Consider the following 57671-nt stretch of genomic DNA (forward strand, 5'->3'; position numbering starts at 1 on the left):
GTAAGTCAAGGCTGCGGCATTCAGAACTTTTGCAACCCCTTTTTCTTCTTCATTACGGATGTACCCTTCGGATACCATAATCTCTCTAGCACGGTTACTTGCATTGAACTCAACCGGTAAAGTGATGAGTTGGAATGCTACAGTTACGGAGAAGAAGATGATACCGATACCTACAAGGTTCATGGCATTGAAGATGAATCCTGCAATCAACAGGAATGGAGCTAATCCGGATGCAAAGTTCACAATTGGGAAGATCCGGTGACGTAGTGCCAGCATCGGATAACTTTCTTTATGCTGAATGGCGTGGCCAACTTCATGACACGCTACCGAAACAGCTGAGATTGAGTTTTCATAATATACTGGTTCCGATAAACGTACAACCCGATTAATCGGATCATAGTGATCAGAGAGTGTACCACGTACAGGTTCAATTGGAACATCATGCAGGCCGTTAGCATCAAGCATCTGGCGAGCGGCATCGTAACCAGTCATTCCGTTCTGGTTCGGTACCTCCGACCAACGTCTAAACGTACCTTTAACGCGAAATTGCGCCCATAAAGAGAGCAAAAAGGCGATAATGATCAATACGAACATACCGTTATTAAAACTCATATTCATTCCTCCGCTTTCTAAGAATAAGCTACATCATGGTGTTCTCAAGCAAGATTTTTAGTGCCTCCATTGTACCGGCACTTTTGGTGAGGAGTCCTGCCATCATTTTACGTGCTTGTACAGGTTTCATCTCTCCAAGTAGCGGTTTGAGTTCGTTAACCTCTCGCTCAAGTTGTTGTACATGAAGCTCCAACGTTGTCAATTTGCTGGCAACTTGTTCTTCTGTACTAACCAGACGCCACTTCTCAAGAGATTGCTTAATCTCGTCGAGACTATACTTCTCTTGTTTCATCTGTACAATACGTTCAAGCCTCGTTAAAGTTTCATTACTATAGAGACGATAATTTTTTTGTGTACGTTCTTCGGGAGAGATTAGTCCAAGCTTTGTGTAATAATCAATCGTCCGTTCACTAACACCAGCGGTCTTGGCAAGTTCGCCAATCCGAAAAAGTTTCATATCCCCAATGATATTCACCTCGCTTGCAAGTTCAAATGTAGGGAATTGTAGTTTCCACTTGTGAATTTCTAGACTACGCCCAATTTTTCTTACTAATAAGTATGATACATGATCTTTAACCGTACAGTCAAACGTTATGCTTTGGCAATCAGCATACTGCATTTCTATATCTATGTACTCATAGAATGTGATTATGTACTTAAGTGCAAGAAAAAGACGTATGACTTTATTCCCAGAAATAATTTTCAGTTTTGATGAAAATACTCTTGTCAACTTTCCTCTCTTCTGCTTATAATGACATTAAGAGTTTCACGTTATGTGAAGAAACTTAACATAAGAGGGAGTGGGGTATATGAGAAAGAAATGGTTGGTTTCCGTGTTAGTAATGCTTACTTTGTTCGCTTTTCCGGTCAGCGCATTTGCGGCTGCGGAGGGCCCGACTAACATTGAACTTCAAAGTGGTTTGAACTCAGCCTTTACGTTTTTGGCTGTTGTACTCGTGTTCTTGATGCAAGGGGGATTTGCTTTACTCGAAGCGGGTTCAACACGAATGAAGAATGCAGGACACATTGCGGGTAAGACCATCCTGACATTGGGAATTTCAGTAATTGCCTTCTGGGCTTTGGGCTTCGGTCTTGGTTTCGGTAATGGTAACAGCTTCTTTGGAACAACAGGATTCTTCCTGAGTGGTGACAAGATGGCTGCTTCCTTCGAATCACTGGCTTTCTCCGATGTTCCACTGACTATTAAATTCGTATTCCACCTCGCTTTTGCGGCGGTATCTCTGGCCATTGCCTGCGGTGGTATGGCTGAACGTGCAAAGATGAGCGTATATATTGTATTCGGTACTCTTTATACCATTATCATGTATCCGGTTGTTGCTCACTGGGTATGGGGCGGCGGCTGGTTGGCTGAGCTGGGTATGCAAGACTTTGCAGGATCGACGGTTGTTCACTTGACTGGTGCAACTGCAGCATTGGTAGCTACCATCTTGTTGAAACCACGTATTGGTAAATATAACAAAGACGGCAAACCCAACATCATTCCAGGTCACAACCAAGTGTATTCCGTACTCGGGGTTATTATCCTCTGGATCGGTTGGTTCGGGTTCAACCCAGGTAGTACATTGTCTGCCATGGGGGATGGATTCTTCGGTTATGTTGCATTAACTACTAACGTAGCTGCAGCAGCTGGTGGTGTTGCTGCGCTGTTGATCTCATGGGCAGTACTTGGTAAGTCCGATATTCCTAGCATGTTAAACGGTGTGCTTGCGGCACTCGTTGCGATTACAGGAGCATGTGCATTCGTTGAACCTTGGGCAGCTCTGGTTATCGGTGCTTTGGCGGGTATCATCACATTCTTCACAGCACAGTACTTCGATCGTAAAGGAATTGACGATCCAATCTACGCTTTCTCCGTGCATGGTATTGCTGGTATGTGGGGTGCGATCTCCACGGGCTTGTTCGCTACTCCTGAACTTGCCGAGAATGCGGGTGTAGGTCAAGCGGGTCTGTTCTATGGCGGTGGATTCCACCAATTGGGCGTACAGCTTCTCGGTCTGGCAGGTGCTTTTGCCTTCGTACTGGTAATGTCCTTCATTATTCTGGGCGGAATGAAAGCGATCATGGGCATCCGTGTTACTGAAGAAGAAGAAACAATGGGTCTGGATATCAGTGAGCACGGTACTTACGGATACCCTGAACAAATGAAAAATGCAGATTCTAAATCCAATGGTGGTACGTTCAGCTCCTGAAGTGAATGATGCTGAATCATGCTTCAAGGAGGCTGGACATGATGGAACCCATCTCGTATACAAACTATTCCTGGTCTTATCAGGGAATCGATGGTGCGGTGTCTTCTCAAGAGCTGCGCCAGGCACGTGTGATATTACAGAACGAGCTCCAGGAATTGTTGTCCGCTTCCTTGTCGCCGATCGAGTGGTACCAAGCGGTAAATGAACTGCATGACCGGATTGCACGGAAAGCAGTAGAGTTATGCATTCAGGGGATGGTTGAGGAAGGCTTCGGCCAACCTCCCGTCCCCTATGCCTTTATCGTATTTGGCAGTTCCGGCAGGGAAGAAGCAACGTTATGGAGTGATCAGGATAATGGCATGATCATTAGCGATACTCCGCATGAAGGTAAGGAAGAATATTTTACTCTGCTCGGACAGCGTATGACGGATATGTTGGAAGAGCTTGGTTACGCCAAGTGCGAAGGCAAAGTCATGTGCTCTGAGCCCCTCTGGAGAAAAACGCTGGCGTCATGGAAGCAACAATTAGCAGATTGGAGCTCGGATCTGAATTGGGAGCCTGTTCGTAATCTGATTATTGCTTCAGACATGCGTTTTGTTGCAGGTGAGCAAAGTCTGGCGGAGGAATGGATCACGATTTTTTATGAACAGTTCAGACTGGTTCCTGAACTTTCGGATGCAGTTCTTCGCAATACGGTTAAACATAAAGCTACATTAAATGTACTTGGACGTGTGGTCACAGAACGATTTGGTGAACATGCAGGCGGATTTGATGTCAAGTATGGTTTGTACATTCCGCTGGTGAACAGTGCCCGTTATTTGGCTTTGCAACATGGGATCAAGGAGTCATCTACGTTAAAAAGAATGGAGAGATTGACTTCACTTGAAGCTGTTCCATTTACATTACTGGATGCATGCCAGCGGGCCTTCTTTGCCGCTTTGAAATTTCGCAGAAGTACACCGGTTGTCATTCAAGGGGATTTGCAACATAGCAGTGGGTTCCTGGATGAGAAACAGATGAAACAAAAGCAGATTCATTATGAGCTCAGGGATACGCTCGGATTGGTACGACGAGTGCATCGTGCTTTGCAAAGACAGTTGCGTTTTGCAGAAAGGAGACGTCCATGAGAGAGCCGGCAAGGGGCAATACAGGATTCTGGAATTCGCTGCGTCAGGGAGGGGTTCCTTCCGCCATCGCTTCCATTATGGGAGCCCCTACGGCGCAACACATGGCGTTTATCCGTTCGATGATGAGAGAACAGCGCAGACCTGAGGTTCTGCATACACCTCTAAATGAGCTGGACGCAGTTGTATTTGATCTGGAAACGACGGGATTTTCACCCCAGCATGGGGATGAGATTATCTCATTTGGTGCGGTCCGTATACATGGTGGTGTAGTTCTGGAAGGAGAACAGTTCTATACGGTGGTGCAGTCCAAGACTGCGGTTCCGGAACATATTACTGAACTTACAGGTATTACACAGGAGATGACGCTGGACGCACCAACTTTGCTGGAAGGGCTGCATGATTTCATGTCTTTTGTAGGTGGAAATGTTCTGATTGCACACGCAAGTGCGCATGACCGAGCCTTTCTGAATGCTGCTCTGTGGCGGACTTCAAAGGTAAGACTGACACATCGTTTAATTGATACGATGATGTTGGCCCGCTGGCTTGAACCAAGCAGGCCGGGGTATGGTCTGGATGAATTGCTGGAATCCAGAGGGATTCCGATCTATGGGCGTCACCATGCACTGGAAGATTCGAAAATGACTGCGCAGTTATGGTCCTGTTATCTGGAGGACATGACTCGTAAAAATGTGGAGACCTTGGGTGATCTGTATACCCAGCTAAGTCACGCATAACGGAACGGGAAGCAGATTGTATGAAGGTACAACACGGTGTGCCGGATCCTGCGATTCCTTCGAGGATTCAATCTTATAACCGTTAAGCTGCATATGAGATCGCAACCCGCTTGTTAAGTCAGGTGAGCCGATGAGGTACATCTGAAGCAAACCGGCGAAGGCCGGAAGAGCTTGCATGTCCTCTAAGGAAGGAACAGGCCTTGTCTGCGGATGAGAATGGAAGATGCCAATGAGCTTAGGCTCGGAGAATACGCACCGAATCCATTCGGCATCGTCCAGAGTAAAATGGTGCAGCGGGTCAGGTGCTACGTTACGAATGGGCTGAAACCGACTGATTCGTATACCGCCCGCTGCGGTTTCACCCAGCATAACCCCGCAGGCTTCTTGTGGCAGCGAAAGGAACATGTGCTTTGACATCTCTTGTTCTACGGAAGAAGGGATGTAGAAGACGTTTTGCTGCCCGTGAAGTGCTGCCATTTGTATTCACCCCTCTCTCTTTGGCTCCTGCTTAGGCAGGAGTCCTTTTTCATTTTATTTTCTGTGATGCGGATTGTAAAATTTTAAAGGAAAAGGGTACAATAATAAAGAGAACATTGGGGAATCATGTTCTGGTGAACTGTCATAGAGCGTGATAAACACTTAGCATGTGCAGAAATTACGGTTTCAGTTTCAATATGCTAATTATATAAAAGGGTGGCGGGTTATGAAACGAAACATATACATACTCCTTGGTGTTGTGTTGCTGGTTGGTATTGCACTGGCCCAGAATAAGGGTGACGGCATTGCAGCCGTCTTTAAGCAGGAAGAACCCATGCCTACAGAGACGGGACCACGTGCGGGTCTTCTGGCGCCTGCTTTTTCTCTGACAGCAATGGATGGGAAGACGTACAGTGTGGGCGGTGCCAAAGATAAGGCCACGTTCGTCAGTTTCTGGGCATCCTGGTGTGAGCCGTGTAAGCAGGAAGCTCCAGAGCTGAATAGAATGGCTGCGAAATACAAGGATAAGCTTGACCTCTACGGTGTTAATGTAACATCATACGATAAACTCAAGGATGCCAAAGCTTTTGTGGATGAGTACCAACTGGCATTCCCTATTCCTCTGGATGAGAAGGGGACTGTGTATGCTCAATACAATGGGGTGGCTTTTCCCACGAATGTTCTGATTGACTCCAGAGGAGTTATACAGGAGATTGTCCTGGGCATATTGCCCGAGAAAGAGTTGGAGCGTAAGATTAAAAAGTTAATTGCGAATTAATTTCTGCAAAGAAACAAAGAAGCCTTTGCATCCATGAATCATGGGTACAGAGGCTTCCTTTTTATTTTCCGGGAAATAAGCGTTAAAAGGTTGTTCAAAAAAAGCTTTTTTGAACATGCATTTTAGTGGTTGCTTATCCCATGAGCAGGAATAGGGAGTGTGCCCGGCTCATCCTGCAATTTTTCTTGAAGCAATGCATAGCGGAAACTGTGAACGAGCGCTTCCCAACTTGCTTCAATGACGTTCTCGGATACACCAACAGTGTTCCATGTGTTCTCCGTATTTTTGGATTCGATCAATACACGAACTTTGGCGGCTGTGGCATCTTTCTCATCCAGTACACGTACTTTGTAGTCCGAGAGGTGCATATTGGCAAGTGAAGGGAAGTATTGCACCAGTGCTTTCCGAAGCGCGTTATCGAGTGCGTTAACTGGACCATTGCCCTCAGCAGCGGTATAAGCGCTTGTTCCAGCGATATTCACTTTGACAAAAGCTTCAGAAACAACGGATTTGCCTGCTGTTTTCTCCACAAGCATTTTGAATGATTCAAACGTGAACAATTCTTTCATGTCACCGTTCGCTTCACGAATTAACAATTCGAGCGAGGCATCTGCACCTTCGAACTGGTAACCCTGATGCTCCAGGTCTTTGATCTTCTCAATAATCTGACGTGAATTGGCACTGCTTGGATCGAACTCAAGCCCCAGTTCCTGTGCTTTGGATACAATGTTACTTTGTCCGGCAAGTTCCGAGACCAGCACACGTTGCTTGTTACCAACCAGTTCAGGCACGATGTGTTCATAGGTACGTGAATCCCGCAGGATGGCAGAGACGTGAATCCCACCTTTGTGAGCAAAAGCAGCATTGCCGACATAAGGCTGATTAATCGGCATATTCACATTGGCAATCTCGCTAACATAACGAGCCACGTTTGTAAGTTGTCTCATGGAATCTTCAGTAACACATTCATAACCAAGTTTCAGTTGCAGGTTCGGGATAATGGATGCGAGATTGGCGTTACCGCAACGCTCTCCATAACCATTCATCGTTCCTTGCACCTGACGGGCTCCGGCTTGTACAGCGCTGAGTGTGTTGGCCACAGCCAGTTCACAATCATTATGTGTATGGATGCCGAGATGTGCATGAGGCAGGCTTCTATGCAATGTGGATACGATCTCGTGCACCTCGTTTGGCATCGTTCCGCCGTTGGTATCACACATAACGAGCCAGTCCGCTCCAGCTTCATGAGCCTTGGTCAAGACCGCTTGAGCATACTCCGGGTTATGTTTGAATCCATCAAAGAAGTGTTCTGCATCAAAGATTACTTCCATACCATTTTGTTTCAGATAGGCGATGGAATCATAGATCATGGACAAGTTTTCTTCCAATGTAGTCTGCAAAGCGGTATGCACATGGAAGTCCCATGATTTACCGACCAAGGTTGCAGCCTGAGCACCAGATTCGATCATGCGCTTCAGGTTGGCATCTTCACTAGCAACGCTGCCTTTACGGCGGGTACTGCCAAAAGCAACAACCTTTGCGTTCAGGTTTAATTCCTTGACTCTTTTGAAAAACTCAATGTCCTTGGTATTGCTGCCGGGAATTCCGCCTTCAATATAATGGACACCCAGGTCATCAAGCTTCTTGGCAATTTTGAGTTTGTCGTCTGCCGATAAGCTGACACCCTCCCCTTGTGTGCCGTCACGTAAAGTCGTATCGAAGATGGAAATGGCCTTTGACATGAAGATCCTCCTTTGAGATAAAGCGCTCTTTTAAAAGTTTGGATTGTAAGTTGGGAAAAGCTGTTAAGTACGTTAGTGGACGAATCCTTCGATTCGGCAACGCTACACTGTGTTAAACTGGGTGCGCTGATTTGTCCTAAAGTCGTCAATTTGTATAATTAATTATTATAGCACCATTATAGCCAAATGCTACATAGAAATCGCAGTTTCATGTAACAATTAACGTATTTTAGAGAAAAAAGAAGGATGTTAATCATAATCCGGATGTATGTTATAATCTATTATTGAGTTTTAATTGGAATATATGGAAGAAAAGGAGGGGGGATTTTGACTTTTTTATGGGGAAATACGATTATTGCTCTGATCACTTTGATACTTTTTGTGAGTGTAGGCTGGTTAATTATTCGGTCTCTGATCAGATCTCGCAGAAAATAAATGCTCGTAACTGAATTAACATAACGGGTTTGATATACTATAGAAGAAAGAAATTCGTTTCATTAATTGGTGTGCAAGAAAGGGCGGGGGTTCATGATGTCTTCAGACGGCAATCCTCCAGCAAATGTGGATCAATATTACCCTGCAGCCGGACGGGTGATTCTGCATGTCGATATGAATGCTTTCTACTGCTCTGTACATGAAGCCGAGGAACCAGATTTATATAGAGGAAAAGCAACGGCCGTTGCGGGCAGCAGTGAACTGCGAAAGGGTGTAATTGTAACCTGCTCATATGCCGCTCGTAATCGAGGCATCTCAACAGGTATGGTTGTCCACCAAGCCATGAAAAAGTGCCCTGATCTCATTGTGATTCGTCCTGATTTTCATTTATATCGTCAATATTCAAGAGCGTTCATGCAGATTGCGTATAGTTATACGCCTCAACTTGAGGCGACATCCATTGATGAATGTTATCTTGATATTACAGGTTCAAGGCAATTCGGGAATCCAATGGAGATTGCGGAGAGCATTCAGCGGAGAATCAAGGATGAATTGGGGCTGCCATGTTCCATTGGCATTGCACCCAACAAATTATTGGCGAAGATGGCTTCGGATCTGAAAAAACCGAATGGTATCTCCATTTTACGCATGAGGGACGTACCCCGGATTCTTTGGCACAGACCATGCAACGAGATGTTTGGCATTGGCAAAAAAACGGCTGAAAAGTTGAAAAAACTGGGCATTGAAACGATTGGTCAATTGGCCAAATCGGATGAGAACATGTTGACCGAACTATTTGGAGTTAATGGAACATGGCTCAAAAATTCCGCCAATGGCATTAACCACTCCGCAGTTCACGCGGAACGTGAGGCCAATAAATCCATTGGGCATACAACCACTTTACCGGCGGATGTATCGGATATGAATGAGATTCATCGAGTGTTCCTCAATATAAGTGACCAGGTAGCCAGAAGGTTGCGCAAGCACGAAATGTTCAGCCAGGGTATTCAGATTACAATCCGGACACCGGATATGAAGACAATCACCCGATCACGTCTAATGGAAGTTCCTACGGAGGATGCAACGGTCATATACCGTGAGGCCTGTAAACTATTTGAGAAGCATTGGGGTAGTGGCAAGCCTGTACGCATGCTGGGTGTTACACTTCAAAACCTTATTCCAAGAGAGGAATCAGCTGTACAGATGGACTTGTTCGAATATGAGCAGAAGCCCAAAAAGGACAATCTGATTCGGATTATGGATCAGTTACGTGATAAATTTGGTGAGAATGCTGTTGTGACCGCCGGCATGCTTGGAGACGATCCTTCCGTGTTGCTTCGCAATCATAAAGTACGTGGTACTTCCCTGCAAAAAGATAACTTGCAAAGTCTTGATTAAATAAGGGATAATAGAGACTTGTGGTTGCAAAATGATTTGTAATTATCCTTACTTTGTATTAATATGTTTCTAGATAAAGACACTGTACGTTTCGAATTTTAGGAGGAGAGAATGTAAATGAGTAAATATACTTGGGTTGAAAAAGACACATGCATCGCATGTGGCGCTTGTGGAGCAACGGCTCCAGACATCTACGATTATGATGATGAAGGTTTGGCAGAAGTTATCTTTGACGGCGATGCTAACCATGGTGTCAAAGCTATTCCAGACGACTTGTTTGATGATATGCAGGATGCATGCGATGGCTGCCCTACAGATTCAATCAAAGTAGCGGACGAGCCTTTCAATAAAGAAGGCTAAGTATTTCTCCTATGAACACAAAGCACCTTCTTTTGTCTTAACGACAAGGGAAGGTGCTTTTTTTTGCATTCATTTAACTGTGATTATCTGACTATGGATCAAGGACGAACATTGTCGAACCCCCTTTTTTCCACCGGGTACTCAAGTCCTATGGATTCAACGCTTGGTTATGCCGATATATAATGATATACGGAAAAAGGCGAAATAGTGGAGGATCGGATGCAAAATACTCATCTAAGAACATATGTCAAGAAACATCCAGACAATAAAATGGCTTGGTACTTGCTCGGAAAGGAGTACTTGGGCGAAGGACAGGAGGCCAAAGCCAATTATTGCTTTCAGCAAGCGGGCGAGGTTTATGAGGCATTTGAACGCAGTAAAGCTCCTGCTGACATCTGGGTAGACTATCAGGATAAACTGGTCGAGATGTCCGAGCAAAAAGAGAAAAAACAACGTAGACGCAAAATGTGGCTTACGTTGTTCATGCTGCTTGTGCTGGCAGGTCTGCCACCTGCGGACGCTCCGGGTTTCAGTCGTGAAGCGGCCGACGCACTGTCAGCAGCACTGGAATCCACAGATGATATCGCAGCGCCTGTAGAAGCGGATCAACAGGCTGGGACTGCATCCATTGCGCCAAGCAATGTGTTCACTGCTGCGGCATTTGGTGGAGGTAATCATGGCGAGGCTGCTCTCGCAGCTGCCTGGTCTGGGTCTGGTCCAAAAGTAGAGACTTCTGCTGTACTGGGTATGCAAACCTCGGATGACTGGTCTTTATGGAAGCGAAATATGCCTGTGAAATACATAGTACAAACCAATACAAGCGGGAAATTGACTGCACAGAGTTATGATGCCAAGCAATGTAACTGTGAACCTCCTGAAATTACACCGAAAATCAAAAAGATGGCCTTGGCGTGGACCGCCAAGCAGGAAGCAGCTGCATCCTTATCAAGTGCAATCGTTGCCTATCGCAAAAAAAATGACGTTTGGCCCAAGAGTGTAACGCAAATGGCTCAGCCATTTCCGAACAATATTCTGGGAGAGACTGCGTCAGGGATGACCGAGATGTTTCCGAAGCTGTTAGCTCAGCATCAAGGAAAGGCACAGGAAGGAAAGAACGATTCGAGTGGTAAAGAGAGCGGTTCAACATCTTTGAATTCGTCTCAAGGCAACAATGCCGCTTTTGCAGATACGCTGGGAGGTCAGCCTTTTTTGCAGGAACCGCTGGAGATTGTTATTGATAAGGATAAACATAAACTTGCATTAATCAGTGGGGATACCATTGTTCGTATGTATGATGTGGGACTTGGCGGTGATCGAACACCGGAGGGTTCATTTGTCATCACAGATAAAGTGGTTAATCCGAATGGGCGCTCGAACGGTGAGTTTGGAAGCAGAGGTATGCAGCTCTCGAATACGAATTATGCCATCCATGGGACCAACGAGCCAGACAGTATCGGACTGGATGAGTCCCTTGGATGTGTGAGAATGCATACAGGAGATGTAGAAGAGTTATTCGCTCTTGCTCCGCAAGGCACTCCGGTACGCATTGGAGAAGATGTACTGCCAGATCTGACGCTTGTTCCAGAAGCAAAGCAGCGTTATCAGCATACACTTGTTCCAAAGCAGAATAATCCGAACAAAACGTATCACTGGCTGAATTGATCTGTTTGATATGTAGAATCAGATGGATTCAGCCTGAATCATCTACATGTTGGCAATAATGATAAGAGCACCAATGATGATGATCAAGCCGCCTACACTGGCTGCAGTCCATGCAATGGCTTTGCGATTCACTTCTTCTTTCTTTTGCTGTAATGCAGGTGGTTTACGTTTGGGAGCCATGAGTTATTCCTCCTTATTTGGAATAGAACTGGTGTAGAGTAACCATGCTCTCATTGTAAAGAATTCAACTCGTCATTACCAGTGGGCGGGTGGATTTCTTGTGAGCATTTTGTATTATTCGATTTGTGCTGTCTATGCGCAAACTACTTTCCTTTTTAATAAGAAACAGATAGACTTGTGTGTAGAGTGTTTTTTACATATGAAAAGACGGAAAGCGGCTTTTTGGCGTACCGGACCAGAACGGAGTGAGTGATTTGTTATACAGAAGTCTTGCTAAACCTTTGTTGTTCAAAATGGACCCTGAACAGGCCCATCATCTGATTATTGGCGGCCTTAGTGGCATGGGTAGCATCCGTCCGGTTCCTTCCGGACTGCGAGTGATGTACGGCGTTCGTGAAACGTCTGATCTGGCTGTTGACATGTTTGGGTGTCATTTCCCTACACCTGTTGGTCTGGCTGCGGGTCTGGACAAAAACGGACAGGCCGTAATGGGCTTTTCTTCCATCGGATTTGGATTCATGGAAGTGGGAACCGTGACACCACTTGCACAACCAGGTAACGATCAACCACGGCTGTTCCGTTTGCCTCCAGATGAGGCTTTGGTGAACCGAATGGGCTTCAACAATCTTGGTGCGGAAGCGATGGCGGGTGAATTGGCACGTCTACAGGATCGGCGTATTCCAGTGGCTGTTAACATCGGCAAGAATAAGGCAACGTCTAATGAGGAAGCTCACCTGGACTATTCGAAGTGCATTCAGGCACTATACGATTATGCTGATCTGTTCGTGGTTAATATCAGTTCACCAAATACACCGGATTTGCGTAATCTGCAACATGGGAATGAATTGAAGGAACTGCTCGCTGCGGTTATGAACGAGATGAATGTGCAGCATGTACGAGCGGGTGGAGCGACCAAATCCGTTCTGGTGAAGATCGCACCGGATGTGAATGATCAGGAACTTGAATATATGGTTCGCACAATTGCAGACAGCGGTGTTGCTGGCATTATTGCAACGAACACAACCATTAGTCGTACAGGACTTTCTCACCAACATGCAAAGGAAACTGGCGGTCTGAGTGGTAAACCTCTGCGTGAGCGTTCTACGGAGATTATTCGTCAGATCTATCGTCAGACCGAAGGCAAACTTCCGATCATCGGCTCAGGTGGTATTTTCACAAGTGAGGATGCATACGAGAAAATTAAAGCCGGAGCAAGTCTGGTCGAAATATATACTGCATTGATCTACGAAGGACCTGAGGTGAATCGGCGTATTCATGCCGGACTGCGTGAGTTACTTCGAAAGGACGGTTATCGTCATATCTCTGAAGCGGTTGGTGCGGAGCATCGTTAAGAAGGAATGTGGATCCCCGGATGGAAAATATAGAAGCATGGAAGAGCGTAAAATGGTTCGGGACTCTTCCCCCCACCAAACATCATGTATAATGGAATAGAACAGGGGACGCTATAGAGACAGGAGGCATAAGCATGGACGGTAGAGACTGGGGTACATTTTTACTTCCTTATGAACAAGCGGTAGAGGAATTAAAAGTCAAGTTTAAGACAATGCGGGCGGAGCTGAAAAAACGGGAAGAATATGCCCCGATTGAATTCGTTACCGGTCGTGTCAAAAAAATATCCAGTATTCTGGAGAAATCCAGACGACTGAATGTGTCGCTTGATGACGTGGAAACAGGCATTGAGGATATTGCAGGTATCCGCATTATGTGCCAGTTCGTGGATGATATCCGTCGGGTTGCCGAGTATATTCGAGGTCGTAAGGATCTCACGGTACTCATTGAGAAAGATTACATTACGAATTTCAAAGAGAGCGGCTATCGCAGCTTCCATATGATTATTGAGTATCCCGTTCAGACGGCTCTTGGACAAAAGAAAGTTTTGGCCGAGATACAGATCCGGACGCTTGCCATGAACTTCTGGGCTACCATTGAACATTCGCTGAGTTACAAGTTTCGGGAAGGGTTACCTGATGAGATGAGAACCAGGCTGAAAAAAACGGCTGAGGCTGCGTTTATACTGGACAACGAGATGTCTGCAATTCGTCTACAGATTTTGGAGGCGCAGAAGGCATTTGAGGATGATTCCAATATCGTGTCAAGAACATTAAATATCATTCATCAATTATACTTCTACCATCTTGTCAGTGAAGCAATTGAAGCACAGAAGCGATTTAACGATTACTGGGAACGGCATGATATGGAAGGGCTCAAAGACTTGCTGGATGACGTGAAGAAACTTCTGAACAACGCCAGAAAGGGCGAAAACCCGGATGAGCATCTATGAGCCACTGTACGTTGACTACTTAAGCTACTTCAATCGTGATCAGGATTATTTCGAGTGCCATGAGGTGCTGGAAGAATTGTGGCTTGAACGTAACCGGGATTCTCTCTATAAAGGGTTGTTGCAAGTTGCGGTTGGTTTATACCACTTCAGGAATGGCAATCTCCGCGGAGCAACGATGATGTTACAGAGCTCACTTGATCTTCTGGAACCTTATCCTGCTACGATTCTGGGCATTGACCTAGGGGTTTTGGTACGGGATGTACAGGAAATCGTGAAGCAACTGTCCCAATCAGATGTTCAGTCTGTGACTTACAGGGATTTGTCCATACGAATTGTTGATGAGGTCTTGGAACAGGAGATATCTAGAAGATCGCTTGAGCTAAAACCTAATATTCCGCAGCGCCGGAGTCCTACCAGAGGGCGAATATACGAAGAGAAGATAAAGGCGATGGATCAGAGTAAAAGTTGAACCGTAATCAGCGTTAATATTCAAATGAGCATCCCATGGATATGAAGTTACATGGTTATGAAACACCCCGACGATTCCTGTAAAGGGAACGATCGGGGTGTTTTTGAATGTTGCGTCATATTCAGATGATTGCAGGTGGCACAGCCTGTCCTTCTATAGAACAGTGTCGGTGATACAAGTGCCTGATTGTAGATATTTGTAGTAGAAACGGATCTGGCAGTTAGCTTGCCGAAGGAGCGGCACTGCCTTTATATTTTTGGAAAAATTGTTTGTAATCATCCAGTGTGTAGCCTTGGTCACTGCCATTCTCTTTCAGTCCGCCAACCATACGGTCTTTCTCGACACCAGCCTCATAATAGACGAGTGTAGGTGTGAACTCGATATTGTAATCAGTCCATCCTGCTTCGAATTCACGCAGATTGAACTGTGGAAGCTCAATACCTTCACTGTCAACCAGTGGCATCAACTGAGGTGTTGTGGCACGGCAGTGCGAGCAGTCGGAAGCAAAGAAATAAACAAAAAAGCTGTCTTTGTTATCGATTTTGGCTTTGAGATCAGTGGGAACAATAATTTGTTGATAGTTGGGATCACTAAGTAGCTCCCTTGTAGCTGGATTAAGCTTGGAAGCAGCGATGCCATAAGCATTTTCCACTGAATCCATCTGTTTCTTGGATTGCTGGTCTACGACAACCAGTGCTGCAATCATAATGATTAAAATACCCAGGAATATAAGGATCGCAGCACTTTTCTTTTTCTTCTTGGATTTCATTGGACATCCCCCATCGATCATATCGAAATATAGTTTGGGCAAAAATAAAGGTTGGGATAATATGCATAAACACCCGAATTTTTGCTCAGGAATCAATCTACTTGCCATTATACTACATTACACGCTGTAGTGGAATAGATACGATATGATAGGAAAGCAAAGCTTGGATATGATAAAATAAAACGATATTGCAATCTTACCAAGACAGGATGAGTGGGAATATGGGTGTAAAGTTACCTTTGATATTTGCTGAGCGAATGAAAAGTTTGCTGGGCGATGAGTTTGAACAATTTATGAAATCTTATGAACAGTCTCCTCATGCGGGACTGAGAGTGAATACGCTAAAAATATCGATGGAACAATTCGATGAGATTGCTCCGTTTGATCTAAGACCTATTCCGTGGTGTGAGACAGGATTCTATGTACCTCATGGTGTTAAACCGGGGCTGCACCCTTATTATCATGCAGGTCTGTATTATATACAGGAACCAAGTGCAATGGCTCCCGTTGAATTATTGCAAGTGGAACCTGGAGATCGCGTGCTTGATCTGTGTGCAGCTCCGGGAGGCAAGACGACACAGATTGCAGCAAAGCTGCAAGGCAAGGGCGTGCTTGTCACGAACGATATCCATGCGGAACGCACCAAAGCGCTGGCCAAAAACGTGGAATTGTACGGGGTGCGTAACGCCGTTGTTTTGAATGAGTCGCCAGAGCGGATCGCAAATGCATTTCCTCATTATTTTGACAAAGTATTAATTGATGCGCCTTGCTCAGGTGAAGGCATGTTCCGCAAGGATGAAGACATGGTGAAATCGTGGGAACATCATTCGGTGGAAAAATGTGTGCTCATGCAGCGGGATATCTTGGAGACTGCGGCACGGTTACTGGCCCGGGGAGGAACCATCGTATATTCGACATGTACCTTTGCGCCGGAGGAAAATGAAGCGATGATTGCGGAGTTCCTGAATGTAAACCGTGATTTCGTAGTAATGGACATTCCTAAAGAGACAGGGTTTGCTCCAGGACGTCCGGAATGGGTACGTCAGATGATGCCGGAGAAGGCAGAAGAGACGGAAGCTGTACTGGATCAAACGCGTGGAACCGTAAGATTGTGGCCTCACCTTTTGGAAGGAGAGGGACATTATGTCGCTGTGTTGCAGCATCGTGCAGGGCAAGAATTAGAAACAGATCAACCTGGAGTAGTTAAAGAAGGAGCAATGGAGTATGGACAGGTCGTGGATGTGTCCAGGATTGAAGCAGAGGGGAACAAGGATCACTCTATTGCTGCTTCTTCAATTGCTATGACCAAGGCTGATCGTAAAAAGGAACGTTTGTTGCGAATCGAATCCCGAGAGTCCCATGACAGACAGGCTGGGGGCGGCAAGAATTCGGGTAAACAGGGCAAAAAAGGTAAAGATCACGGTGGACGTAAATCGGAACGGGGTCAGGGACGCGGAGCTGATTCGGCAAGTATTGATCCGGTTGCGATCTACAGTCAGTTTATGAAAGAACAATTGGAGATTGAGTTAACAGGAGAGACGGTATGTTATGGAGATCGTGTGTATCAATCATCGGTTGGTGCAGCTCGGTTGGAGGGACTGAAAGTCACTCGTCCAGGCTGGTTTATGGGCACGATCAAGAATGGACGATTTGTTCCGTCCCACCCGCTTGCGTGTGCTCTGAATGCATCTGAAGCACGGCGAAGCGTAAATCTGTCATCCGCTGATGGCGAAGCCGTGAGGTATCTCAAGGGTGAAACGTTAAATATGGAAGAAGAACGAGTGGTGCTCAAGGCGGATACGGTTGCCAAAGGGTACGTTCTTGTATGTGTAGATGGTTATGCTGCTGGCTGGGGGAAATGGCTGGATGGCGTACTGAAGAATGAATATCCGGCAGGGTGGAGGTGGACATCGGTATGAGTGGAAAAGGCAAACAAACGCTGCGTCTGGACAAAATATTAAGCCATATGGGTGTGGGAACACGAAGTGAACTCAAAAAGATGGTGAAACAAGGCAGAATCCATGTGGACGGCAAAGCGGTGAAAAACAGTGGTGTACAGGTGAAACCTGAGGTCAACGTCATTGAAGCCGATGGCGAGCGGATTGTGTATCGGGAGATGATCTATCTCATGCTGCATAAACCTCCGGGTGTCGTGTCTGCTACCGAGGATAACAGAGATAAGACGGTACTGGATCTGCTGCGGAAAGAGGATCGGGTCTTCAATCCTTTTCCTGTGGGACGACTGGATAAGGATACGGAGGGACTGCTCATTCTCACGAATGACGGTCCACTTGCCCATGATCTGTTATCTCCACGCAAGCATGTGCCCAAAACCTATGAAGCCCGTGTACTGGGAAACGTGGATAAGGAGGATGTGCAACGTTTCAAGGCGGGCATTCAATTGGATGACGGGTACGAGACGCTGCCGGCCGAACTGACTATACTTGGTCAGGAAGAGACGGAAGAAGGCACGATCTCGTCGATCTCGCTTATTATTCACGAAGGAAAGTTTCATCAGGTGAAGCGTATGTTTCAGGCGGTAGGCAAGCGAGTGATCTATCTGAAACGCGTAGCCATGGGTGAACTGGAACTAGCCTCCGATCTTGCTATCGGAAGCTATCGTGAATTAACCGCAGACGAGTTGAACCTTCTGCGGAAGTAAAAGCTCCCGTCCTTCGCGAAGCGGAGCAGGGAGTCGTGGAGGGAAGCGGAGCCCCGATACTAAAGCCGAAGGCGAAAAAGCTCCCGTCCTTCACGAAGTGAAGCAGGGAGTTGTGGAGGGAAGCAAAGCCCCGATACTAACGCCGAAGGCGAGAAAGCTCCCGACCTTCACGAAGTGAAGCAGGGAGCCGGGCAGAAAGCGAAGCCCTGCCCGTATTGGTCCCGGTTAAGCTTGGGCGGGACCGCCGCTGACCAGCGGTGTGCCCGGCAACAAGTGTTCCTACGACAACCGTGACATAGCAAGACCCGGCCTAACACCGGTGAGCAGGACGGGAGTCCAGAGGGCAGAGCCCTCTGGGGCCCTCCCTCGGAAGGGAGGGTTTGGGTGGGTGCGACTACTAACAGATGAGGATGAAGCCAGAATGACTTATAAATTAATTGCACTAGATGTAGATGGAACACTGCTGAATGATCATCATGAACTTACCGAATGGACTCAGGAGACCTTGATCAAAGCTTCCCGTCAGGGAGCGGAGATTGTCCTGTGTTCGGGTAGAGGTCCGGCCAACACGATTCCTTTTATGGAGCAGATGGGACTGGATGGATATGTGATTACGCATAATGGCGCCGTTACCGCGCAAGTCGATACCCGTGAGGTGGTTCATCATTTTGCATTAGATGGACAAGGACTGGAGCCAATCATATCCTACTGCCGAACCAATGGAGTACATTTTGACATCAATACAGCATTTGGTCTGTATGTGGATCAACCGGAAGGTTTGGGTTTGCAGGTGCGCGAGATGTATTACAACTTTATGGCAGAGCCACTGAAGTTACCCAAGTGGGTTGACATGACAGAACCGCTGGCGAAATTCACTGCATTTGGTCCGATTGAACAGATGGATGCAGTACTTCAGGAATGGTCAACTTGGAATCTGCCTTATTATATGACACGGAGTGGTGACTTTTTTATTGATCTGATGCATCCCGAAGCGTCCAAAGGCGCTGCGCTGAAAAGGCTTGCCGAATCGAAGGGAATCATGCCTTCGGAGATTATGGCGATTGGTAACTACTTCAATGATATTACGATGCTGACCTTTGCGGGCAAAGGCATTGCCATGGATAACTCACCGGACGAGGTGAAAGCTGCTGCGGACGAGGTTACACTCTCCAATAACGAGCAGGGTGTGGCACACGCAATCCAAAAATATGTGTTATCCATCTAACCTACATCTTATTTTTGAAATGCACGCTTCCCTCATAATCTACCGTCTTTAGGGGCATCCTAAGAGAATAACGTTAGGAATGAAGGAGGACATGTGATGAATTATGATGTGGAATTGGTTGCAGACCTGCGGACATCAGGTGGAGAAGTACAGGACGTGATGGACAATGGACAATATGCAGGCTCACTTTTCCTTGTGTACAGAGAAGGAGATCGTTTATCAGGTAGTCTTCAGATCGAGCAGGAGTCTCTGCCAGATGGTACAGAGGAACGTATCGTGGAAAAAGTGCATGCCTATGTCCGATCTCTTGCAGATGCGTTGGAAGCTGCTTATTATGAAGTACTGGTTAGTTGTGGTTCATTACACTCGGTTCTGCATAAGCCTGAGTCAGAGACCGTGTGGCCGTCTGAAGATATGAATCATGACGAAGGCAGTTATGACGATATAGACAGCAGTGGAAGTAAGGTAATCCCTGTTTCACAAGCCGAATCGTTTACATATGAAGATCGGGATCAGGTTCTGGAGATGGAAATGGTAAGCGCAGGACGCAGCATATCGACGTATATTTTCAATGATGTCGAAGGGCAGGAACTTGCAGAAGCTTCCTTAAAACAATATGGCGCTGATGTACAAGGTGAAATACACTGGTATGACGAGCCGGAAGAGAATCAATTGGAAGCTGCGGCAGAGTTGCTGGTCAGAGAGCTGGATGAAGATATCATCGATACGATTACGATCCGCATGTGGCATCAGGGCAACGAACTCGAGACGTTAGAGTGGGTACATCGCGATTTCTCCGAGGATTTTGAGGATACCGATGAATCGGATCTGGATGAGCTGGAAGCTGCTGAAGAAACATGTTATGTCATGCTGAAGCGTAAGGATCGGGAGTTCCGGGTATATGAGCTTTTTCTTCAGGAACGAGGTGGATTGCCTGTGGGAACAGCAACAATAGATACTTCTCATTCCGATCTGACGGGATACATTGATTACGAGGTTCCTGGTACCAGCATTCAGCGAAAGAGCCTGGTCGAAGTGTTGATGCAGGAGTTGGACAAGGAAATGGAGTTTGATACCTTGCACCTGACGATGTTGTATCGAAATCAGATTATCGATGAAGCCAGAATAGATGGGTAAAGGGCAACCGCCTTTTACCTTTTTTAATTCTCATTTTGACGAAAAATTCATTTCCCGGTATAGTACCATTAGTTTAACAGAGATCAGGAAGCGGAAGGAGAACAATGATGCACTCATTCAGGATCAGTAGCGAATATATTAACGATGGTTTTCAAGCGGTTCAGGCGAAGCCGGAAGATACGGAGGATGTGATGTCGCTGCTGGTGGAGACAGCCGAGTGGTTACAGAGCCAAGGTTCTTCCCAATGGAACGCTTTGCTTAAAGGTGAAGATTCACATGATACGGCAGGGGCAATCCGGCGTGGGGATGTGTTTGTATTTAAAAAAGGAGCGGACGTAGCGGGGATGGTCATCCTTTTGGTTCAGCCAAGCCCTTGGGATATTCATCTTTGGGGTTCAAAAGCTCATGCCGAGGATGGTGCAATTTATCTGCATCGGCTAGCGATTCGAAGAAAATATGCTCAGAGCGGTCTCGGACGGTCCATTTTGCAATGGTCCAGCAGCGGCATACATTTTGAAGGCAAACATACTGTTCGGTTAGATTGCGGAGCGAGCAATGCTACGTTGAACGCCTTTTACACGCGGAACGGGTATACTTTTTTGGGAGAGACCGATGGTTACAGTACATATGAGAAGCCCGTGGAGCTACGGAGCTGAGATTCTGGTTATCCAATGAATATGTTGACGACAAGCGCGAGTGGTTGACTGCTGGATTAAAGCTTTTACTTCTGAGGGGAACGTTTCATGAATATGTTGTATATACGAGTTATCGTAATATAGATGTTCCGGCTTCCCTATGTCATAATGGATAGTAAAGCAGTACGTAAGTTAGAAAGGGGGAAACTAACGGTGAGATTGCTGCAGGCGCTTTTCTTTCCTCCGGAGCAGCCCGGAGGTGTATCCTCTATGATTCCGTATATGCAAGAGAGATTTACAACCCCGAGGTGGGAAATGGATCTGTTCTCGTTGCCAAAGCGAATTCGCAACAAGGGCAGAGAGGAAGTTCAGTTCGAAACGTTTGACTGGACGGAATATCAGGATAGTCCTGTTGTCCAAAAATATATTCAAACTTATCGTGATTATCTATGGTGGACCAAACTGCGTATTCAGAAGCCCTATGATCTGATCCATGCCCACCACCCAATTGCAGGACTTGCGATGAAAACGGTTTTCCCGGATACACCCCTCATTCAGACGATACACTCCAGTTATGAACGAGAATTAATCCTTAATGGACGCATTGAAACGGATGGACCGGAGCATCGATTCCTGCTTGCGATATATGGTGAGCTCGAACACCAGGCAGAGCGCCTCTTAACGGTGTCGGATTCGTTCCGTCGTTATCTGGCTCCCTACGTGAAGGAACCTGATGTCATCGGTGTGATTCCCAATGGATTTGATGAGAAGCGGTTTAAGCCGATTCCTCATGATAATGCGATACCACAACTGGTCACGGTATGTCGGCTTGTTCCGGCAAAAGGGTTGGATATTCTTTTCAAAGCTTGTGCGGAACTGAAGGGCCGAGGTCATGATTATGTGTTACATATTATTGGAGATGGACCGATTCGTCCTGATCTGGAAGAATTGGCGCAACGATTAGGGATCTATAATGAGACCATTTTCTATGGTTATACACTGCACCCTGAGGAATTCATGCCATTCTTTGATATTTTTGTACTTCCTTCACGGGCAGAAGCATTTGGTTCTGTCTTCGCTGAAGCGGCGCTGAGTTGTCTTGCCCTTGTGGGTACGGATGTAGGTGGAATACCTGAACAGATCGAGAACGGTAGCAATGGGTTGCTTGTACCGGCAGAAGATCCTTCTGCATTAGCTGAAGCGCTTGAAAAAGTGATGCTGGACCCGGCTTATCGTTATGAACTTGCCCGTTCGGCGTGTGAAAAAGCCAAAACACATTACTCGCTTGGCAGATCGGTCAATGAGTTAAAAAAGATGTATCTACAGTTTCCTAGCAAAGCTTAAAACGTAGAGCAAAAAGTGCGAGCCGCTGTGATAAACAGCGGCTTTTTGTCATGTTTAAGGAAAGAGTACCTGCGATGACTTGTGGTTATGAGGCAAACAGATGCTCATATTCATGAAGTACATGGACCGTGAGATTTATATATTGTTGCGTCTACGAAAGGCGCCCCAGCGGTTCAGTACCAATTTGGCAGCCCAGATTAATGCCATACTTCCAAAGATGGGGTAAAGGATGGACAGCAGGGAACTGAATCCAAACTGACTGAGTGAGTAACACAACATCATAATGGTTAATGTAATGAAACGGGGATGGACACGTATATGTTGGCTGAGTTGCAAGGTCATTCCATAGATATCGGCTACAAAGGTACTGAATATTTCCATGAAAATAAGGGATACATATACAGATTGCACTGCCCATCCAAGTTGAAAGGCAATGCTACCCATCGGGATTTCGAATTGAATGATGCCGGGCATTTGGGCTGACATGGCAAAATGAGCTGCCATCAGCATGAAACCTACGCCAATTCCACCCAATACTCCACCCCACTTCAGCACATTCCGACTACGAATCTGGTTACCTACAGGCACAAGAACAGCTTGAGCCAACACCAGATTGAATGAAGTATACAACAGTGGAGACAGCCACACTTGAATAGGGTTTGAATCTGTCGTCAGTGTGATGAATCGGGAAGCACCTGGATGATGGATGGTACTGGTGATCATGAGCAGAGATAACAGGAGCATCATGGGCACGACAATGCTATTCATTTGTAGGATGGCCTGAATGCCTCGACCGAGAAGCAGATATGACCCTACAAGTGTGACGATCAGACCTGTCTGATAATGCAAACCCAGATGTTCAACAAAAACGGAACCTGCTCCGGCAAGCATGACACTGTTCACGCCAATGAGAATGAGAAGGGTCACCCAGGTGATCCATTTGCCCGCCTTGTGGCCGAATAAATGTTTGTTCAGATCCTCATAAGAGCGGGAACCGGTATCGTGAGCGATCAGCATCATTTTGGTACCTAACCAGACAAAGAGTATGGTGGATAAGCCTATGGTGACGGTGGCCCATTTGCCATACTGGGTAAAAAACTGCAAAATTTCCTGCCCTGTAGCGAAGCCAGCTCCAACAACCGTTCCGATGTATGTAAATGCGATCTGCAGCACCCGAAATGCCTGTTTCATGTGTTTCCCCTCTCAGGCCCCTGTATAGTTTGGACATGCGGGTACCATGGTACAAGGTATGCTTGACCCACGAAAGTCATGACAATCGATAATGAGCTTTGGCTTGAATTGTGTCTCAAGGACAGCGCCCAGGCAATTTCGCTTGAACTTATAGATAGATATATGATACTTTTACCTCATAGGATAGGCTTGGGAGGTCAAATCATGGAATTATTGAAACAACGAATTTTACAAGAAGGTGTGGTTATCTCGGATCAGGTATTAAAGCTGGATGGTCTGTTGAACCACCAGATTGATCCTGCATTAACGATGGAGATGGGACGTGAGTTCGCTGCCCGTTTTCGTGAAAGTGGAGTAACTCGGGTAATCACGGTAGAATCCTCAGGGATTCCGGTTGCGTTTGCCGCAGCCTATGAACTTGGGGTGCCCCTTGTATTCGCCCGTCGCAAAAAAACACTTCTGGCTGATCCTGATGCATACTGTGAACGTGTACCGTCCTTTACCAAAGGAATTGTAACTGATATTATGGTATCCCGCGAGTTCATTCATGAGAATGACCGCATTTTGTTCATTGATGATATTATTGCCAATGGAGATGCCGCTCGTGGCGTCATCAAAATTATCGAGCGTTCCGGTGCGGAACTTGTCGGATTCGGCGTTGTGGTCGAGAAAAGTTTCCAAGCAGGGGCACGCACGATTCGTGAACAGGGTATTCCGGTGGAAGCCTTGGTACGCATTCGTTCCCTGAACGATGGTACGGTACAATTTGACGATAACGAAATGTGACATTTTAAAGGAATAGGGCCTATTTTTTGAACTATGCCTTTGCATGACCGCGGATTTCATTTATAATGGGGTTATGTTAGGGAGAGGAGGCAACACCATGGGGAACCAACTGGCAACAGAACAATTTTTTAATGATAAGCTGGCGGAATCGAAAGTTCATTTTGAACGTGCCCTGGATTGTAAACATACGGAATTCGATGACCTTTATCCCTATATGATTGAACATCCTCAATTTTTCTGGTACAAACGCTATGTTGCCTGGTCAGAATTACTGACGATTGTAGGCTTGTGCGAAGAGTTGTCCTTCTCTTGGAAAGAACAATTTACACCGCATCAAGTGGAGTACCTTGAAGAACGTGTGATGTCCGCCAAAGTGCTTGATTTTTGGTTTGAGAAGAACGACAGCAAAGAGCACGCGCAGCGGTAACTTTCAGTCGGGACATAATTTCGAATGACATGACAGTCCAATACAGTCACGTGAGACCTAAATGACTTTTCATTTAGGTCTCTTTTTGTAAATAAATTTGAAATATAGGAGCCATGAAGATGATTAGTGATACAGAATTGGACGCTCTGCGTCTGTCAGGTGAGAAAGTTAGAGTAGTACGGGACGAGCTGGAATCGAACGACGTGAAGGGGATTGTGGTTGCCTGGGATGGCGAGCAGGTACTTATCCGTCGTCAGAATCGACGTGTCGTTAAGCTGGACCGAGGTTACAGCTATCAGCTGTTCAGCGAGCCGCGCCAGAGTCCACTTAGTGAGTAACAGCTTATAATTATGGCAGAGCCATGAGCGTTAAATGTTTGGAATTACCATGATTTCTTGGCATAATTGACTCATTCGGGAGAGAAGATAGGTACAGTGAGGAAGATCTGTAACTATAGCCGAGAGGGTGTGCTACAAGCGATGACATTGATGAATGATAAAGTTCATGCCTACAAGGATCAGATTGGAGCATTAAGCGATGTACTGCCAGGTGTGGTGAAGTCATATCATGAGTTTACCGGAGAATGTTTCCAACCTGGCGTGATTGATGCGAAGACAAAACAGCTAATTGCGCTTGGGATTGGATTGTTTGCCAACAATGAGGTATGTACCTTCTACCATGTAGAAGAAGCCCGTGCTAAGGGTGCAACAGATCAGGAGATTATGGAGACCGTTGCGGTGGCCGGAGCTGTTGGAGGAGGACATGCACTGTCTCAGGGTGCGATGCGAGTGCAGAAGGCGCTGCATTAGTAAGTAATGCAACATACATTTTTAAGTACAAAAAAGGCATCCGGTTAATAACCGATGCCTTTTTGTATGTGAATTACATTTTACCCAACATTTTATCATACATAAACTGTCCAGTTACCCGACGTGCTGTTACATAGCGGTCATTAAAGTATGGATTCGATAACTTTGTGATGCTTACACCTTTACTGCTGGAGGCATGAGCGAATTGTCCGCCGCCGATATATACACCTGTATGTGAAATGCCTTTGCCTGTTGTATTAAAGAACACCAGATCACCTGTCCGAACATTGCTCTTGGATACAGGCGTACCTGCTTTGGCTTGCTGCTGAGAAGTACGTGGCAATTCAATGCTGTATTTGTTGAAAAGATATCTCATAAAACCAGAACAGTCGAAGCCGGCTACAGTTGTGCCACCCCATTTGTAAGGTATACCTGTCATGTTGTTCACTACGGAGTTGATACTGCTTGCCTCTGTGCTTGTTGCCCCGGATGTAAATAATACAGCTGCTCCAAAAATGGAGATAATCAGTTTTTTCAAAATCAATGTTCTCCCTTCGATGCCTACGGAGTTAGCTAAGGGTTCGGTAGAAGGTTCCCTATATTTCCTATGTATAAGAATAATTCACCCAAATTGGTTCCCCCGTTTTCAAACATGAAACTCGGCAATGAATAATTAAGTTTTTGTAACTATTTGAAACTATATTGCATAAATGCGTAATTGTCAAACCTATTTAAAACCCTTCGTAATACCTCAATGTTAGCGGAATTAAGGTTTTTATATGAAAGAAGGGATCAAGTTTGGGTATCATTCATGACAAAAACGTCATTATTGATTCGTTTAAGACGAATTTGGATAAATAAATAGGTTTGTCATGAGTTAAAAGAACTATCCCGTTATGTAGAATTAGAGAGATTATATTCATTAAGTTGCATATATTGACAAAAATCGATTTTTTGCATATTATCTGATTATCCAATCCACATATTGGATTAAAATTGATTTTATTATGTGATAAATACAAATAAAGGAGGTTTGGGGACGCGTATCATAGGTAAGTAAAAGTGGAAGATTTATAAAAACGAACATAGGAGAGTGTTACATTTGAAAGCGAAGAAAATAATTACTTTTGTCCTGGCATGCACGATGGTGTTCTCGGCAGTTGGAATGGCAGTTCTCCCTGTAGGGACGGTATCTGCTGCGGATGCATCGGGTACTACAGCGAGTATTTCTGATATTTTGAAGAACCAGCTGCCGGATGGAGGTTGGAGAAAAGATTATAAACAGACAAGTGGAGAGTGGGCGAAGTCCACGATCGACAACAAGGCTACATACTCAGAAATTAGAAGATTGGCGAAGGAATTTAAAAAGACGAATGATCCGCGTTACTCCACAGCTGCAATCAAAGGAATTAACTTTTTGATCAACATGCAGTATTCAAACGGCGGATGGCCACAAGTTTACCAAAGCTCCGGATATCACAAGCACATCACTTACAATGATGATGCCATGATTAATGTAATGATCATGTTGGATGAAGTAGCGACACGTAAAGGTGATTTCTCGTTTATCGACAGCACACTTGCTAACCGCAGTAAAAACTCAGTTGCCAAAGGTGTAGATGCAATTCTGAATACACAGGTTGTTTCAGGCGGTAAGCTGACAGCATGGGGACAACAACATGATTCCAGTTCTCTTAAACCGGCAAGCGCAAGAATCTATGAAGTACCATCACTGACGGCTGGAGAGAGTGTAACGATTGTTAAATTCCTGAAAACCAGACCTGCTACCGCTAAAATTACGGCATCCATTAAGGGAGCTGAAGCATGGTTTAACAAAGTGAAGATTACGGGTTACAAGTATGAAAGAGCAAACGGAGACAGCAAAATTATCGCTGATTCCAAAGCTGCACCGATCTGGGCTCGTTTCTACGAAGTGGGAACGGATAAACCGATCTTTATTGGTCGTGACGGGGTCGTTAAATACAAACTAAGTGATATTGATAAAGAAAGAAGAGGCGGTTATGCTTGGTACGGTAACTGGCCTTCCAAGCTGTAATTTGTATTATGTTTCCGTTATAATGAACCAAACTATTAGCAGTTAAAGGTAAAGCCCGAATCGAAATGGACGTCTGTTTCGATTCGGGCTTTATTGTAATTATTTTCATTGTTGACATGATAGATTCCACATGATATATTACTTCTTGTCGCCGATATTGATCACGGAGATACAATATGCGGTCGTGGCGGAATTGGCAGACGCGCACGGTTCAGGTCCGTGTGGGCTAACCCCCCGTGGAGGTTCGAGTCCTCTCGACCGCATCTAATAAAAATACTCCTTAAGTTAACGCTTAAGGAGTATTTTTTTGCATTTTTTGATATAACACTAACTTTAGACTCGAGTATCCAAGAGGTTAGTGCTTAGCTGCACGTTCAGCAAATGTCTTCCATCAGCCATACGGAACGTTTATTGTGCTGCGGTAACATTAACGCTATCAATATTCGGTCCTTCCGATCCAGTGGTAACCACTTTCAATGTATTGGTCCCCGTGTTCATGGGGACCTGTATTGTTTTTTCAACCCAAGTGGACCAGCTTCCCGTAGCTGGAAAGGGCTCGTTGCTGATGACTTTGGTTCCGTTCACAAAAATGTCGAGGTTCCGAGTGCCGCTTTCCAGCGCATAACGAAACTTTACGTTTTTGGTACTTGTTGTAGTGTTATTAATGCCGTTCCATTGAATGGTCGAACCAGTCATCGCATTGAAGTTAACATACCCGGAGCCAGTGTAACCGGGGTAGATTGTTTCAATGGCAGCTTCCGTAAGTGAGGTTCCGGTCTCTGCTTCATACGTAGTGCCACTGCCTGTATTCCCGCCGCTATTACCGCCAGTAACGTTGGCAACAAACGTTGTTACGCTCTGAGGTGGGAGCTGTGCCGTGAAGGCTCCATTGGATACAGTAAGCGGGGTTCCGCTTGCCAAGTTTCGACCGCTGTCTGTAATCCATGAGGACACAGTGGAGGCATTACCATTCTGCAGAACGAATTTTTGGCTTGTGGCTGAAGTTCCACGGTTAATTGCCACAACGACGACTTTGTTATCACCTTTATAGGCTGAGACAAATGTGTTCGTATCCGGATTTTTCGTTGCATCGACTCGCAGGTAGCCTGGACGAACGAATTTAGAGAAATGAGCCATATTATACCCGCGTTTGCTTATGGTACCGTCCTCTTTCATCGGACCATACTGTCTGCGGATGTACCACCACACATAGGCCTGGAAATCACCTTCTACCATGGCATTGTGCATGTGATAGGAAACGTCTAATGCTTCAGGCCAGCGGTCTGCTGAGTTGTTATCACTGTTTGGAACATACACCTCAGTCATCCACAGTTCTTTACCGGCTCCTTTTTGCTTAAAGAGAGGGTAGGCAAAATTCGAAATCTGTGTTCCATACGTATGCGCTCCCAGAATGTCCATGTTGGCAAGCGCCTGCGGATCATTCAGGATTGGGTCGGATATGTTCTTTAAGTACTGGAAGGATTCAGGCGCCATGACTTTGGTACCTTGAATGGACCCGGCATTTTCTTTCATGAATCGAAGGATCTCTTGTGGAGTCCACCAGGTCCAGTCATGAGCATAATCCGGTTCATTTTGCACAGAAATGGAATATAAATCTACGCCGTTATTTTTCATGTAGGTTACAAAGTCGTTCAGATGTTGCGCATAGGCGGCATATTTGTCGTATTTCAGGCGTTTGGCATTTGTGTCTCCATTGTGGTTGAACGTTTCAACCATGCTGCTTGGAGGATTCCATGGGGATGCGAATACGATAGCACCCTTTTCGATAGCCCGTTTGGCTGTGGCAACTTCACGGTACCAGTTATTAGAATCTGGATCGACGTAAATCCTGAGAATTGAGAAGCCTAACTGATTCTGATCATTACCAAAAGCAGTTTCACGTTGAGCGGGAGTCAGATCACCAATCCAGGCAGGAAGGTTAATGCCTCCAAAGCCCTTGATTAGCTGTTTTTCCGAGGACAAATTAATGTTGGCATCGCTGGCTGCTGACACATTTGTCGGGGTTAACATCAAAGGCAGAGCTGTTAAACAGGCCAAAAGAACATTAATCGTCTTTTTTAGTTTGAATTTCACTACTTTCATCCTCCTCGATAATAGTAAATGGTTACATAGAGAAACCGCGACCAGGGATAACAAACAAGAATAGCGGATTGTCTGGCATTTATTTTATGTAAACCCTTTCAAAACCTCCTTCCATAAATCATAGGAAAGAAATGCAGCACATAACCTCTTTCATTTGTTGATTCTACTAAATAATTCCTAAACTGAAAACCTGACAAATTACAGTATTTTTTCTAATTAATCTCTATTCTCTAACTGTTCAATGACAGTTTTTGTCTGAATGCAAAGGAGAAAACGGGAATGATGGGGATCTTCGCTTGAGACAGAGGTCTCCAATGGCGGGGATATTGTTATTAAGGAAGGCTTTGGCTTACATAATCCTCCCTTCATTATCAAACAATGAGATCACAGAAGTTACGGGGAGGAATCATGATGAAGGAACAGAGAAAGAATTATGGATTCATTGTAGGTATCATGGCATTTTTGATTGTGTTTTACGCAGGCATATCGGCAGGAGGGCCTACAGCGGCAGCTTCAGAGTCCCCATCGAATGACAAACGGTTAGCGATTATCATCGATGATGTTGGTAATGACATGAGGGGTACGGCAGAAATCCTGGCGATGCCAGTTAAATTAACGGTAGCGGTCATGCCTTTTTTGCCAACAACGAAGAAAGATGCGATAGCTGCACATGAAAAGGGGATGGATGTGATTGTGCATATGCCCATGGAACCCAAGAAAGGACGACCTGAATGGCTGGGCCCGGGTGCAATCACATCCAGTCTAACAGATGAAGAAGTCCGCTCACGCGTGGAGAAAGCGATTGATGATGTGCCCCACGCCATTGGCATGAACAATCATATGGGTTCCAAAATTACTTCGGACAAACGCATCATGTCCATTGTACTCGATGTATGCAAGGAGCGGGGCCTCTTCTTTGTAGACAGCCGTACGAACTTTCGCTCCGTGGTGGGGGAACTGGCCGTATCCAAAAATATGCCACCTGTAGGTAATGACATTTTCTTGGATGATCAAAACTCTAAGCAACACATTCGCAAACAACTGGATCTGGCTGCTCAGCGTGCGATCGATAAGAATATCTGTGTTGTCATTGGTCATGTCGGTCATTCGGGGATGAACACATCCGCAGTCATTCGTGAATCCGTCTCCCGTCTGCAAAATCAGGTTCAATTTGTGGGAATCGGTGATCTGGTTCGAGATGTGTGGCAATGGCATTCTGCTCCTACACTACCGACAGATAATAAATAATGCCATCGGCAATGGACTGGGCGATTCGTTTTTGCTCAGCGGGATCACTCATTCTGGCTCGATCTGTCGCATTGCTCAAAAATCCGGTTTCGACGATAACGGCAGGTTGTTTCACGTAATTCAATAAATAAAAGGGCTTGCCCCATACGATCCTGTGCTCCGTTCCGTACAACTTGTTCATGGCATCCTGAATGGATTGGGCCAGCAAATAACTCCTGCCTTCCTTCTGGTGTAGTACCACCGGGCCGTGTACATTCGATCGGGGACTCCAGTTCGCATGAATGCTGACCACGATATCTGTACTTACTTCTTCGCTAAGGCTTTTACGTTGGGCAAGATCTCTGGTATGACGGGAGCGGTTGTTCAGCCAGCGGTTCTCATCACTAAGTGCATAATCACCAAGTCGATTGATGATAACGGCATAACCTTTGCTGCGAAGCAGCAGATAGACCTTTTGGCTAATGGCCAGGTTGATATCTTTTTCCAACACACCTTGGGCTGACGTACCACCGTCAATACCGCCATGGCCTACATCGAGCAGGATAACCGGTGCTGCAAAGGCATGATGACTTGAGCGATATGCATCTCCATCGGTCACTGGTAGCATGGATGGACTGTTCTGGGACGGGGCTGCTTTTCCATAAGCCACATGGGGCAGCATGAGAAGGCAATGGAAGCTGATTAGCAAGGCTACCGAAGCGGTCAGCAGCTTATACATGGGAATACACACTCCTTCATGGAATAGGTATCGAATTTCAGATTAGTGACTCGATGGATACCTTTGGCATTAGACTGTGCATTCTGAGGGTTTTCATACTTCTTTAAATAAAAAAATGTTTAACCAGTCCACATCCTGCACACAATAGAACTATCGTAAGCTCCGCAAATGTGCAGGAGCGAAGGAGGCAGAATTATGGCCAAAAGTGATGAATTGGTAAAATACATTACGCAGCGTGTTGTTCATTATATCGATACACCGAAGGATGAGCGGAAAGGTCGCACCAAAAGGAAAGAGCCGTGGGCGATGAAGTGGTTTGGTATGATCCCTTTCGCTGTATCCCTGTGGGTGGGGAAAAAGGAAAAAGAATTCGATACAAAGTCTCATAAACGAAGTTCTTCGGGCAAAGGGTGACCATAGCTTACCTATTTCACTAATGTAAAACCAAAAGACGCAATCCCTTAATATAATGGGAAGGCGTCTTATTTGTTGTTTAACAGTTTATCTGACTGGACTGTATCTTAAGAGTTAGCTGATGATCAAGGATTTACGATGTAAAAATGGCCATCTTGCTGCAATGTGCTCAAAGGGACAAATCGTTGAATGGATGATTTTCCACCTAGCGCTACATATAGAATAGACTCTGCTACCTGATCAGTATGCCACAGCTGATACCCGCTAACAGGTAGAGGACCGCCATATACAACGTTACGATCACCCGCTGAGAAAACAATCTCTTGATTCTCCCCGTGTTGTATCACATCTTTTGCCCGGTCGGCATCAACAGGCTTGGAGGTAATCCACAACAGATTGTCAGTCGGATTAAAGACGGGTCGGAGATGAAGTGGGTCGACTGATAAAGATGGTGTTGTGGATAAATCAGTTATGCTGACAGAGGTCTGTTTGGAATCAGCCTCCAGCAGGTTCAGGAACTCTGACGGTAGTAAATCTCCGTTCGTAGCATCAATATAAAGTGCAGGATGGTTAGGTTGTTCCACTTTCCAATAAGCCAGCAGGGGAAGAGTATAACCAAGATGAAGCTCTCCTCCGCCAGCAAGTAATGCCTCAAGGTTCACATGTTGTCGATCCAAGGCTTGTCCAAGAAGTTCATTGTTGTATGGTGACTGTTCTCCATGACCATATTCACTAAGCATCATCTGACCCTGCTCTGTGACTGTAATAATCATATATCCGATCGGTTTGCCTTCAAACTCAGCTTGAACGAGCCAGCTATGTGTACCCGGACCCAGAGGGTAGAAGTCCAGGTCGGCGTTCTTCCAATGCGCTTCGGTATCAACTGAGCCAAGTGCAACAGCTTGTTGCTCTGCAAACCGTTGTACAGCAGCGGGAGCTAATTTGTCATTCTCAACGGCAAGATGTTCGGGACTATACTCTGTTGATGATGCGGGGGACAGTGAAGACGTTTCTTGTTCCTCTGCATTGGCTATCGACCAAAAAGAGAATAGGGCAAGACAACTGAGCAAGCCCAAGGTTATACAGGTTGTTTTCCGAGCGTTGTTCCAACACGTATGAAAGAATCGTTTCAAATTTACACCTACTTTTCATTTATCCGTTACCTGAGCGGCTCCTAGTTTCATTCTAGGGGACAGGCTATGCAAAGGTTGCCGCAACCTGTCGGGCAGCTGATCATGAATAAACACTACTTTTGCCAGCATTTGCAGGAAAAGTAGTGTCTTCGTCTATCTTAAGTGAAACATACCGCTGCTAATGGCAGTCACTTTCACTTTGGGTTCATATTGCCAGATCATCTCGGTCCGGCGTGTCTCATACTGCAATTTCATAGCTTCACGATCTATTACCGCCTGTTTTGTTTTCTCTTCTTCGGCATCTGTCTCGGAGTCGATCGGTACTGCGGCTTCTGCCGCCAGTTCTACATCTGCTCCAATGGGTTTAGCGTTAGTGATATCCAGAACTTTTTTCAGTGGTACAGGTGGCGTGCGGTTAGAATGGACATTCTCCGTGTCTGAGGTTGTCTTACCTGGTGATTCTACCTCAGGCGTATCTTCTCGGAGTACTGCTTCATAGTAGGTGTCCAACACGTCCAGCTCCAGATCAAGCCGCTCTTGGGCTTTCTCGGCCCAGCTATAATCGAGTTCCAGCAAGCGGTTTGTCAAATGAGATTCCAGAGCAGCTCCGGCGTCAAATATCGAAACTTTAGCTGTCTGCACATGCATGTTCTCCGCAAGTCTTGGACTGAGATCACGTCGGTTCAGCTTGGTGCCGAATTTCTCTATAATTTCACCCGAGCGTAGGGAGATGCCGAGAAAATGCAATTCCTCCCGTTTCAAATCACAGGCGAATTCCACCTTGAAACACACACCAAGCCAAGGCTCATATACGGCTGGCGCTGTAGCCCGCAATTGCCGTTTGGCAGCCTGTTCGAACAGATTCACGAAGGCACCGCCTTCACGGGCAGCGCCGAAAATCTGCTGGAGTCTGCGACTGCCGTACACCACTTCTTCACGTAATATTCGTCCTGGCCCCAGCTGTGGCAGTGATGGCGTAATACCGAAGTAACGGCCTAGAATAGTTTCTTTTGGTGGCTCGCCTTGAGGACTGCCGTTGGTTATGCCATTCGTTTCAGCAGGGTTAGGCACAACAGGAGGTGATGCTTGCGCAGCTTTGGCTTCTGCTGCTTCAATGGCCTGCTGATACCTGTCAGGATCAAATATAAATGTAAAGGACATCGTCTCAGCGGGTGCTCCGGTTCGTTCCACGAACCCCCAATAATAGGGGCGATTGGTCAACGCTTTGTCCGCCTCAGGCGAGAGTTTGACTGTAACATGGGCAGGGGAACTCTCCATAATCTGACAATCGAGTGCTTCCAGATAGGTGAGAACATATGCCTGCACTTCATGGGGAGACATGGTCATGAGTTAGCTACCTCCTTTGCGAAGATCTAACAACCCGGATACGTCAGGGCCTTCATCGGCAACCTCACGTTGAATGGAGTTCAGCGATTGTCCAAGTGAGTCCATTTTACTGCGAATATCTTCATCAGTTTGTGATTCCAATATGATTTTGTACAAACTTTTCTCAATAGACTCCTTTTTCTCCAGCCGTTCGAGAATGACATCCAGCCCGCCGATCACCATTTCAAACATATTGATCTTCTCATGCAGCAGACTCAGAATATGTTCCTCAATGGTTCCGGTCGTAGATAAATTGAAGATGTTCACGTCATTTTGCTGCCCAAGCCGGTGTACCCGGCCGATCCGCTGCTCTACCCGCATAGGGTTCCAAGGCAGATCAAAGTTGATCATATGATGGCAAAATTGCAAATTGATGCCTTCACCACCCGCTTCGGTTGCAATCATGGCCTGCACACGCCCGCGGAAGAGATCCATCATCCAGTCTTTTTTGCCACGATTCATACCACCCCGATAGGGTACAGCCGTAAGCCCATTGTTGCGGAAATAGTTTAGCAGATACTCCTGCGTGGCCCGGTATTCGGTGAAGATGATTACTTTTTCATTCATGTTCCGAATCAGTTCCATTGTTTTCTCGGCTTTGGTATTTTCCTTGATCGCTTTAATATGGGCAACGAGTTCCCAAATCTTGTCCCGAAGGGGAGAGTCCAGCGGAAGTTTCTTCGACAGATTAACCAGCGTCACAAATACAGCATCCCGACTGCTGCACACTTCACGCTGCAATGTAACAAGGGAGAGCATGCTGCTCAGATTGCCGCCAGCTTCCTGGTACTGGTCTTTGACAAAGGAAGTCACACCATCATAAAGCGCTTGTTCTTCGGGCGATAATTGCAGATTCACGTTGGAGACGTTCCGTTTGGTAAATTGAACGGGGCCTTCGCCGCGGCGGTTACGAATCATGACTTTGGATAACTCGTTCTTAAGCTGTTCCTGATTTTTCGGAACCCGCTTGTCTACAACAAAGTTGGCCGCAAAGTCACCCTGACGACCCAGTTGACCGGGCTTCAGCAGGTTGATCAGATTGAACAATTCACTCATATCGTTCTGCACAGGTGTAGCTGTGAGCAGCAGGCAATACTTTTTGCGCAATTTCAGCATGAATTGATAGTTGGTTGTTTTTTTGTTTTTGAGCTTATGAGCCTCGTCAATAATGATCATGTCGTAATCGGTATTCAGCAGCATATCTTTGTGCGGGTCACGTTTGGCTGTATCCATGGAAGCAACAACCACTTCATTCTGCCAGGAATAGGCCTTTTTCTGGGCAATAGCAGGGATGCCAAATTTCGAATTCAACTCCCGTACCCATTGCAGCACAAGAGACGCTGGCACGAGAATGAGTACCTTGGATACGAGACCTCGAACCATATATTCTTTCAGAATGAGACCGGCTTCAATGGTTTTGCCAAGACCCACCTCATCGGCGAGAATGGCCCGGCCTGACATTTCAAATAATACTCTGCGTGCAGTGTCCATCTGATGAGGAAGTGGAGTAAGGCCTTGTAGATGCTTCAAACACTGGATCTCGTCAAAATTGGGAATCAGATTGGTTTCTTCGGCTTGAATGCCCAGTTGGAAGAGTCGATAATCCCCCCAAGGACCTCCTTTATCCAGTCGTGATTCCAATTGATTAATCCAGCTTCGATCAAATTCCAGCGGAACGGGCAGCTCGGCTACAGGTTGATTCGTGTGGTGCGGGTTTTTCCGGTTCATGGTGTTTCCTCCCCTGCCATACGTGATGACGTTTTATTCGTAGGTAATAGTATGGACGAATGAGAGTCAGTTCATAACTATATAAGTTGAACTACAGTTTATTTGCACGAACACTACGATGACAGAACAACCTTCCAATCGCTGTTATCCCCAGATTTTTTGTGTGCCAAAAAATTCACAGATATCGTATTCATGCGTATGAGGGTGTGTGAAGAAGTTTGTCCGAGCAGGGGAGTCTATAAAATAAAGTCTGTGATAAAAGTCTTATGGAAAATCAATATATGGTGTAATATACTGGTTTTATATCACTATATGTGGTGTTTTATCATAATTTACTCTTATAGTGAAAATGGAGATCTATTTCGGGAGGTTGAACGTAGCGATGAAATCGAACCAACGATCGTACCCATTAGAAGGACTCAGCGAAAAAATATTTCTGGACCGATACGCCTGGAAGGACGCCGATTCGAATCATGCCAAGGTCGGAGATGTGGTATTGGTATTAACGAAGGATGATCCGAAGTTCCCAACCAAGGAAGTGGGCGAAATCATAGAACGTCAGGGTCAGCTTGTACAGGTAAGGACTCGAAGCGGAGAGATCATCGAGACAAACGTGGAGAAATTGACACTCAACATAGAAAAAACACCGGAAGAGATGTGGGACCGTCTTGCCAAAGCGATGGCTTCTGTCGAATCCACAGCGGATCAGCGGGCAACGTGGGAGTCCAAGTTCCGCTCCGTGTTGGAAGATTGGAAGTTAGTACCCGGAGGCCGCATTGCTGCCGGTGCGGGGGCAAGCGATGAGTTGACACTTTTCAATTGTTATGTCATTCCGTCTCCGCAAGACAGTCGGGGTGGCATCATGAAGACTTTGACCGAGATGACGGAGATTATGGCACGTGGGGGAGGCGTTGGCATTAATTTGTCCTCTTTGCGTCCTCGCCGAGCGGTGGTGAAAGGTGTCAACGGATCATCCAGCGGTTCCGTATCGTGGGGCGGATTGTTCAGTTATACGACTGGACTGATTGAACAGGGTGGGAGCCGCCGTGGTGCGCTCATGCTCATGATGAATGACTGGCATCCGGATGTGCTTGATTTTATTACCGTGAAACAAACGATGGGGCAGGTGACCAATGCCAATCTGTCTGTATGTGTGAGCAACACATTTATGGAGGCTGTCAAGCAGGATGGAGATTGGGACTTGGTTTTCCCCGATACGAACGATCCGGACTACGACACCGAGTGGAACGGGGATATGCAGCAATGGAAAGCAGCAGGTCATTCGGTGGTGCACTATCGTACACTGAAGGCGCGCGAAATCTGGCATACCATTATTGAATCAGCCTGGAAATCGGCAGAGCCTGGTGTGGTATTCATGGAGTACTATAACCAGATGTCCAACAGCTGGTACTTTAACCCGATCATCTGTACTAATCCATGCGCGGAACAGGGTCTGCCTGCCTGGGGTGTATGTAATCTGTCTGCCATTAATCTGTCCAAATTCTACGATGAAACAAATCATGATGTGGCATGGGATGAACTGGCGGAAACCACTCGCATCTCGGCTAGATTTTTGGACAATGTCATCGATGCAACACCATATCATTTTGAGGAAAATAGACTGAATCAACAACGTGAACGCCGGGTTGGGCTTGGCACGATGGGACTGGCAGAGCTGATGATTAAGCTGCGTATTCGATACGGCAGTCCTGAATCTCTTGTTTTTCTGGATAAACTGTATGGATTCATGGCGAAGGAGGCCTATCTGGCATCGGCAGAGATTGCAGCAGAGAAGGGAGCTTTCCCAGCTTTTGAAGCTGAACCGTATTTAAAGAGTGGATTCATGAAAAATATGGTGGCGACGTACCCTGAAGTGGGAGAGGCCATTCGTAAACAGGGCATTCGAAATGTCACACTGATCACACAAGCGCCAACGGGAAGTACAGGTACGATGGTGGGCACATCAACAGGTATTGAGCCGTATTTCGCCTTCAAGTATTTCCGTCAAAGCCGTCTAGGTTATGATGAACAGTTCGTACCGATTGCACAAGATTGGCTGGATGAACATCCGGGTGAAGCCTTACCAGATTATTATGTAACGGCGATGGATCTGTCGGCTGAAAATCACATCCGGGTGCAGGCTGCCATTCAGCAATGGGTGGATAGTTCGATCTCGAAAACGGCAAACTGTCCGGCTGATTTTACAGTGGAGGACACGGCTGAGCTGTACGAACTGGCCTTCGACCTAGGCTGCAAGGGAGTAACGATATATCGCGACGGCAGCAGGGATGTGCAGGTGTTGTCCACGTCGAAGAAGGAAGCGACCCAGGCTGAAGATCAGAACACGGCGGAAGCTGAAGAGAAGACAGTCGTATCTGTAATAGAAAACCCGAATAATGCTGAAGTACAGGCAAGTGATAGAACTTCCAATAGCCAGGATGGTGTTAGCACGCATTCTTCCGAGCAACCCCCTTCCTCTTCTACAGTGCTGGATAAACAATACAGAAACCGTCCTCAAGTACTGCGCGGTGCGACATACAAAATCAATACGCCATTTGGGATGGCTTACATTACGATCAATGATCTGGAGGGAACGCCGGGTGAGATCTTCCTGAACGTGGGCAAAGCGGGCTCGGACGTGTTTGCGATGGCTGAAGCACTCGGTCGAGTATGCTCTCTGTTCCTTCGATACGGAGATCATGGGCACAAGGTTGAACTGTTGATCAAACATCTCAAGGGAATCGGTGGTTCGGGCGCGATTGGCTTCGGAGCCAACCGGGTTGAATCGATTGCTGATGCAGTCGCCAAAGCATTGGAAAGTCATGTACAGAGCAATGTGCAGGAGAACGAAACTGGAGCAGTACAAGAACAGAACAAAGTGGAGAGCACGTATCCCAAAGTGGAGGATCAGAAAAGCTTTATCGAATCGAGAGATTTATGCCCTTCATGCGGCTCGGCATCCCTGATGAATGTGGAAGGATGCAAAACATGCAGCAACTGTGGGTACAGTAAGTGCAATTAAATAGCATTTGGAAAAAGTAAAAAAGAAAAGGCATTCCTGACTCCATTACGAAGTCAGGAATGCCTTTTTGTCATTTAGCTAACTAACACCAATCCTGGCATCGATCTGCAAGTGATTGCAATTCATTAAATAAAACGCCAGCATGGTAGCCGTCACACACGGCGTGGTGTAACTGAACAGATAAGGGAAGATAGACGTTATCGTTTTGTTGAACATATTTTCCCATCGTGAAAATAGGCAACAAGTAGGTTCCCTCATTGTAAATATTCAGATTAAATCCCGTAAAGTTCACCCAGGGAATGCTGGAAACGGGAAATGTATTTGGCGGTTCATTGGGTTTGGCAACAAATTGTTTGTGATCTTTGTAATTCTTCATATCTTCCAGATAACGATTGTGGAACGTCTCGAAATCTTCATGGAATGCTGTCCAGATCGTTGAGAAACTTTTGTTGTCCTCATGAAAAATCGTATAACTCGGAGACATTTCGTCCCAGTAGCCCAATTTCCCCTCGGCATCAAAACAGGTTCGAAATTCCCTGTGTGCATTGACGACCGTAGAGATCATATGAATAAGAGCGGGATAGAACTTCAATCCTTTAAGCTTGAGTTTGGTGATCAATAGCGTGATATCCAGATTAGCAGTTATGCTGTAGGTACATCTGACCTGATTCAAGTAGTGGTCAAAGTATGGCTTTCGATCCCACTGATCTAACACGATTGAATTAAACATAAGTTATAACCTCCTAAATTTGAATAATGTCTTTATTTAGGAGGTATATTTGACTGATTTGACCATATCCTATCACATTCCCAGTATCGTATTTTTAGAAATTGACCATCTCAGTATAACATGATAGTTGATGTGTGTTGCTTATAGCGAAATCCTCTGCAAAGCGCTTTTTCAACCAGCATCTTTACTTTATAATTAAAGTTGTGTTTATAACGAAGAAGAGAGGGGATTAGATGCGTCAGCCGATAGAAGAACCCATATTTTATTCTTATCCTGGAATGGTAGCGGTGGTGACTTCACGTCATGAGGGAGTTCAGAATGTGATGGCGTCTGGATGGCATACATACATCGGATCATCACCAGGCGTATATGGCATCTCCCTTCGTAAGGAAACATTCTCCTATGAACTCATTGAGAAGAGTGGCGTATTCGGTGTTCATTTTCTGCCGGGTCATCGTTCGGAGTGGATTCAAGCTGCAGGAACGTTCAGCGGAAGAGATACGAATAAATTCACAAGATTCGGCATTCCGTATGAGGAAGGAATCAAGGTAAGTGTACCGATTTTGACAGACGCTTATTTTGCCTATGAATGCAAGGTTATGGATATTACGACATATGGTGACCATGAATGGATTGCAGGGGAAGTGTTGCAGCGATATCAGGATCAGAAGTACTTTCTAGAGAATGGAATGGTTGATCTGGAGAAGTTGCAAATCCCAATGTACACAGGGCGTTCAGCATACCGGATCATGGATGCGCGGACAGAAGAAAAGATTCACCCGTTCCACCTCTAGGGTCCTAGGCAAGAAGAAGCAATTATGAGCAAAACTTTCAATCCGGTCTGACATAGGTTTATAATGGATATTGGCTGCTGAGCAAGTCGGCAGCCTTTTGTTATGAATTCAATTGTTTCAATCGATGTGTGCGTGGGTATGCTGGTTTGCGCAAGCGGGACAGGTAATTTTAGCCACTCGATGAAAAGTACTATATTTAACGACAAAATTAGAGTATGATTTTACAGCTATATGAGCTGGCAGGAAAGGTTACATCGGTTTAATCGTTTGTAACTATTCCTGTAAAGTATGAGGCTTATTTCGGGCGTATAATGCTAAACGTGAACTCACGAATGAATATAAAGAATATTTTAATAATTAAACTTAATGGACAGGCAACTCGTCTTCTTTAAGATTATAGAATTTACACAGAATGTAGCATCATCGGATCGTGCTTCAAACAGAGGCTTTTCTAATGTTGTAAATGAAAGATGGAAGGTGCAATACGTATGTTAATGACAACCAGAACGATCAGGAGTTCCTTTATGCCCCCAACACCGATGTTGTTGACTCACAGTAACAAGGAGGGGCATGCATGTCACAATCGTTAAATCGTAAGAGACATATGAACGGACTTGACGGCTTGCGAGCCATCGCTGTACTTGCGGTAATCGCGTATCATCTGAATTTGGATTTTATTCCGGGCGGACTGCTCGGTGTAGGTATATTCTTTGTTCTCTCGGGATATTTAATTACAGATATTCTCGTGTCACAGTGGCAGGAACATGGACGCATTTCACTCGGTGATTTCTGGGTAAGACGGGTAAGGCGTTTGCTTCCAGGCATGCTGACCATGACAGCTGTGGTGATGATCTGGTTAGCTTGTACAGACCCATCCCGACTTGCTGCGCTTCGTGGTGATATCGTTTCGGGTGTATTATACATAAGCAATTGGTGGTATATCTTTCACAACGTTTCCTATTTCGAAAGTTTTGGCCCTCCATCACCGTTTGGACATTTCTGGTCGCTGGCTGTGGAAGAGCAATTTTATCTTATATGGCCTCTTCTACTGATCGCAGCAATCGTAGTGTTCAAAAGAAAGGGATGGCTGGTCGTTTTCATTGTCGTCGCAGCTGAATTATCTGCTGGCGCAATGGCCATCATGTATAATCCGGATTTGGACCCGAGCCGTGTATATTATGGAACAGACACGCGGGCATTTGCACTGCTTGCTGGTGCTGCTCTTGCCGTGGTGTGGCCTAGTCGCAAGCTATCGAGCTCTCTGTCTGGCATGAACCGGCTTGTGCTCGATGTGTCGGGACTTGCTGCGCTTGCTTTGTTAATCTACATGATGCTGAACAGCAGTGAATATGATCCGTTTCTGTATCAAGGGGGCATGGTGCTTCAGGCTATTGCAACAACGTTGCTGGTAGCGGTGTTGGCTCACCCATCGTCTCTCCTGGCACGTATCATTGGCGCGAAGCCATTACGCTGGATCGGAGAGCGATCCTACGGATTATATCTGTGGCATTATCCTGTTATTATGCTAACCAATCCCGCGGTGGATACGGGAGGAGCACATCCTGTACGAATCATTTTACAGGTTGCTGCAACGGTTGTACTGGCCTCATTGTCCCTTAAATATATTGAAAATCCGATTCGGTACAATGGATTCCGTGATTCTTGGTCCCGATTATGGGGAAGAGGGCGGTCATCGATCGGTATACGTAACGTATGGTGGAAGCGTGCAGGTCTGTTGATGACGATTCTGCTGTTGTCCTATACGGTATCTCAGATGATGGTCTCACATGCAGCGAACTCCGACTCCCATTCGGTATCGATGTCCAACACATTGAATGGAGAGAATTCCGTAGCGGAGGAACAGGGACAGGATGTGTTGCCAGCTATTACAGCAACGTCAGGCTCTGGCCAAAAGAACGATGCTCATACCCATAAACTGGAAGCAGGAACGAAAGATGATCCGGGGAAAAATGAGAAGCCAACAGGAGAGCCTGCACCAGATTCAAAACCTGACGAACAAGACAATTCAGTGAATCCTGGCAAGGACGGTCAGTCTGAAGATAAGCCGGCTGATGAATCCGTGACGAACGAGAATGATATACCGGATGACGCCGGGGCGAATCAATTCGATGATACAGATCATGCGGATGACACACCTGATTCATCTCAGGACAATGAAGAAACGGCTCCTCCTGCCCAGGATGGCAAGGTTCATTATACCGTCATTGGAGATTCGGTGATTTTGGATGCAAAACCGTACTTGGAGCAAAGTATATCGGGAGTGTATGTGGACGGACATGTCGGTCGTCAGATGTGGCAGGCAGGCGATGTATTGGAAGGTCTGAAGCAAAATAACCAAATGGGCAGCAAAGTGGTGCTGGAGCTCGGGACGAATGGTTCCTTTAACTCCAAAAACTTGAATGCTGTGCTTGATTATCTGAAGGATGAGGATCGGGTATATCTGGTTACTGTGCGCGTACCTCGTCCGTGGGAACGAACGGTGAACAGGGCGTTGAATGAGGCAGCATCCAAATACACCAATGTCTCGTTGATTGACTGGAACAGTGCAAGTGAGGGACATGACGAATATTTTGAAAAAGATGGCGTACATCTCACTACGCAAGGGTCCGAAGCTTTTGCAGAACTGGTGAAGAACAGTATCCAATAATACGCAATCCATATTTAATACGATTTAGCACTTATTCAATATATATAGCCTGGGGTGAAGCTACCGACGGCTGCAACAAGAAAGAGCTCTCATTGTGAGGGCTCTTTTTATATGTTATGAACAATAAGCCAGCAAAGTAAATTCCAAACAGGGGAACCGATATTTTTCACCCCTGCATCCGTGGATCGTCACCTTACGGTATGATAGCGTTACCATTTACAATAAGTGTATTCAAATCGCCGAGGGGGATTATAGAGATGTTGAAAAAATGGCTTTCGGGTTTCCTGGCAATAACATTGTTCTCCATTATTCTGGCTGGCTGTGCTGGCGGAGACACTTCAGAAGGAGGCAGCGGCAATGACAAAGTAACCGTCACACTCTGGCACAACTGGACCGGACAGGATGCAAAGGCGGTTGCGATGCGCAAAATAATTGAAGATTTTCGCGCGGCGCATCCAGATATTGAAGTTGTGGATGAAGGTCTGCCAACAGATGGTCTCAAAACCCGGCTTCGTACGGTGGCAGCTGCTAACGAGATGCCAGATCTGTTCGTGATGTGGCCGGATGCCATGACCAAGGAATTTGTGAAAGGTGACCTGTTACAGCCCATTAATGCAGAGCTGGACGCAAAGCCGGAGTGGAAAGACAACTTTATCCCGAATGCACTGGATGGATACACTGTGGACGGGAATATCTACTCCGTGCCCATGAATCTGGCGCCGAGTTCCTTCATCTATTACAATGAAGCTCTTTTCAAGCAGTACAACGTAAAAGTGCCTGAGACATGGGCGGAACTGGAACAAGCGATTGCTACTTTTAATCAAAATAAAGTCATTCCCATGGCACTTGGCAACAAAGCCAACTGGGTAGCTCAATCAACGATATTCAGTACACTGGCTGATCGGATTACCGACACGGACTGGTTCCTGAAAGCGACAGCACAAGAGGGTGCAAGCTTTACCGATCCGCAATTTATTGAAGCCTTGAACAAGATGCAGGAGCTTGGCAACACCAAGGCATTCCAGGATGGATTCAATAGTATCGATGAGACACAGATGATGCAGCTTTATTTCCAAGGTAAGGCAGCGATGGTCATGAACGGCGGATGGGCCTTGGCAAATCTGGTGAACAATGCACCTGAAGAGGTGTTGAACAACACCCATATTACGATTCTTCCTCCAGTGGACGGAGGTCAGGGTGAACCAAGAACAACATCCGGTGTAGTAGGAACCGGGTTGGGTGTAAGTAAAAAGCTGAGCGGTGCACAAAAAGAGGCAGCAATGGAGCTGTTCTACGCGCTGGCAGGACCTGATGGTCAGAAGGCCACATTGGATAGCAGCACATTGGTGAGTTACAAGATTGATCTGGACAAAACCAAGGCACATCCATTGTTCGTTGAATTATATGATCTGATGCAGGAAGTGAAAATCACGCCAGTATACGATTCCAAGCTGGGATCGGCAACGGTTGAGGTTATTAATAATGCATTGCAAGAGTTGCTTATGGGCGGTAAGGCCGAAGACATTGCAGCTAAAATTCAGGCGGCTCAAGCCAATGCAGTTAGTCAGTAACCATTCGTTAAAACCCCTTCCCGGCAGGGGAGGGGTTTTAAGTATGGATAAGATAGTCAGTTGCAAGTTGAGAAAGGCATTCAAGGAGGGGAAGTGAACAGATGAACGCACTGCGAAGTCGGCGTTTTATTATGCTGGGGCTGGCCCCGGCAGTCATCATTTATGCATTGTTTGTATTTGTACCGGTCGTATGGTCGGCATACTACGGTTTCTTCAACTGGTCCGGCATCGGCGCATCGAAATACATTGGTATGGATAATTACGTGGAGATCTGGCATGATCCTGTGTTTTGGCGGGCACTGAAAAATAACGTTATTTTTGTATTGGCATCGGTGTTTGGACAGATTCCGTTAGCGCTGATGCTGGCGGTCATCTTACACAAAAGCAATCCATTACAGCGGTTTCTGCGCTCAGCCGTATTTCTGCCGATGGTGTTATCCACTGTAGTTATCGGTATGATCTGGCAGTATATCTATCATCCGCAGATCGGGATATTGAACTTTCTGCTGGACGCCCTGGGGCTGGAAAGTTGGAAGCTGCAATGGCTGTCCGATGACAAGATTGCCATTTTCTCATTGGTACCACCGCTGCTCTGGAGCTTTGTTGGGTTGTATCTGATTATCTTTATCTCGGCACTGCAAAATATTCCCGGCGAGATTCATGATGCTGCCAAAATAGACGGTGCTTCAGGAATCCGGAAGCTGGTATCGGTCTCATTGCCCATGATCTGGGGTACGGTTCAGGTTGCGATCATTCTATGTATTTCGGGTAGTCTGAAATCATTCGATCTGGTCTACATCATGACCAAGGGTGGTCCGGCACATGCGACGGAACTGCTTGCAACGTATATGTACAATTCAACCTTTACAACATACCGATATGGTTTTGGTAGTGCGATCTCAACAACCATCGTACTGATCTCGTTACTGCTGATCGGAACAAGCCAGTGGTTAACCAGTCGCAAACGAAAAGAGAATCAATAGAGAGGAGGGGCTATCATGCGCGTGACACCTGTATCCATGCCATCACCACGAAGCAGCTCGGGCCATCCGATTCGTCGCCTACGTAGCGGAATTGTTTGGACGCTGCTAACGGTCTATGGTATTTTAACATTGTATCCGTTCTACTGGCTCGTAATTAGTGCATTCAAAACAAATGAAGATTTCTATAGCCGTCCCTTTGGACTGCCGGAAAACTGGAATGTTGCCAATTTCAGCAATGCATGGGAAAGCTCCAGGCTGGGGACCGCTTTTGGCAATTCACTAATCGTATCGGTGGGGTCTCTTATTCTGACGCTGTTTATTGCAGCGCTGGCTTCATTCATCCTGGCTCGTTTCCAGTTTCGCTGGAAAGGGTTAATCATGACCTTCTTTGTTGTTGGCATGCTCATTCCGATCCATAGTACACTTGTCCCCTTATTTATTCTAATGAAACAGATGTCCTTGTTAAATACGTACTGGGCCTTAATATTACCTTATACGGCTTTTGCACTGCCTACGGCAATTTTTGTGCTTACGGCTTATCTGACAAGTGTTCCACGTGACATTGAAGAGGCGGCTTTTATTGATGGAACAGGCCTGTGGGGACTATTTACCCGAATTATGCTGCCGATGTCCGTCCCTGCGTTGTCCACGGTTACGATCCTGAGTTTCCTGCATGCGTGGAATGACTTTTCATTTGCGCTTGTGTTCATCAACAAAACCGGATTGAAAACGTTACCGCTGGCCATTGCGAACTTTGCGGATGGATATCAGACGGATTACGGATTAACGCTTGCTGCCATGACCCTGTCGGTCATTCCAACCATTATTCTGTATCTTATATTCCAGGAACAGGTTATGAAAGGCATGACCGCAGGAGCTGTTAAAGGATAAGCGAAAGCGCATCCAGAGGAGGAGAAACGTTTGGCACGCTGGCTCACATCTTCGTTACAAAGGAAGCTATCCGTCGTTGTGACGGCTTCAATGATTGTGCCTTTGCTGGCCTTGGGCCTGTTCGCCTTTCTGATCTCTTCCCGCATCACAGAGCAAAAAACAAAGCTGTCCGGCATGGATACGCTGAAACAGGTAGAAGCAAATCTTCGTTATATGCTGCAGGATGCCGAGAATCTCTCCATTTTCCTGATTGGAGAACGGGACATCCAGCAGTACCTTAGCCACAATGAAGATCATGAGCTGGACCGGGTGGATATCCTGGGCAGGATGACCAATCTGGCGGCTTCCAAGAAATATATCGCCAACATCGCGATATATCCGGGAGGTTTTGATGCTACATTGTCAACCGCTACCTGGTATGAATCCAATGAATCCAACCTTTCGTATCCCTCTGTTCCCAGTGGTGAAGCAGTCAAACAATGGACGGGAGTATACCCGGTTCAGAATTACGCGGGTATTCAAAATGTGATCACATTGGTTCGGCCAATTCGCAGTATCCATGATTATCGACCCATCGGCTGGTTAGCCATTAGTCTGGATGAGAAGGCCATATCCAAGGGATGGGCCGCTCTGGGATTAGGCAGAGGGCAAGGCAGACTGGAACTCATCGGCAGTTCTGGAGAGATTCTGTCTTCGATGGACAAATCCCGGCTTGGGCTTAAGCTGGAAGGTGTCGAACCAGGGATTACAACGTTGATTCAGGATGGCGGTAGCGGAACCACCACGTATGGCAGTGGTGACGATAAACGGACGTTGCTCTATTATCCGGAAGAACTGACGGGGTGGACGTTGGTTGGAACGGTTCCTTATGACCAGTACAAGTCGGAGAATCGGTACATTCTTATTCTAACTGGCTGCGCCGTTGCCATGTCTGCTGTGATCAGTGCTGGATTGGTCTGGTTTACGGTGCGGCGTGTGACGAGGCCGCTTCGTGTACTCACCCGGCATCTGTCTCGAATTGATCCGGAACGCCCGCTTCCTTTGTTTCGATCAGAAAGTGATGACGAGATTGGCAGGCTCGGGGAGAGTTACAATCTGCTCGGTGCACATATTCAGTTATTGAAGGAAGAGGTTATTCGAGGTGAAGCTCGCAAAAAAGAAGCGGATCTTCGGGTGCTTCAGGCGCAGATTAACCCGCACTTTCTGTATAACACACTCTCTTCAATTCATTGGATTGCCTTGATGTCTGAAGAGAAGCGGATCGCGGATATGGTTGAGGGCTTGAGTGATTTTCTACGTATCAGCTTGAATAATGGTCAGGATTACTGCCCTGTGGAACAGGAGATTGCTCATATTCGCCATTATGTGCGTGTGCAGTCGATTCGTTTCCCTGATCAATTTGTGTTGCATTATATCGTAGATCCAGCGCTTGAGAAGCGAATGATGCTGAAGCTATTGCTGCAACCGCTGGTTGAGAACGCCATGATTCATGGCATTCAGCCGAAATCAGGCGTGGGCACCATCACCATAATGATTCGCAAGGACCCGGATAATGAACGGATGAATGTGCTCGTGCTGGATGATGGTGTCGGCATGGAGTCGGACAGACTGGAGCAATTAAGGATAAGCATTAGGGAATGGAAGGGAAAACAGCCGGAAAAACAGCTAAACCAAGGCGGTTATGGGCTCTGCAATGTGAATGAGAGGCTGCTGCTCCATTATGGAGCGGATGCACAGCTTGAAGTAGACAGCAGGGTTGGGGGAGGTACCCGGATTTCGTTTTCCATTCCAATCTTGGAGGGTTCGCCATGAGACTATTAATTGTTGATGATGAAGTGATTATCCGTACAGGGCTTGCCAGCGTTATCGCTTGGCATGACCTCGGAATTGAACTTCTTCAACCTGCTGCCTCGGCAGAGGAGGCGTTAACACGCATGGCTGAGGAACGTCCACATATCCTGATGACGGATATTCGGATGACAGGCAGATCGGGACTAGAACTGGCAGAAGAGGGCCTGCAATTGCTACCTGAGCTGGAGGTCATTATTTTGTCTGGATACGATGACTTTTCTTATGCGCAACAGGCGATTCGCCAAGGAGTCACAGATTATCTGCTCAAAACAAGCAAGCCGGAAGAGATCATCAAGACCGTATTACAGGCCAAACAGCGAATCACGGAACATTGGGCAGAGAAGTCCAGAGAGGGACAGCTTATACGGGAGAATCGGGAGCGGTTATTTGCCGGGTGGATCATTGATGGTGACACCGCTTCGGGCTATTTTCCTTCATTCTTGCGATCTGATGCTGGAAAAGAGGCAGGGGTTGGTGGCCTTGATGATGAACAGATTCTCAGACAAGTCATTATTCTTCGAGCGGAGGGTTGGGATCGATCCTCGGATGCGCTATTACGATTTGCGGTGCAGAATACTCTGGAGGATATGTTACCTGGTGCCATTGCTCATGTAGAGAAACAGCAAATTATTTGTGTAGTTTCATGGCCGCCTGTGGAACATGAAACTACGTTCAGGCTGGAGAGTGCATTACGTCGGGTGGAGCAATTATTGAAGTGCACCCTGCGCGCAGCCGTAGGTCTGCCTGTGCGTGGATATGCAGATCTGCACGAAAGCTACAGAACTGCTTCAGCTGCATTCCGATATCGGGGTTTGATGAATTACAAAGTATGGCATTATGAGCACGTTCAGGATCGCCAAGGCGGTAAAACTGTACTTACGCACGAAGAGGAGACCAGACTTGGTACAATATTGCTGGATAATGATTCAGTCACGTTAACGACATGGACGCGGGAACTTGTGGCTAATCTTGTTACGGAACCGGAGGTCACACCAGAATCGTTCAGTGCTTGTTTGCACTCAGCCGTCATTGCAGGTCATCGCTGGCTAACTCGCACAATGCGAGCCACAGGGCATGAAGAACCCACAAGGCTCGAGCCCTGGTTGCCGGAACCGGATGCTGAAGCTGGTGACCTCGGGGATATGCTGTTCCATCATCTGTATGGTCTGATGCATGTCTATCATAGCCGAATGGGTCAGGGACAGGCTGCCCATGTGCAGAGGGCTATCGGTTATATTGAATCTTCATTGGCGCAGGATATTAATCTGCAGCAGGTAGCTGGACATGTTCATTTGCATCCGGGTCACCTCAGTGAACTGTTTAAAAAAGAAATGGGTGTGACCTTCGGAGATTTTGTCACCGATATGCGTATACGAAGAGCGATGGATATGCTCGCGGTGTCTCCAGCTAAGGTTAGTGAAGTCGCTGCCATCAGCGGTTACGAGGACGTAAAATATTTTAGCAGGCTGTTCAAAAAACATACGGGCAAAACCCCGAGTGAATATCGCGAGGAGGCAATGTCGTTTAAGCCTTCGGGAAGTTAGAAATGAGCAGATTGGGAAACATGTCTTGCATTTCTGCAAACGTTTTCGCGATATGGTATTACTCAGGGATATTGGAGAGTGAGGGCATACTGATGAAGACCCATAGTTCAAGTCAGGATTTATCGGGACAATGGAAGATACAGCATTTTGAAGTTGGAGAGAAGCGGGCAATGGATGTGGCAGCTGCTGCACTGGATGACCGTTTCTGGATTGGGGCTGAAGTGCCTGGCGATGTACACGCTGCACTGGTTGAACGAAGTATCATTGATCCGCCCTATTACGGACATAATGATGCCAAAAGTCGCTGGATTGAGCAAAAGGAATGGTGGTACCGCACAACCTTCAATCTGGTGAAAGATGCAGAGACCGAGGAGCACTTTGAATTGGTGTTCGAAGGATTGGATACGTTTGCAACGGTATATGTCAATGGCCATGAAGTTGGGAAAACGGCCAATATGCTTATGTCACATACGTTTAATGTAACGTCTCTGGTACGCAGCGGCTGGAATGCGATTGCTGTCAAGTTTGATCCGCTTCACCTGCATCACCGGGACAAAGAAACCTTCGACTGGTCCTCGTATACGAAGGAACGACCGTGGTTGCGCAAAGCAGCGATGAACTTTGGCTGGGACTGGGGTCCGCGTATGGTTACGGTGGGGATCTGGGGTGCTGTACGGCTGGAAAAACGAACAATCGCCAAGCTGGAAAATGTGTATGCCCGAATGGAATTAGTCAGTACAGAGCTTGCTGTATTACATGTCACGGCGGATGTGAAGTCGGTCTTGTCTTACCGTAGCAGACAGAAACGTGAGCAGGCTGTGGTTGCGACCTGTAATATTCGTCTGCTGGATCGCAGCGGAAACGAGGTGGCAGGTGCCACTGAACTACCTGTAGAAGGTGGAAAGGCAGATACCACATTAAACGTTACGTCACCTCAGTTATGGTGGACTCATGATCTGGGTGAGCCGTATCTGTATACGCTGGAGGTTACATTATACGCCGATGGCGTTGAGGTGGATCGTTATAACGAGCCTTATGGGTTACGAACGATTGAGCTGGCTCTTCACAATGAACAGGGTAAGGATGCATTTACTTTTATTCTGAACGGAGTCAAAGTATATGCCAAGGGTGCCAACTGGATTCCGGCTGATCATCTGATTGGTGCCATCCCAAACTCCCGGTATCGTGAGCTTGTGGAGCTGTCGGTGGAAGGTCATATGAACATGCTGCGTGTATGGGCTGGTGGTATATATGAGAAGGATGTCTTCTACGATGAGTGTGATCGGCAAGGGGTGCTGGTGTGGCAGGATTTTGCATTCGCGAACGCATTGTTCCCGGATTTCAATCGTGATTTCATGGATAATGTACGGCAAGAGGTAGAAAACAATGTCCTGCGCCTGCGTAACCGTGCCTCGCTTGCCCTCTGGTGTGGGAATAATGAAATAGATTGGCTCTATGATATGAAGTCTGCAAGTGGAGATATTACCAGCCCGTTCTACGGTGAACTTATCTATCATGAGCTGATCCCTGAAGTGCTGGAGCGCTTGGATTTGTCTCGTCCGTACTGGCCTTCTTCGCCGTTCGGGGACAGCAACGGTCAGGATGCGAATGACCCGGATGTGGGGGATCGTCACAACTGGCAGGTATGGCATGGTTCGGTCTATCCAAGGAAGCATGGAGAGCCGCCGCTGCTGGACTACAGTATTGAAGGTGTAACGTTCAAAAATTACAAAAACGATCATGCGTTGTTCAGCAGTGAATTTGGTATGCATGCCTCGGCCAACCGTTACACGCTGGAGAAAAATATGCCTGCAGGGCAGTTTTACTGGGGCAGTCCGGAGATGGCCTATCGCAACAAGGATACCAATCACCAGAAAGGCATTTTGCTAATGGAGGGTTATACAGGGATTCCGCAAAATATAGAGGAATACATGAACTATTCCATGCTTACTCAAGCAGAAGGATTGCGCTATGGAATTGAACATTTCCGACGTATTAATCACCGTAACAGTGGTGCGCTTGTGTGGCAATTGAATGACAGTTGGCCAGGGACAAGTTGGTCCATGATTGATTATGAACTGCTGCCGAAGGCATCCTTTTATTACGGGAAAATATTCTTTCATCCTGTCCTGTTGTCACTGGAGCATGAGCCGAGGGAGCCGCTTGCGTTGTGGGTTGTGAACGATACACGTGACGTCTTGAAAGGGGAGCTTCGACTCAATATCTATGCATTAAATGGAGAGAAGATCTACTCCAGCTCACATGCTGTTGAAGTAACATCCCAATCCTCACGGTGTATTGCTGAATTAACTGAAGTAGAAGTGTTACAGGGTAGACGCGCGGAGGAAGTAATGGTTGAGTTGGTATCCGAAGGATTTGCGGCACCGAGCAATCGATACTTCTTGCGTGATCCTAAGGATGTGATGTTGCCAGAGTCGCAATTGAGCGTACATGTGAACGAAGAGGAACAGTCTGTAACGGTTACGGGCAGTGGAGCAATTGCACGATTGGTGAAGCTGGAGCTTCCCCTTGGGCGTGTCCGATTCAGTGACAATTATTTCGATCTGCTCCCTGGTGAGAGTCGAACAGTAAGACTTCGTCATCCAGAGCAGTCGTCTCTGCCTCTGACGGAACTTCGAGTTAGTGCCATGAACGGCAGAGAAGGATAAAAGAATAAGAATAGACTTCGAATCTTATTCGAGGTTCAAGGTGGTAATCCTGATCAGGGATGCCACCTTTTTTACTTTTGCAGCAAGTGAGTTCATTTCGTCGTGTCAGGCGATCTTGTCCTTATTCCACAAGCGAAACTTCCCATCGGGTTCACATCTTGGATCGTTAAGGGTAGAATGATAGAAAGAAATCGTTTTCAAAAGGAGGTGGATTCATGTCATTTGTCTTTTATCCCGAGATGGTCATATTCATTCTGATGTTGATCCTGTTGATTATTGGTATTGTATATATCGTTCGTAAAAGCAAACAAGTATTGCGCCGCTTAAGCAATCTGGAGAAAGCAGTATATGAAAAAGATAACATCTCATCCTATCCGAAGGACGTCGATACTGTACAAGAAGCACCCAGAGAAGACACGTTTGCTCCACGCAAACGAAAATGAAGAAGGATACGGAATTACATAAAAAAGATAAACCAACAAGCCAAACAGCCGATTCTTCTCTATGAGGGAGTGATCGGCTGTTTGGGCATATAGGCATTTAATCCGTATTAACTGGGTTTAGAGAAAGGATTCATAACGCTGTTGGAAAGAGGATTCCATCTCCACTTGCCGAGCAAGTTGCTGCTGTACCTTTGCACCGCGAATCGTCTGAAGTTCCTGGAGTTGTGCAGTGGAACGGAATTGATCTGCAGCCATTTGGACAAGTAATTCGGAGAGCACATCCGCATCTTCGAGTGCAGCATTAAGTCCAAATGCACCGGTTGGTGTCATGGTATGAGCGGCATCACCGATGAGTACAACATTGTCCTGTGCCCACGACTTGCAATAGCTGCTTTCAACAGATAACAGAACAAAATCACTCCAGCTCTGGATGTTGGCTGCTACTGAATCAGACAGGCAAGGAAAAGCAGATACAAGTTTATCTACAAAAGGAGCAATCGGCTGCTCTCGCAGCTTGGAGTAAGCCCCCTCGGGAATGTTCCATCCAATCTGAACATAACCGCCGAACTGTGAGAACAGGGCGAGCTGTTGACCATCCATGTTGGCCATTCGAACAGCGGGTTCCCAGCCTACGGGTGCCGGAATGCGCGCCCAGAGCAGATCATACCCGTGCTTGCGAATCTCCGGGGTCATACCGGAATGTTTGCGTACAGCAGAGTATCTGCCATCAGCACCCACAATAACAGATGCTTCAATGGAGGCAGGAACGCCGTTCTTCCGAATGTTAATACCCACGACCTGGCCGTTCTTGTCTCGTAACAAACCGGTCATAATCGTATTGAACAGTACTTGTTCATATGAACTGTGCTGCTGAGCGTGTGACACGATGGCTTCCAGGAGATGATCTTGGGGTACATGAATACCAACATGAGATTCTCCATTGCCCGGTGATACCGTATGAATAATCTGCCCATTTTCCCAATACTGAATCTGCTCCAAGAGCAGCGCTCCGCGTTGCTGAATGAGGGAATAGAGGTCGTGTTTATTTAAAATGGCTTCGCCGTCCACATTGAGCAACTCCCCGCGAAACGACTTGTGCAGATGGGGCTGCCGCTCAATGAGCATCGTGGAAATTCCTTTTTGATTCAGTAAATAAGAAAGCAAAGCACCGCCAGGTCCAGCGCCGACGATGCAAACATCTGTTTTGAGTTGAGATTGTGTATTCTGATTCATGTGCATAAGTCCCTTGCATTATAATGGTGACGCTTTATTTACTTTATAACAACAGATTTATTAAAATCATTAAGTAACTAAAAGTAACTTTAAAGATATAGGTTATTATAAACAAACCCGTTGCCATAATGCAATAGGTGAAACCCAAAATACAACAAGAGTCATGCAGTCAACGATAGGGTGCCGGATACAAGCGCATTTTTCACAAACATCATAGTGTAAATATGTTACAATATAAGGTAGGTTATGATGAAAGGCGGAGGAACGTTTATGAGCCCGGATACGGAGCGAAACTCTCAATTGGCAAATGTAGATCAATTGTTGGAGGCCTTCTTCAGATATAAAAACAAAGTATTGGATCAGCAGCAGAAGAACGAAACCAACTGTAAACTGAATCCGACAAAAAGTCATATATTGGGCATGATTTTACGTGAAAAACGCTGCATGGCGGTTGATGTGGCCAGACAACTCAGTTTGTCTTCCGGCGCAACCACCATTGTACTGAATCAACTGGAGACGGAAGGGTTGATCCAGCGGGTGCGCAGTGAAGAAGATCGGAGAATTGTGTGGCTGTCCTTAACGGATGAAGGCGTGCAGCTTGCCAAGACACTTAATGCGAATCGCGGCCGAATGACGTGGGAATTGTTGCAAGCACTTTCCGAAGAGGAGCAACAGCAGATGTTTGGCATGCTGAAGAAAATTGAACTGAAACTGCTGGAGAACATGAAGTCGTTTGAGCAGATCCACCGATAGTCCATATATGACTTGATTCCTTGAATACGTCAGTCCTCATGAGTTCGTCCCTAATTGCGGGGGGATGAACCTTGAAGACTGGCGTTTTTGAGTTGGTTACAAATGAAAGCGAACCACATGATCCGTAAAGCCTTCCTGGATCAAAACTTCTTTTTGTTTGCTGCCCATCAGGTCAAAGTGGGGAAATGGCTGCCGCCGATGAATGTATCGCGGGTTCAGCCCATGATCATTGCACCAACGCTCGAGACGTTCCAGATCTGCACAGCCAACTTTGGTGACACTGGTGATACCGGGGAATCGGTTGTCAATCCAGAAATGAGTGAGGTACGCAATCTCACCACGAGCCACTTGTTCCTTCCACGCAGCAAGCTCCTGTCGTTTAATTCCAAATGCCATAGATGCAAGTTCCTTTCCAAACGGGTATTGTCCTGAGCATATTGTAACATCTTATATACAGAATCCATCAGAAATCTTTCATTCAGACTGGTCTGAGCCCAGTTGAATGGGTATATGAATATGACAACATTTTTATAACAAAGGTTGGATTATGTTAAAATAAGCCTATACAACAAAGGTTTCACCACTTCTATAGCGGAAAGGGATTGTCATCATGGAAATATTTATAGCCGTACTTGTCTTACTGGTCCTGATCGGTTTATCCAATATTTTAAACCGGTTTGTACCCTTTATTCCCGTTCCGCTCATTCAAATCGTGCTTGGTGTAGCTATAGCTTTGCTTCCTGCAGGTGTTCATCTACCGTTGAATCCGGAGTTGTTCTTTGTGCTGTTCATCGCACCTTTGTTATACAACGACGGTAAGCGAACACCAAGGAATGAATTATGGAATTTGCGTGCACCTATACTTCTGCTTGCGCTGGGGCTTGTATTCGTGACGGTGGTCGTGGCGGGATATGCCATTCACTGGCTGATTCCTTCGATTCCGTTACCTGCTGCTTTTGCTCTTGCAGCCATACTGTCGCCGACAGACGCTGTTGCCGTTGGCGCCATGGCAGGGCGGGTACATTTGCCCAAAGGCATACATAGGCTTCTTGAAGGTGAAGCATTAATGAATGATGCATCTGGCCTTGTGGCCTTCAAATTCGCGATTGCAGCCACGGTTACAGGTGTGTTTTCCCTGGCGCAGGCAACCTTCAGTTTTATTCTGATTGCGATTGGCGGACTTCTTGTCGGGGCATTGTTATCTTTTCTGTTAATCAGGCTCGGGGTATGGATCCGTAGACTGGGCATGGAAGATGTGACCATTCACATGTTGCTGCAAATCCTGACGCCATTTATCATCTATCTGGTGAGTGAAGAAATTGGAGTATCAGGTATTCTTGCGGTAGTGGCAGGCGGTATTATCCACGCCATTGAGCGTGACCGCGCTGAATCGGTTCAGTTGAAAATGCAGGTGGTATCTGCGAGCACTTGGTCAGTCATTTTATTTATACTAAATGGTCTGGTGTTTGTTATTCTCGGTGTACAGGTCCCGGATGTGTTGAGTACCATTTTTGAAAATGTTTCGTTTAATAATCTGCAGGTGTTGGGATATGTAGGCTTGATCTCGGTGTTACTGCTGGTTCTGCGCTTTCTCTGGATCTATCTGTTCTGGCAAGGGAATGAATTGCTGCGTACCAAATCCTCAATTGGCAGGCCTAGATTCAAGGATATAACGATCATTTCCCTCTCTGGGGTGCGGGGGGCTGTAACATTGGCGGGTGCGTTCTCCATTCCTTATGTGCTTCAGGATGGATCACCTTTCCCTGAACGGGATCTGATTATTTTCCTGGCGGCAGGGGTTATCCTCTTCTCTCTGATTGCGGCGAGTGTGTTTCTTCCAGTTCTGGCCAAGGACGATGGGAAATCCACAGAAGAAACACCGCAGAAGTCAGAACGAAAAGCGCATGACATTATGCTGAATGCGGCAATACGAGCTGTCAAATCCGAAATGAACGATGAGAACAAAGCTGCGGCTCTCGCGGTCGTCTCAGATCTATCCAAATACATCAGGCAGGCCGCAGGTCAGCTTACCGCCGGTAAACGCAAAGATATTCAGAAACAAGAAACGGCTATTAACCTGATCGCCACCCGTGCGGAGCGTAAAGAAGTTGAAGTAATGCTGGACGAAAATGCAATTGCTTCTGATGCGGCCTTCAAATGTGACAGCTGGCTGGATCGCAAGGAAATGATGCTGGCGAATCGCACAAACACTCAGTTCATGACCTCGATCAGCGAGATCGGTCGTGTGTTAGGACATCTGTT

At 46.3% G+C, this 57671-nt stretch carries 51 protein-coding genes, 1 tRNA gene and 1 riboswitch (2 of these 53 only partly in view); of the genes, 36 read left to right on the forward strand and 16 right to left on the reverse strand.

The features are described from left to right. Nucleotides 1-612, reverse strand: partial view of a zinc metallopeptidase gene (locus tag NST33_RS10050; RefSeq protein WP_036609646.1) — the 5' portion only. Its footprint begins 69 nt before the window's first position; the window shows 612 of its 681 coding nt (coding positions 1-612); its start codon is at nt 610-612; its stop codon lies beyond the left edge, outside the window. A gap of 28 nt (nt 613-640) precedes the next feature. Beyond that, nucleotides 641-1069 (reverse strand): MerR family transcriptional regulator, encoded by a 429-nt coding sequence (locus NST33_RS10055; RefSeq protein ID WP_076209500.1) that lies wholly within the window; start codon nt 1067-1069, stop codon nt 641-643. 352 nt (nt 1070-1421) lie between these two features. Between NST33_RS10055 and NST33_RS10060 the strand changes: the two genes are divergently transcribed. Genes NST33_RS10060 through NST33_RS10070 form a run of 3 tightly spaced genes read left to right on the forward strand, consistent with a single transcriptional unit; the run spans nt 1422 to nt 4683 of the window. Continuing rightward, nucleotides 1422-2822: an ammonium transporter gene (locus tag NST33_RS10060; RefSeq protein ID WP_221823363.1), complete on the forward strand. Its 1401-nt coding sequence runs from the start codon at nt 1422-1424 to the stop codon at nt 2820-2822. 38 nt (nt 2823-2860) lie between these two features. After that, complete coding sequence (locus NST33_RS10065) at nt 2861-3949, forward strand: DUF294 nucleotidyltransferase-like domain-containing protein (protein ID WP_339307777.1); 1089 nt, start codon at nt 2861-2863, stop codon at nt 3947-3949. After that, nucleotides 3946-4683 carry an exonuclease domain-containing protein gene (locus tag NST33_RS10070; RefSeq protein WP_017689374.1) on the forward strand — a complete coding sequence of 246 codons (738 nt, stop codon included), beginning with the start codon at nt 3946-3948 and terminating at the stop codon, nt 4681-4683. The genes NST33_RS10065 and NST33_RS10070 overlap by 4 nt, the downstream gene beginning before the upstream one ends. On the opposite strand, the gene NST33_RS10075 is transcribed toward NST33_RS10070, so the two are convergent. Next, nucleotides 4669-5160 (reverse strand): Mov34/MPN/PAD-1 family protein, encoded by a 492-nt coding sequence (locus NST33_RS10075; RefSeq protein ID WP_339307779.1) that lies wholly within the window; start codon nt 5158-5160, stop codon nt 4669-4671. The genes NST33_RS10070 and NST33_RS10075 overlap by 15 nt on opposite strands. Nucleotides 5161-5386: 226 nt before the next feature. On the opposite strand from NST33_RS10075, the gene NST33_RS10080 reads away from it, so the two are divergent. After that, nucleotides 5387-5938: a TlpA disulfide reductase family protein gene (locus NST33_RS10080; protein WP_221823370.1), complete on the forward strand. Its 552-nt coding sequence runs from the start codon at nt 5387-5389 to the stop codon at nt 5936-5938. Between the two features lie 122 nt (nt 5939-6060). On the opposite strand, the gene cimA is transcribed toward NST33_RS10080, so the two are convergent. Then, nucleotides 6061-7680: a citramalate synthase gene (cimA, locus tag NST33_RS10085; RefSeq protein ID WP_100529309.1), complete on the reverse strand. Its 1620-nt coding sequence runs from the start codon at nt 7678-7680 to the stop codon at nt 6061-6063. Nucleotides 7681-8211: 531 nt separating this feature from the next. Between cimA and NST33_RS10090 the strand changes: the two genes are divergently transcribed. The 3 genes from NST33_RS10090 to NST33_RS10100 all read left to right on the forward strand — a co-directional run bounded on the left by NST33_RS10090 (nt 8212) and on the right by NST33_RS10100 (nt 11535). Further along, nucleotides 8212-9513 (forward strand): DNA polymerase IV, encoded by a 1302-nt coding sequence (locus tag NST33_RS10090; RefSeq protein ID WP_221823544.1) that lies wholly within the window; start codon nt 8212-8214, stop codon nt 9511-9513. A 117-nt stretch (nt 9514-9630) separates the two neighbouring features. Then, entirely contained in the window at nt 9631-9873 is a 243-nt protein-coding gene (locus NST33_RS10095; RefSeq protein WP_017689369.1) for a ferredoxin, read from the forward strand. A 219-nt stretch (nt 9874-10092) separates the two neighbouring features. Beyond that, nucleotides 10093-11535, forward strand: coding sequence for a L,D-transpeptidase family protein (locus NST33_RS10100; protein WP_339307782.1), 1443 nt, complete (start codon nt 10093-10095; stop codon nt 11533-11535). A 42-nt stretch (nt 11536-11577) separates the two neighbouring features. Here the strand turns inward: NST33_RS10100 and NST33_RS10105 are convergent, their stop codons facing one another. Continuing rightward, a complete protein-coding gene (locus NST33_RS10105) occupies nt 11578-11715 on the reverse strand; it encodes a hypothetical protein (RefSeq protein ID WP_017689367.1) in 138 nt (45 codons plus the stop codon). Between the two features lie 254 nt (nt 11716-11969). Between NST33_RS10105 and NST33_RS10110 the strand changes: the two genes are divergently transcribed. The 3 genes from NST33_RS10110 (at nt 11970) to NST33_RS10120 (ending at nt 14486) form a co-directional block, all read left to right on the forward strand. Beyond that, nucleotides 11970-13067 (forward strand): quinone-dependent dihydroorotate dehydrogenase, encoded by a 1098-nt coding sequence (locus NST33_RS10110; protein ID WP_339307784.1) that lies wholly within the window; start codon nt 11970-11972, stop codon nt 13065-13067. Nucleotides 13068-13201: 134 nt separating this feature from the next. Next, nucleotides 13202-14017 carry a GTP pyrophosphokinase family protein gene (locus tag NST33_RS10115; RefSeq protein ID WP_036609636.1) on the forward strand — a complete coding sequence of 272 codons (816 nt, stop codon included), beginning with the start codon at nt 13202-13204 and terminating at the stop codon, nt 14015-14017. Continuing rightward, the gene (locus NST33_RS10120; RefSeq protein ID WP_339307786.1) at nt 14004-14486 is read left to right on the forward strand and encodes a DUF309 domain-containing protein; all 483 of its coding nucleotides are present in this window, start codon (nt 14004-14006) and stop codon (nt 14484-14486) included. The genes NST33_RS10115 and NST33_RS10120 overlap by 14 nt, the downstream gene beginning before the upstream one ends. 220 nt (nt 14487-14706) lie before the next feature. On the opposite strand, the gene NST33_RS10125 is transcribed toward NST33_RS10120, so the two are convergent. After that, on the reverse strand, nt 14707-15255 hold the full coding sequence (locus tag NST33_RS10125; RefSeq protein ID WP_036609632.1) for a thioredoxin family protein: 549 nt from the start codon (nt 15253-15255) through the stop codon (nt 14707-14709). A gap of 221 nt (nt 15256-15476) precedes the next feature. Here NST33_RS10125 and NST33_RS10130 point away from each other — a divergent pair, with 221 nt between their 5' ends. The 6 genes from NST33_RS10130 to NST33_RS10155 all read left to right on the forward strand — a co-directional run bounded on the left by NST33_RS10130 (nt 15477) and on the right by NST33_RS10155 (nt 22258). Further along, a complete protein-coding gene (locus NST33_RS10130; RefSeq protein ID WP_339307788.1) occupies nt 15477-17174 on the forward strand; it encodes an RsmB/NOP family class I SAM-dependent RNA methyltransferase in 1698 nt (565 codons plus the stop codon). After that, nucleotides 17171-17917: a pseudouridine synthase gene (locus NST33_RS10135; RefSeq protein WP_339307790.1), complete on the forward strand. Its 747-nt coding sequence runs from the start codon at nt 17171-17173 to the stop codon at nt 17915-17917. The genes NST33_RS10130 and NST33_RS10135 overlap by 4 nt, the downstream gene beginning before the upstream one ends. A gap of 421 nt (nt 17918-18338) precedes the next feature. Next, nucleotides 18339-19142 carry a Cof-type HAD-IIB family hydrolase gene (locus tag NST33_RS10140; protein WP_339308663.1) on the forward strand — a complete coding sequence of 268 codons (804 nt, stop codon included), beginning with the start codon at nt 18339-18341 and terminating at the stop codon, nt 19140-19142. A 96-nt stretch (nt 19143-19238) separates the two neighbouring features. Then, a complete protein-coding gene (locus NST33_RS10145; RefSeq protein WP_339307792.1) occupies nt 19239-20279 on the forward strand; it encodes a hypothetical protein in 1041 nt (346 codons plus the stop codon). A 107-nt stretch (nt 20280-20386) separates the two neighbouring features. Next, entirely contained in the window at nt 20387-20935 is a 549-nt protein-coding gene (locus tag NST33_RS10150) for a GNAT family N-acetyltransferase (protein WP_339308665.1), read from the forward strand. 192 nt (nt 20936-21127) lie between these two features. Continuing rightward, entirely contained in the window at nt 21128-22258 is a 1131-nt protein-coding gene (locus NST33_RS10155) for a glycosyltransferase family 4 protein (RefSeq protein ID WP_221823387.1), read from the forward strand. Nucleotides 22259-22393: 135 nt separating this feature from the next. Here NST33_RS10155 and NST33_RS10160 read toward each other — a convergent pair whose 3' ends face one another. Further along, complete coding sequence (locus NST33_RS10160; protein ID WP_339307795.1) at nt 22394-23449, reverse strand: hypothetical protein; 1056 nt, start codon at nt 23447-23449, stop codon at nt 22394-22396. Between the two features lie 204 nt (nt 23450-23653). On the opposite strand from NST33_RS10160, the gene NST33_RS10165 reads away from it, so the two are divergent. The 4 genes from NST33_RS10165 to NST33_RS10180 all read left to right on the forward strand — a co-directional run bounded on the left by NST33_RS10165 (nt 23654) and on the right by NST33_RS10180 (nt 25471). After that, a complete protein-coding gene (locus NST33_RS10165) occupies nt 23654-24235 on the forward strand; it encodes a xanthine phosphoribosyltransferase (protein ID WP_036609617.1) in 582 nt (193 codons plus the stop codon). A 97-nt stretch (nt 24236-24332) separates the two neighbouring features. Further along, nucleotides 24333-24662, forward strand: coding sequence for a hypothetical protein (locus tag NST33_RS10170; RefSeq protein ID WP_074094470.1), 330 nt, complete (start codon nt 24333-24335; stop codon nt 24660-24662). A gap of 119 nt (nt 24663-24781) precedes the next feature. Further along, nucleotides 24782-25000, forward strand: a complete 219-nt coding sequence (locus tag NST33_RS10175; RefSeq protein WP_036609613.1) for a hypothetical protein — start codon at nt 24782-24784, stop codon at nt 24998-25000. 141 nt (nt 25001-25141) lie between these two features. Next, nucleotides 25142-25471, forward strand: a complete 330-nt coding sequence (locus NST33_RS10180; RefSeq protein ID WP_017689352.1) for a carboxymuconolactone decarboxylase family protein — start codon at nt 25142-25144, stop codon at nt 25469-25471. A gap of 73 nt (nt 25472-25544) precedes the next feature. Here NST33_RS10180 and NST33_RS10185 read toward each other — a convergent pair whose 3' ends face one another. Further along, nucleotides 25545-26009: a C40 family peptidase gene (locus tag NST33_RS10185; protein ID WP_036609611.1), complete on the reverse strand. Its 465-nt coding sequence runs from the start codon at nt 26007-26009 to the stop codon at nt 25545-25547. 5 nt (nt 26010-26014) lie between these two features. After that, nucleotides 26015-26146: riboswitch (cyclic di-AMP (ydaO/yuaA leader) on the reverse strand. A 418-nt stretch (nt 26147-26564) separates the two neighbouring features. On the opposite strand from NST33_RS10185, the gene pelA reads away from it, so the two are divergent. Then, nucleotides 26565-27527, forward strand: coding sequence for a pectate lyase (pelA, locus tag NST33_RS10190; protein WP_313771489.1), 963 nt, complete (start codon nt 26565-26567; stop codon nt 27525-27527). 178 nt (nt 27528-27705) lie between these two features. Further along, a tRNA-Leu gene (locus NST33_RS10195) sits at nt 27706-27790 on the forward strand. Nucleotides 27791-27935: 145 nt separating this feature from the next. Here the strand turns inward: NST33_RS10195 and NST33_RS10200 are convergent. Next, complete coding sequence (locus NST33_RS10200; RefSeq protein ID WP_221823392.1) at nt 27936-29621, reverse strand: carbohydrate-binding protein; 1686 nt, start codon at nt 29619-29621, stop codon at nt 27936-27938. Nucleotides 29622-30038: 417 nt separating this feature from the next. On the opposite strand from NST33_RS10200, the gene NST33_RS10205 reads away from it, so the two are divergent. After that, nucleotides 30039-30878, forward strand: coding sequence for a divergent polysaccharide deacetylase family protein (locus tag NST33_RS10205; RefSeq protein ID WP_260632897.1), 840 nt, complete (start codon nt 30039-30041; stop codon nt 30876-30878). Here the strand turns inward: NST33_RS10205 and NST33_RS10210 are convergent. Further along, on the reverse strand, nt 30853-31596 hold the full coding sequence (locus NST33_RS10210) for an N-acetylmuramoyl-L-alanine amidase (protein WP_339307799.1): 744 nt from the start codon (nt 31594-31596) through the stop codon (nt 30853-30855). The two genes, NST33_RS10205 and NST33_RS10210, sit on opposite strands and share 26 nt — an antisense overlap. A gap of 195 nt (nt 31597-31791) precedes the next feature. Here NST33_RS10210 and NST33_RS10215 point away from each other — a divergent pair, with 195 nt between their 5' ends. After that, a complete protein-coding gene (locus tag NST33_RS10215; protein WP_221823397.1) occupies nt 31792-32010 on the forward strand; it encodes a YqzE family protein in 219 nt (72 codons plus the stop codon). Between the two features lie 125 nt (nt 32011-32135). Here NST33_RS10215 and NST33_RS10220 read toward each other — a convergent pair whose 3' ends face one another. From NST33_RS10220 to NST33_RS10230, 3 genes are all read right to left on the reverse strand, one after another. Next, entirely contained in the window at nt 32136-33086 is a 951-nt protein-coding gene (locus NST33_RS10220) for a hypothetical protein (RefSeq protein ID WP_339307801.1), read from the reverse strand. Nucleotides 33087-33296: 210 nt separating this feature from the next. Beyond that, nucleotides 33297-34490, reverse strand: coding sequence for a YqhG family protein (locus NST33_RS10225; RefSeq protein ID WP_339307803.1), 1194 nt, complete (start codon nt 34488-34490; stop codon nt 33297-33299). Nucleotides 34491-34493: 3 nt separating this feature from the next. Next, nucleotides 34494-36257 (reverse strand): SNF2-related protein, encoded by a 1764-nt coding sequence (locus tag NST33_RS10230; RefSeq protein ID WP_339307805.1) that lies wholly within the window; start codon nt 36255-36257, stop codon nt 34494-34496. Nucleotides 36258-36639: 382 nt separating this feature from the next. Here NST33_RS10230 and NST33_RS10235 point away from each other — a divergent pair, with 382 nt between their 5' ends. After that, complete coding sequence (locus tag NST33_RS10235) at nt 36640-39279, forward strand: adenosylcobalamin-dependent ribonucleoside-diphosphate reductase (RefSeq protein WP_339307807.1); 2640 nt, start codon at nt 36640-36642, stop codon at nt 39277-39279. An 82-nt stretch (nt 39280-39361) separates the two neighbouring features. Here the strand turns inward: NST33_RS10235 and catA are convergent, their stop codons facing one another. Further along, the gene (gene catA, locus NST33_RS10240; RefSeq protein WP_221823405.1) at nt 39362-40009 is read right to left on the reverse strand and encodes a type A chloramphenicol O-acetyltransferase; all 648 of its coding nucleotides are present in this window, start codon (nt 40007-40009) and stop codon (nt 39362-39364) included. Nucleotides 40010-40242: 233 nt separating this feature from the next. Between catA and NST33_RS10245 the strand changes: the two genes are divergently transcribed. The 9 genes from NST33_RS10245 (at nt 40243) to NST33_RS10285 (ending at nt 53423) form a co-directional block, all read left to right on the forward strand. Further along, nucleotides 40243-40803 (forward strand): flavin reductase family protein, encoded by a 561-nt coding sequence (locus NST33_RS10245; RefSeq protein WP_221823407.1) that lies wholly within the window; start codon nt 40243-40245, stop codon nt 40801-40803. 574 nt (nt 40804-41377) lie between these two features. Beyond that, the gene (locus tag NST33_RS10250) at nt 41378-43471 is read left to right on the forward strand and encodes an acyltransferase family protein (protein WP_221823409.1); all 2094 of its coding nucleotides are present in this window, start codon (nt 41378-41380) and stop codon (nt 43469-43471) included. 257 nt (nt 43472-43728) lie between these two features. After that, complete coding sequence (locus NST33_RS10255) at nt 43729-45042, forward strand: extracellular solute-binding protein (protein ID WP_221823412.1); 1314 nt, start codon at nt 43729-43731, stop codon at nt 45040-45042. A gap of 101 nt (nt 45043-45143) precedes the next feature. Beyond that, a complete protein-coding gene (locus NST33_RS10260; RefSeq protein ID WP_221823414.1) occupies nt 45144-46025 on the forward strand; it encodes a sugar ABC transporter permease in 882 nt (293 codons plus the stop codon). A gap of 36 nt (nt 46026-46061) precedes the next feature. Then, the gene (locus NST33_RS10265; protein WP_164783106.1) at nt 46062-46916 is read left to right on the forward strand and encodes a carbohydrate ABC transporter permease; all 855 of its coding nucleotides are present in this window, start codon (nt 46062-46064) and stop codon (nt 46914-46916) included. A gap of 30 nt (nt 46917-46946) precedes the next feature. Further along, the gene (locus tag NST33_RS10270) at nt 46947-48728 is read left to right on the forward strand and encodes a sensor histidine kinase (RefSeq protein ID WP_237176043.1); all 1782 of its coding nucleotides are present in this window, start codon (nt 46947-46949) and stop codon (nt 48726-48728) included. Beyond that, nucleotides 48725-50311 carry a helix-turn-helix domain-containing protein gene (locus tag NST33_RS10275; RefSeq protein ID WP_339307811.1) on the forward strand — a complete coding sequence of 529 codons (1587 nt, stop codon included), beginning with the start codon at nt 48725-48727 and terminating at the stop codon, nt 50309-50311. The genes NST33_RS10270 and NST33_RS10275 overlap by 4 nt, the downstream gene beginning before the upstream one ends. A gap of 92 nt (nt 50312-50403) precedes the next feature. Further along, nucleotides 50404-52980: a glycoside hydrolase family 2 protein gene (locus NST33_RS10280; protein WP_339307813.1), complete on the forward strand. Its 2577-nt coding sequence runs from the start codon at nt 50404-50406 to the stop codon at nt 52978-52980. Nucleotides 52981-53195: 215 nt separating this feature from the next. After that, on the forward strand, nt 53196-53423 hold the full coding sequence (locus NST33_RS10285) for a hypothetical protein (RefSeq protein WP_047842410.1): 228 nt from the start codon (nt 53196-53198) through the stop codon (nt 53421-53423). Nucleotides 53424-53540: 117 nt separating this feature from the next. Here the strand turns inward: NST33_RS10285 and NST33_RS10290 are convergent, their stop codons facing one another. Beyond that, nucleotides 53541-54656, reverse strand: coding sequence for an FAD-dependent monooxygenase (locus NST33_RS10290; protein WP_339307815.1), 1116 nt, complete (start codon nt 54654-54656; stop codon nt 53541-53543). Between the two features lie 270 nt (nt 54657-54926). Here NST33_RS10290 and NST33_RS10295 point away from each other — a divergent pair, with 270 nt between their 5' ends. Continuing rightward, on the forward strand, nt 54927-55409 hold the full coding sequence (locus NST33_RS10295; RefSeq protein WP_221823428.1) for a MarR family transcriptional regulator: 483 nt from the start codon (nt 54927-54929) through the stop codon (nt 55407-55409). A gap of 96 nt (nt 55410-55505) precedes the next feature. Here the strand turns inward: NST33_RS10295 and NST33_RS10300 are convergent, their stop codons facing one another. Beyond that, nucleotides 55506-55805 (reverse strand): hypothetical protein, encoded by a 300-nt coding sequence (locus NST33_RS10300; protein WP_221823430.1) that lies wholly within the window; start codon nt 55803-55805, stop codon nt 55506-55508. A 214-nt stretch (nt 55806-56019) separates the two neighbouring features. Here NST33_RS10300 and NST33_RS10305 point away from each other — a divergent pair, with 214 nt between their 5' ends. Beyond that, on the forward strand, nt 56020-57671 hold the 5' portion of the coding sequence (locus tag NST33_RS10305; protein WP_339307816.1) for a Na+/H+ antiporter. 373 nt of this gene lie beyond the right edge of the window; the window shows 1652 of its 2025 coding nt (coding positions 1-1652); the start codon lies at nt 56020-56022; its stop codon lies off the right edge, out of view.

The organism is Paenibacillus sp. FSL L8-0435 (assembly GCF_037965655.1).
Classification (GTDB): domain Bacteria; phylum Bacillota; class Bacilli; order Paenibacillales; family Paenibacillaceae; genus Paenibacillus.

What these genes read in the sequence shown, in the direction of transcription:
- NST33_RS10055 (WP_076209500.1), bottom strand. Translation starts at nt 1,069, where the DNA reads ATGAAACTTTTTCGGATTGGCGAACTTGCCAAGACCGCTGGTGTTAGT.
- NST33_RS10060 (WP_221823363.1), top strand. Translation starts at nt 1,422, where the DNA reads ATGAGAAAGAAATGGTTGGTTTCCGTGTTAGTAATGCTTACTTTGTTC.
- NST33_RS10065 (WP_339307777.1), top strand. Translation starts at nt 2,861, where the DNA reads ATGATGGAACCCATCTCGTATACAAACTATTCCTGGTCTTATCAGGGA.
- NST33_RS10070 (WP_017689374.1), top strand. Translation starts at nt 3,946, where the DNA reads ATGAGAGAGCCGGCAAGGGGCAATACAGGATTCTGGAATTCGCTGCGT.
- NST33_RS10075 (WP_339307779.1), bottom strand. Translation starts at nt 5,160, where the DNA reads ATGGCAGCACTTCACGGGCAGCAAAACGTCTTCTACATCCCTTCTTCC.
- NST33_RS10080 (WP_221823370.1), top strand. Translation starts at nt 5,387, where the DNA reads ATGAAACGAAACATATACATACTCCTTGGTGTTGTGTTGCTGGTTGGT.
- cimA (WP_100529309.1), bottom strand. Translation starts at nt 7,680, where the DNA reads ATGTCAAAGGCCATTTCCATCTTCGATACGACTTTACGTGACGGCACA.
- NST33_RS10090 (WP_221823544.1), top strand. Translation starts at nt 8,212, where the DNA reads ATGTCTTCAGACGGCAATCCTCCAGCAAATGTGGATCAATATTACCCT.
- NST33_RS10095 (WP_017689369.1), top strand. Translation starts at nt 9,631, where the DNA reads ATGAGTAAATATACTTGGGTTGAAAAAGACACATGCATCGCATGTGGC.
- NST33_RS10100 (WP_339307782.1), top strand. Translation starts at nt 10,093, where the DNA reads ATGCAAAATACTCATCTAAGAACATATGTCAAGAAACATCCAGACAAT.
- NST33_RS10105 (WP_017689367.1), bottom strand. Translation starts at nt 11,715, where the DNA reads ATGGCTCCCAAACGTAAACCACCTGCATTACAGCAAAAGAAAGAAGAA.
- NST33_RS10115 (WP_036609636.1), top strand. Translation starts at nt 13,202, where the DNA reads ATGGACGGTAGAGACTGGGGTACATTTTTACTTCCTTATGAACAAGCG.
- NST33_RS10120 (WP_339307786.1), top strand. Translation starts at nt 14,004, where the DNA reads ATGAGCATCTATGAGCCACTGTACGTTGACTACTTAAGCTACTTCAAT.
- NST33_RS10125 (WP_036609632.1), bottom strand. Translation starts at nt 15,255, where the DNA reads ATGAAATCCAAGAAGAAAAAGAAAAGTGCTGCGATCCTTATATTCCTG.
- NST33_RS10130 (WP_339307788.1), top strand. Translation starts at nt 15,477, where the DNA reads ATGGGTGTAAAGTTACCTTTGATATTTGCTGAGCGAATGAAAAGTTTG.
- NST33_RS10135 (WP_339307790.1), top strand. Translation starts at nt 17,171, where the DNA reads ATGAGTGGAAAAGGCAAACAAACGCTGCGTCTGGACAAAATATTAAGC.
- NST33_RS10140 (WP_339308663.1), top strand. Translation starts at nt 18,339, where the DNA reads ATGACTTATAAATTAATTGCACTAGATGTAGATGGAACACTGCTGAAT.
- NST33_RS10145 (WP_339307792.1), top strand. Translation starts at nt 19,239, where the DNA reads ATGAATTATGATGTGGAATTGGTTGCAGACCTGCGGACATCAGGTGGA.
- NST33_RS10150 (WP_339308665.1), top strand. Translation starts at nt 20,387, where the DNA reads ATGCACTCATTCAGGATCAGTAGCGAATATATTAACGATGGTTTTCAA.
- NST33_RS10160 (WP_339307795.1), bottom strand. Translation starts at nt 23,449, where the DNA reads ATGAAACAGGCATTTCGGGTGCTGCAGATCGCATTTACATACATCGGA.
- NST33_RS10165 (WP_036609617.1), top strand. Translation starts at nt 23,654, where the DNA reads ATGGAATTATTGAAACAACGAATTTTACAAGAAGGTGTGGTTATCTCG.
- NST33_RS10170 (WP_074094470.1), top strand. Translation starts at nt 24,333, where the DNA reads ATGGGGAACCAACTGGCAACAGAACAATTTTTTAATGATAAGCTGGCG.
- NST33_RS10175 (WP_036609613.1), top strand. Translation starts at nt 24,782, where the DNA reads ATGATTAGTGATACAGAATTGGACGCTCTGCGTCTGTCAGGTGAGAAA.
- NST33_RS10180 (WP_017689352.1), top strand. Translation starts at nt 25,142, where the DNA reads ATGACATTGATGAATGATAAAGTTCATGCCTACAAGGATCAGATTGGA.
- NST33_RS10205 (WP_260632897.1), top strand. Translation starts at nt 30,039, where the DNA reads ATGATGAAGGAACAGAGAAAGAATTATGGATTCATTGTAGGTATCATG.
- NST33_RS10210 (WP_339307799.1), bottom strand. Translation starts at nt 31,596, where the DNA reads ATGTATAAGCTGCTGACCGCTTCGGTAGCCTTGCTAATCAGCTTCCAT.
- NST33_RS10215 (WP_221823397.1), top strand. Translation starts at nt 31,792, where the DNA reads ATGGCCAAAAGTGATGAATTGGTAAAATACATTACGCAGCGTGTTGTT.
- NST33_RS10225 (WP_339307803.1), bottom strand. Translation starts at nt 34,490, where the DNA reads ATGACCATGTCTCCCCATGAAGTGCAGGCATATGTTCTCACCTATCTG.
- NST33_RS10230 (WP_339307805.1), bottom strand. Translation starts at nt 36,257, where the DNA reads ATGAACCGGAAAAACCCGCACCACACGAATCAACCTGTAGCCGAGCTG.
- NST33_RS10235 (WP_339307807.1), top strand. Translation starts at nt 36,640, where the DNA reads ATGAAATCGAACCAACGATCGTACCCATTAGAAGGACTCAGCGAAAAA.
- catA (WP_221823405.1), bottom strand. Translation starts at nt 40,009, where the DNA reads ATGTTTAATTCAATCGTGTTAGATCAGTGGGATCGAAAGCCATACTTT.
- NST33_RS10245 (WP_221823407.1), top strand. Translation starts at nt 40,243, where the DNA reads ATGCGTCAGCCGATAGAAGAACCCATATTTTATTCTTATCCTGGAATG.
- NST33_RS10250 (WP_221823409.1), top strand. Translation starts at nt 41,378, where the DNA reads ATGTCACAATCGTTAAATCGTAAGAGACATATGAACGGACTTGACGGC.
- NST33_RS10255 (WP_221823412.1), top strand. Translation starts at nt 43,729, where the DNA reads ATGTTGAAAAAATGGCTTTCGGGTTTCCTGGCAATAACATTGTTCTCC.
- NST33_RS10260 (WP_221823414.1), top strand. Translation starts at nt 45,144, where the DNA reads ATGAACGCACTGCGAAGTCGGCGTTTTATTATGCTGGGGCTGGCCCCG.
- NST33_RS10265 (WP_164783106.1), top strand. Translation starts at nt 46,062, where the DNA reads ATGCCATCACCACGAAGCAGCTCGGGCCATCCGATTCGTCGCCTACGT.
- NST33_RS10275 (WP_339307811.1), top strand. Translation starts at nt 48,725, where the DNA reads ATGAGACTATTAATTGTTGATGATGAAGTGATTATCCGTACAGGGCTT.
- NST33_RS10280 (WP_339307813.1), top strand. Translation starts at nt 50,404, where the DNA reads ATGAAGACCCATAGTTCAAGTCAGGATTTATCGGGACAATGGAAGATA.
- NST33_RS10285 (WP_047842410.1), top strand. Translation starts at nt 53,196, where the DNA reads ATGTCATTTGTCTTTTATCCCGAGATGGTCATATTCATTCTGATGTTG.
- NST33_RS10290 (WP_339307815.1), bottom strand. Translation starts at nt 54,656, where the DNA reads ATGAATCAGAATACACAATCTCAACTCAAAACAGATGTTTGCATCGTC.
- NST33_RS10295 (WP_221823428.1), top strand. Translation starts at nt 54,927, where the DNA reads ATGAGCCCGGATACGGAGCGAAACTCTCAATTGGCAAATGTAGATCAA.
- NST33_RS10300 (WP_221823430.1), bottom strand. Translation starts at nt 55,805, where the DNA reads ATGGCATTTGGAATTAAACGACAGGAGCTTGCTGCGTGGAAGGAACAA.